This window comes from Streptomyces sp. NPDC012508, assembly GCF_042902595.1.
GTDB lineage: Bacteria > Actinomycetota > Actinomycetes > Streptomycetales > Streptomycetaceae > Streptomyces.
This window is the reverse complement of sequence record NZ_JBIBEO010000003.1, coordinates 55674-113344: the sequence shown is the minus strand read 5'-3', so window position 1 is coordinate 113344 and position 57671 is coordinate 55674. Positions and strand designations below refer to the sequence as shown.

Here is a 57671-nt window from a genome sequence, read left to right as displayed (position 1 = left end):
GAGGCCAGGAAGTCGGCCTCCTCGCTGGAGTGGACCCGGGCCCGGAAGTCGACGTCGTTGGTGTCGAGGGCGACCCGGGCGAACTTGGCGTACGCGTAGGAGTCCTCGACGGTCAGCCGCCCGCCGGCCAGGACGCCGGTACGGCCCCGCACGAGTCCGCGGGCCGCCGCCTCCAGGGCCTCCGGCCACGAGGCCGGTTCGAGCACCCCTGCCTCGTTCCGAACCAGCGGGGTCGTCAGCCGGTCACGCTGCTGGGCGTACCGGAACGCGAACCGCCCCTTGTCGCACACCCACTCCTCGTTGACCTCCGGGTCCTCCGCCGCGAGCCGCCGCATGACCTTGCCGCGCCGGTGGTCGGTGCGGGTGGCGCAGCCGCCCGCACAGTGCTCGCAGACGCTCGGCGAGGAGACGAGGTCGAAGGGGCGGGAGCGGAACCGGTACGCCGCCGAGGTCAGCGCGCCGACCGGGCAGATCTGGATCGTGTTCCCGGAGAAGTACGACTCGAAGGGGTCGCCCTCGCCGGTACCGACCTGCTGGAGCGCACCGCGCTCGAGCAGCTCGATCATCGGGTCGCCGGCGATCTGGTTCGAGAACCGGGTGCAGCGCGCGCAGAGCACGCACCGCTCACGGTCGAGCAGCACCTGGGTCGAGATCGGTACCGGCTTCTCGAAGGTCCGCTTGTGACCCTCGAAGCGGGACTCCGACTGCCCGTGCGACATCGCCTGGTTCTGCAAGGGGCACTCGCCGCCCTTGTCGCAGACCGGGCAGTCCAGCGGGTGGTTGATGAGCAGCAGCTCCATCACACCGTGCTGCGCCTTCTCGGCGACCTGCGAGGTCAGCTGGGACTTGACCACCATGCCGTCGGTGCAGGTGATGGTGCAGGACGCCATCGGCTTGCGCTGGCCCTCGACCTCGACGATGCACTGCCGGCAGGCGCCGGCCGGGTCGAGGAGCGGGTGGTCGCAGAACCGCGGGATCTCGATGCCGAGCTGCTCGGCGGCGCGGATGACGAGGGTCCCCTTGGGGACGGAGATCTCGGCGCCGTCGATGGTCAGCGTGACCATGTCCTCCGGCGGTACCGCCGGGGAACCGCCGCCCGCGGGGCCGGCCGTGGTGACCGTCATGCCGTCACCTCCTTGTGGTTGTCCGCCCAGGCGGTCGACTTGGCGGGGTCGAAGGGGCAGCCCCGGCCGGTGATGTGCTGCTCGTACTCCTCGCGGAAGTACTTCAGGGAGGAGAAGATCGGGGAGGCCGCACCGTCGCCGAGCGCGCAGAACGACTTGCCGTTGATGTTGTCGGCGATGTCGTTCAGCTTGTCGAGGTCGGACATCACGCCCTTGCCGGCCTCGATGTCACGCAGCAACTGCACCAGCCAGTACGTGCCTTCACGGCAGGGCGTGCACTTGCCGCAGGACTCGTGCGCGTAGAACTCGGTCCACCGCGTCACCGCGCGGACCACGCAGGTGGTCTCGTCGAAGCACTGGAGCGCCTTGGTGCCGAGCATGGAACCGGCCGCGCCCACACCCTCGTAGTCGAGCGGGACGTCGAGGTGCTCGTCGGTGAACATCGGGGTGGAGGAGCCGCCCGGGGTCCAGAACTTCAGCCGGTGGCCCGGCCGCATCCCGCCGCTCATGTCGAGGAGCTGGCGCAGCGTGATCCCGAGCGGGGCCTCGTACTGGCCCGGCGAGGCGACGTGGCCGCTGAGCGAGTAGAGCGTGAAGCCAGGGGACTTCTCGCTGCCCATCGACTTGAACCAGTCCTTGCCCCGGTTGAGGATCGCGGGAACGGACGCGATGGACTCGACGTTGTTCACCACGGTGGGGCAGGCGTACAGACCGGCGACCGCGGGGAAGGGGGGACGCAGCCGGGGCTGGCCGCGCCGTCCTTCGAGCGAGTCGAGCAGCGCGGTCTCCTCGCCGCAGATGTACGCCCCGGCGCCCGCGTGCACGGTGATGTCGAGGTTCAGGCCGCTGCCGAGGACGTTCTGGCCGAGGAAGCCGGCGTCGTACGCCTCGCGCACCGCCTCGTGCAGACGGCGCAGGACGGGCACGACCTCGCCGCGCAGATAGATGAACGCGTGCTCGGAGCGGATCGCGTAGCAGGCGATGATCATTCCCTCGATGAGGGAGTGCGGGTTGGCGAAGAGGAGCGGGATGTCCTTGCAGGTGCCCGGCTCGGACTCGTCGGCGTTGACGACGAGGTAGTGCGGCTTGCCGTCGCCCTGCGGGATGAACTGCCACTTCATCCCGGTCGGGAAGCCGGCGCCGCCGCGGCCGCGCAGACCGGAGTCCTTGACGTACGCGATGAGGTCGTCGGGCGACATCGCGAGGGCCTTCCGCAGACCCTCGTACCCCTCGTGCCTCTTGTACGTCTCCAGGGTCCAGGAGTCGGGCTGGTCCCAGAACGCCGAGAGGACCGGCGCCAGAAGCTTCTCGGGGCTGCTGTTGTTGATCTCTGCTGCCAAGGTCATCACTCCCCCTCCCCACTGGCCGATTCGCCGCGCGGGTGGACGATCTTGTGGTGCGGGGTCTCGCCCTTGGCCAGCCGCAGCCCGACGAGCGAGGCCGGGCCGGCCCCACCGGTGGCCTCGACGGCCCCCTCGCGCTCGTCGGGGAAACCGGCCAGGATGCGGGCGGTCTCCTTGTACGTGCAGAGCGGCGCGCCCCGCGTCGGCTCGACCGGACGGCCGGCCCTCAGGTCGTCGACGATCTTCTTGGCGGACGCGGGCGTCTGGTTGTCGAAGAACTCCCAGTTGACCATCACCACGGGGGCGAAGTCGCAGGCCGCGTTGCACTCGATGTGCTCCAGCGTGACCTTGCCGTCCTCGGTCGTCTCGTTGTTGCCGACGCCGAGGTGCTCCTTCAGCTCCTCGAAGATGGCGTCGCCGCCCATGACCGCGCAGAGCGTGTTGGTGCAGACGCCGACCTGGTAGTCGCCGGAGGGCTTGCGCCGGTACATCGTGTAGAAGGTGGCGACCGCGGTGACCTCGGCGGTGGTCAGGCCGAGGACCTCGGCGCAGAACTTCATGCCGGTGCGGGTCACATGGCCCTCCTCAGCCTGCACGAGGTGCAGCAGCGGGAGGAGCGCGGAGCGGGACCCCGGATAGCGGGCGATGATCTCCTGGGCGTCCGCCTCCAGCCGGGCGCGTACCTCGGCCGGGTAGTCGGGGGCGGGGAGCTGGGGCATCCCGAGACTGGTCTGTCCGTCCGTCATCGGTCGACGCCTCCCATCACGGGGTCGATGGACGCGACGGCGACGATGACGTCGGCGACCTGGCCGCCCTCGCACATCGCCGCCATGGCCTGCAGGTTGGTGAACGACGGGTCGCGGAAGTGGACCCGGTAGGGGCGGGTGCCGCCGTCGGAGACGACGTGCACGCCCAGCTCGCCCTTCGGCGATTCGACGGCCGCGTAGGCCTGTCCGGCGGGGACGCGGAAGCCCTCGGTGACCAGCTTGAAGTGGTGGATCAGGGCCTCCATGGAGGTGCCCATGATCTTCTTGATGTGGTCGAGGGAGTTGCCGAGTCCGTCCGGGCCGAGCGCGAGCTGCGCGGGCCAGGCGATCTTCTTGTCGGCGACCATGACCGCGCCCGGCGCCAGCCGGTCGAGGCACTGCTCGACGATCCGCAGCGACTGCCGCATCTCCTCCAGGCGGACGAGGAAGCGTCCGTAGGAGTCGCAGGTGTCGGCGGTCGGGATGTCGAACTCGTAGTTCTCGTAGCCGCAGTACGGGTCGGTCTTGCGCAGGTCGTGCGGGAGGCCCGCGGAGCGCAGGATCGGTCCGGTGGCGCCGAGCGCCATGCAGCCGGTGAGGTCGAGGTAGCCGACGTCCTGCATACGGGCCTTGAAGATGGGGTTGCCGGTGGCGAGCTTGTCGTACTCCGGCAGGTTCTTCTTCATGGTCTTCACGAACTCGCGCACGGCGTCGACGGCGCCGGGCGGGAGGTCCTGGGCGAGGCCGCCGGGGCGGATGAACGCGTGGTTCATCCGGAGCCCGGTGATCAGCTCGTACAGGTCCAGGATCATCTCGCGGTCCCGGAAGCCGTAGATCATGATCGTGGTGGCGCCCAGCTCCATGCCGCCGGTGGCGATGCACACCAGGTGGGAGGAGAGCCGGTTGAGCTCCATCAGGAGTACGCGGATGACGCTGGCGCGGTCCGGGATCTGGTCGGTGATGCCGAGCAGCTTCTCGACGCCCAGGCAGTACGCCGTCTCGTTGTAGAACGAGGTGAGGTAGTCCATGCGCGTGACGAAGGTGGTGCCCTGCGTCCAGTTCCGGAACTCGAGGTTCTTCTCGATGCCGGTGTGGAGGTAGCCGATGCCGCAGCGGGCCTCGGTGACGGTCTCGCCGTCGATCTCCAGGATCAGCCGCAGCACGCCGTGCGTGGACGGGTGCTGGGGACCCATGTTGACGATGATCCGCTCGTCGTCGGCCTTGGCGGCGGACTCGACGACCTCCTCCCAGTCGCCACCGGTGACCGTGTAGACGGTGCCCTCGGTGGTCTCCCGGGCGGAGGCGGCGGAGGCGTTTTCGGTACTCATCAGCTGTACGACCTCCGCTGGTCAGGAGCCGGGATCTGGGCGCCCTTGTACTCGACGGCGATGCCGCCGAGGGGGTAGTCCTTGCGCTGCGGGAAGCCCTGCCAGTCGTCCGGCATCATGATCCGGGTGAGGGCGGGGTGGCCGTCGAAGACGATGCCGAAGAAGTCGTACGTCTCGCGCTCGTGCCAGTCGTTGGTCGGATAGACCGCGACGAGCGACGGGATGTGCGGATCGGCGTCCGGGGCGGACACCTCCAGGCGGATCAGCCGGCCGTGGGTGAGCGAGCGCAGGTGGTAGACGGCGTGCAGCTCACGGCCCTTGTCGCCGAGGTAGTGGACGCCGGAGACGCCCGTACAGAGCTCGAAGCGCAGGGCCGGGTCGTCGCGCAGGGTGCGGGCGACGCGGACGAGGTGCTCGCGGGCGATGTGGAAGGTGATCTCGTCGCGGTCGACGACCGTCTTCTCGATGGCGTTCTCCGGGAGGAGCCCCTGCTCGTCGAGCGCGCCCTCGAGTTCGTCGGCGACCTCGTCGAACCAGCCGCCGTAGGGGCGGGAGGCCGCCCCGGGCAGGCGTACGGAGCGGACGAGGCCGCCGTAGCCGGAGGTGTCGCCGCCGTTGTTGGCGCCGAACATCCCGCGCTGGACGCGGACCTCCTCGCCGTGCTCCCCGCGCTGCCCGGGCAGGTTCTGCTCGGAGAGCTCCTTCTCGGGGTTCGGTGTCTCGTCACTCACCGGAGAAGACCCTTCATCTCGATCGTCGGCAGGGCCTTGAGCGCCGCTTCCTCCGCCTCACGGGCCGCCTCCTCGGCGTTCACGCCGAGCTTGGAGGTCTGGATCTTCTGGTGGAGCTTGAGAATCGCGTCCATCAGCATCTCCGGGCGCGGCGGACAACCCGGCAGATAGATGTCGACCGGCACAATGTGGTCGACGCCCTGCACAATCGCGTAATTGTTGAACATTCCGCCCGACGAGGCGCAAACCCCCATGGAGATGACCCACTTGGGGTTCGGCATCTGGTCGTAGACCTGCCGCAGGACGGGCGCCATCTTCTGGCTGACGCGACCCGCCACGATCATCAGGTCGGCCTGGCGCGGTGAACCGCGGAAGACCTCCATGCCGAAGCGCGCCAGGTCGTAGCGGCCGGCGCCGGTCGTCATCATCTCGATGGCGCAGCAGGCGAGGCCGAAGGTCGCGGGGAAGACGGACGCCTTGCGCACCCAGCCCGCGGCCTGTTCGACCGTCGTCAGCAGAAAGCCGCTCGGCAGCTTCTCTTCGAGTCCCATAGGTGCCCCTCAGCCCCTCAGTCCCATTCCAGGCCGCCGCGCCGCCACACATAGGCGTAGGCGACGAAGACGGTGAGCACGAAGAGCAGCATCTCCACGAGCCCGAAAAGCCCCAGGGCGTCGAAGGTGACCGCCCAGGGGTAGAGGAAGACGATCTCGATGTCGAAGACGATGAAGAGCATCGCCGTCAGGTAGTACTTGATGGGGAAGCGGCCGCCTCCGGCCGGAGTGGGCGTCGGTTCGATGCCGCACTCGTATGCCTCAAGCTTTGCCCTGTTGTACCGCTTTGGGCCGATTAGCGTGGCCATGACCACGGAGAAGATCGCAAACCCCGCACCCAGGGCACCGAGCACGAGGATGGGCGCGTACGCATTCACGCTCCTCGCTCCTTCCAGTCGTCCTTGACCGTTGGACCGCACGGTCGGGCCGTGGAAGATCGCCCCCATGTGAGGCAGTTCACAAGCCCGACTGCCCCGCATCTTATGCCTGCCCCTCTGTGATCTGCGACACGGGGTACAGCAACGGCTTTGTGATCTCCACCACCTGACGAAGGATCATGAAGTCGGATGAGCGGTGATCTTGGCACTCGAAGCGCCCAGGTGATCACCAGTTGTGACATCCGGACCGGAAACCGCTGGTGGGAGGGGTGGCGCATTATCAAGCGATGGCGTCTACAGGCAAATTGGTGATGGACCCGGGTGGGTGATAAAGGACCGGCCCGTCGCCCGGTCGGGGGTCCGGCCGGAGCGAAGTGGACGTGTGCACCGATTCACGAGCGACCCGACCGCCTGATGGACTCCACACTGTGACCTGCGCCACACTAAATCGATCCGAAGAAAACGGGGCTTGGCCATCGGTGTGAAGAGGTGGTAAGTGGCGGCCAATTCGGACGTTTCACTGAAAACCCGTGATCAAGGCCCTGATGGGGCGTGCCCGTATTGTCCGTTACGGCGTCAATAAGGGCGCCTGATAAGCGGATTAGGTGGTTCCGAACGTAACTGTGGCGCAACCCACGTTTCTTGAAGGGAACCGTGAAGCCCTGATAGCGGTTGTACTCATGTCCCACACCGCTCACATACCCAGCCACCGGAAGCCCCGCCGCAGCGCTTCCAAGCTCGCGCTCCGCGCCGGAGTTGCCGGTGGCGTCCTCAGCACCATCGCGGTGGCCGGTGCTGCCGGACCGGCGAATGCCGAGCCGGTGACCGAGACCATCGAGATGCCCACGCTCGGCTCGCTCGACGCCGACCTCGCGAGCGCCGTCTCCGCCTCCGCCGAGGCCTCCCAGCAGGAAGCCCTCGACCTGAGCCTCCAGGCACAGGAGACGGCCGCCCTGGAGAAGGCCGCCAAGGAAGCCAAGAAGGCCAAGGCCGAGGCCGACCGCAAGGCAGAGGCCGAGAAGGCGGAGAGGGCCGAGAAGGCCCGCGCCGAGGCCCGCGAGCGCGCCTCCCGCACCCAGGAGCGCACCAAGCTCTCCACGTCCTCCTCGTCCGACAGCGGCTCCTCGTACAGCAGCGACGCCCCCACCGGCTCCGCGGCGGCCATCGTGGCCTTCGCCCGCGCCCAGATCGGCGACGCCTACATCTCCGGCGGCACCGGCCCCAACTCCTGGGACTGCTCCGGGCTCGTCCAGGCCGCCTACCGCCAGGCCGGCGTCGACCTGCCCCGCATCTCCAGCTCCCAGTCGTCCATGGGCACGTCCGTCTCGCTGAGCAACCTGCAGCCGGGCGACATCCTGTACTGGGGCAGCCGCAGCGGCTCGTACCACGTGGCGATCTACGTGGGCGGCGGCAAGTACGTCGGTGCGCAGAACCCGTCGACCGGTGTCGTCGAGCGCTCCCTGGACTGGGACATGCCCTCCGGCGCGGTCCGCATCCTCTGATCCGCCCCTTCTTGACGACGAAGAGCCGCCACTCCTCGGGGGAGTGACGGCTCTTTGCCGTTTTCGTCCTACTCGCCCCGGAAGATCTCGACGAGGCGGGCGTAGCTGTCGCCTCCGTGGCCCGCCGCCGCGGCCTCCCGCATCAGCTCAAGGTGCAGGCGCGGCAGCCGCCCGTCGATCCCGCGCGCCTCACCGGCCTCCAGCAGGTGCCCGATGGTGGCCACCTGGATGTCGATGGTGGCGTCCGAACCCGGGTACTCCCCCGCGTCGATCTGCTCCGCGTACGTGCTGAGGAACCAGGAGACCGTCTTCAGCCAGCGGTTCGCGACCGCGGTGAACTCCTTGGCCGCGACCCCGTCCGCGCCCGCGAGCGCGGTCGCGTGCAGCCAGCCGCCGAAGACCGACCACATGAGGCCGAGGAGCCCTGCGTCGTACAGCGAGGCGAGTCCGGCGTCCGGACCGAGGTCGACCGGGTCGCCGAGCACCTCCAGGGTCGCGCGGTGCGCGGCCAGCAGCTCGGGCGAGCCGGCGTAGAGGATCATGTTGGCGCTGTCGCCGACGCCCGGCGGGGTCGTCATGATGCCGCCGTCCAGGTATCCGATGCCGTGCGCCGCCGCCCACTCCGCCTCCGCTCGGGCCTGCTCGGGCGAGCCGCTGGTGAGGTTGACCAGGACCCGGCCCCGCAACGATTCGGCCACCGGGGCGAGGAGTTCGCGTACGGCAGGGTGGTCGAGGACGCAGACCACGACCAGCTCGCTCGCGGCGACGGCCTCGGCGACGGTGGCGGCGCGGACGGCACCCCGGGCGACGAGGGCGTCGGCCTTTCCGGGGGTGCGGTTCCAGACGGTGGTGGGGTGGCCGGCGGAGAGGAAGGCGTCGGCGAGGGCGGCGCCCATCTGCCCGAGGCCGATGACGGTGACGTTCGGCTTGTTCATGACGTCCACGCTCGCAGCGGCGGAATCCGGCCGACAGTGGCAGGACCGACGGCGACCGCACGATTCCTGCCGTACGGTCGGTGACATGAGCACAGGGGTCGTCGCCATCGCCGTCGTACCGGACCATCGGGTCGGCACGTCGCTGTGGGAGCTGTACGAACTCTCGATCGCCGCCGCCGTCTTCGGTGTCCCCCACCCCGACCTCGCCGACCCCTGGTACGAGCTTCGGCTGTGCGGCGACTCGGGTGGCACGGGAGTCTTCTCCGTCCGCACCGACCACGGTCTCGACGGCCTCGTGGGCGCGGACACCGTCATCGTGCCGTCCGTGCCCGAAGCGGTCGTGGACGACGGCGAGGAGGTGCCGGCCGAACTGGTCGAGGCGCTGCGCTCGGCCGCCGCCTCCGGCGCCCGGATGGTCTCCCTGTGCACCGGCGCGTTCGCGCTCGCCGCCGCCGGACTTCTCGACGGCCGCCGTGCCACCGCCCATTGGCAGCACACCGCGCAACTGGCCGCCCGCCACCCCGAGGTGATCGTCGACGACTCGGTCCTCTACACCGACGAGGGTTCCGTCCTCACCAGCGCCGGGGCCACGGCCGCGCTCGACCTCTGTCTGCACCTGGTACGCACGGACCTCGGCGCGACCGTCGCCGGGCAGCTCGCCCGCAGGCTCGTCGTCCCGGCCCACCGCACGGGCGGACAGGCCCAGTTCATCGAGGCGCCGCTTCCGCCGAGCGACGCCGACAGCCTGGGACCCGTACTCCAGTGGGCGACCGAGCACCTGGCCGAGCCACTGACCGTGGACGGGCTGGCACGGCGCGCCCGGATGTCACCGCGCACCTTCCACCGCCGGGTGCAGGAGGCGTACGGGACCACCCCGTTGCAGTGGCTGCTCCAGCAGCGGGTGGCGCGCGCCCAGACGCTCCTGGAATCGACCGATCTGCCGGTGGAACAGATCGGCGACCACAGCGGGCTCGGTACGGCGGCGAACCTGCGCCGCCACTTCACCCGTACCGTCGGGGTGTCCCCGTCGGACTACCGACGGGCGTTCAGGCCTTCGGGGCCACCTTCGAGAGACCGTTGATGATGCGGTCCATCGCGTCGCCGCCCGTCGGGTCGGTCAGGTTCGCCAGCATCTTCAGCGTGAACTTCATCAGGACCGGGTGCGTCAGGCCGCGCTGGGTCGCGATCTTCATGATCTTCGGGTTGCCGATGATCTTCACGAAGGCGCGGCCGAGCGTGTAGTACCCGCCGTAGGTGTCCTTGAGGATCTTCGGGTAGTTGTGCAGGGCCAGTTCGCGCTGGGCCGGGGTCGCGCGGGCGTGCGCCTGGACGATGACGTCGGCCGCGATCTGGCCCGACTCCATGGCGTACGCGATGCCCTCGCCGTTGAACGGGTTGACCAGGCCGCCGGCGTCACCGACGAGCAGCAGCCCCTTGGTGTAGTGCGGCTGGCGGTTGAAGGCCATGGGCAGCGCGGCCCCGCGGATCGGGGTCGTCATGTTGTCCGGGGTGTAGCCCCAGTCCTCCGGCATCGAGGCGCACCAGGCCTTGAGGACCTCGCGCCAGTCCAGCTCCTTGAAGGCGGAGGAGGAGTTGAGGATGCCGAGGCCGACGTTGGAGGTGCCGTCACCCATGCCGAAGATCCAGCCGTAGCCCGGCAGGAGACGGTCCTGCGGGCCGCGGCGGTCCCACAGCTCCAGCCAGGACTCCAGGTAGTCGTCGTCATGGCGGGGGCTCGTGAAGTACGTCCGTACGGCCACGCCCATCGGACGGTCCTCGCGCCGGTGCAGGCCCATGGCGAGGGAGATCCGGCTCGAGTTGCCGTCGGCGGCGACGACGAGCGGCGCGTGGAAGGTGACCTCGCGCTTCTCCTCGCCGAGCTTGGCGTGCACGCCGGTGATCCGGCCGGTGCGGTCGTCGATGATCGGGGCGCCGACGTTGCAGCGCTCGTACAGCCGCGCGCCGGCCTTCTGCGCCTGGCGGGCGAGCTGCTCGTCGAAGTCGTCGCGCTTACGGACGAGTCCGTAGTCGGGGTACGAGGCGAGGTCCGGCCAGTCCAGCTGGAGGCGGACGCCGCCGCCGATGATGCGCAGGCCCTTGTTGCGCAGCCAGCCGGCCTCCTCGGAGATGTCGATCCCCATGGAGACGAGCTGCTTGGTGGCGCGGGGCGTGAGCCCGTCGCCGCAGACCTTCTCGCGGGGGAACGCGGTCTTCTCCAGGAGCAGGACGTCGAGTCCGGCCTTGGCCAGGTAGTAGGCCGTCGTGGATCCGGCCGGGCCCGCCCCGACGACGATCACGTCTGCGCTGTGCTCGGAGAGGGGCTCGGTCACGGCGGGGTCTCCCGAAGACTCGACGGTAGTGCGTACCGGGGCAGTCTATGGGGGCGGCCCGCGGCCCGTTCGGAGGGCCACCTCGGGAGACCACGGCCGCGCGGATTTCGCCGATGGATTCGATCGGTGACGGCGGGATCGCGTCCCTGACCGTCACCGGCGCGCGGCGTGACGCGTCACCTCGTCAGGGGGTCTTGAAGCCCCGGTGCAGGGCGACGATGCCGCCCGACAGGTTCCGCCAGGCCACCTTCGACCAGCCGGCCTTCTGGAGCAGGCCGGCGAGCGACGCCTGGTCGGGCCAGGACCTGATGGACTCGGCCAGGTAGACGTACGCGTCCGGGTTGGAGGAGATCGCGCGGGCCACCGGCGGCAGGGCGCGCATCAGGTACTCCTCGTACACGGTGCGGAACGGCGCCCAGGTCGCGTGCGAGAACTCGCAGATCACGACGCGTCCGCCGGGCTTCGTCACCCGGTACAGCTCGCGCAGCGCCGCCTCGGTGTCCTGGATGTTGCGCAGGCCGAAGGAGATCGTCACGGCGTCGAAGACGTCGTCTCGGAAGGGGAGATTCATCCCGTCGCCGGCCGTGAACGGCATCCACGGGTGCCGCTTCTTGCCGACCTGGAGCATCCCGAGGGAGAAGTCGCACGGCACGACGTACGCCCCCGCGCGGGCGAACGGCTGCGAGGAGGTCGCCGTCCCGGCCGCCAGGTCCAGGATCCGCTGCGCCGGGCGGGCGTCGACGGCCTTGGCGACCTCCTTGCGCCAGCGCCGGTCCTGACCGAGCGAGAGCACGTCGTTGGTGAGGTCGTAGTTCGCCGCCACGTCGTCGAACATCGAGGCGACTTCGTGCGGCTGCTTGTCCAGGGAGGCTCGGGTCACCCGTCCATTGTGGCAGCCCGTGCTCCCCGTACCTCGGGAGCCCTCCGGCCCCGCCGCGATCCGCCACGATCCGCCGCCGCGATCCGACCCGGATCGGACCCGGATCCGACCCGGATCCACCGGGGGACCGGCGGGCTCGCCCCCGCTCCCGCGGCCGAGCACACCGACCTCCGGGTCACTCTCCTCGCCGCGCTCGCCCACGTGCCGCCGCGTGGGGCCCGGGCCCCACGACGCCCGGGCCCCGCAGGGCGGCGGGCCGCCTAGCGGCCGCGGTGGACCAGGCGGCCGTCGATGACGGTCGCCACGCAGGTGGAAGCACCGAGGCGGACGAGGGCGGCGCGGTCCGGGACGTCGAAGACGGCAAAGCGGGCGGGGCCGCCCGGCGCCAGGGGCGGCAGCAGCACGAGCGGTACCGGTGAGAAGGACGGCGGCCCCGGCAGCACCTCTGGCCGGCGGCCGACGGCGAGTCCGGCCCGGCGCACCGCGTCCACGGCTGCCCGGCCGCGCAGTTCACCCGCGACGGCGACCGTCCCGTGCGCCAGCATCCGCTGCACGCCGCGCCGCGCCGAGGCGCCCCGGCGCGCGGGGTCGGCGCGGAAGAGCGCCTGTGCCCGGGGGCCGGTGATCGGCTCGGTGCCCAACTCCTCGGCCTCCCGCGGGTCAGGGACGTAGGCGCCTTCGAGCAGCTCGGGCGCGTACGGGTTGAGCAGCCCGGGCGTGAGGATGCCGGGCCACCGCCGCACCCTGGCCTCCGGCCGCACGGCGGCCAGGTCGTCGTACGGGCCGACGGCGGCGAGGCGCGCACCGTCGACCAGGACGGCGGTCTCGGGCGACGCCTCGGCGACGTGGATCGTCAGCACGGACGCGTCAGTTGGCGTTCAGGAGCTTCAGCTCCGGGTGCGCCGTGCCGCCCTCGATCGCCGTGGAGGAGATGTGCGAGGCGACCCGCTCGTCGACCGGGTCGTTCGCCGGGTCGTCGTGGACGACGAGGTGCTCGTACGTCGTGGAGCGCTGCGCCGGCACCCGGTCCGCCGTACGGATCATGTCGATCATCTCGCGCAGGTTGGAGCGGTGCTTGGCGCCCGCCGAGGAGACGACGTTCTCCTCCAGCATGATCGAGCCCAGGTCGTCCGCGCCGTAGTGCAGCGTCAGCTGGCCGATCTCCTTGCCCGTGGTCAGCCACGAGCCCTGGATGTGGGCGATGTTGTCCATGAAGAGCCGGGAGATCGCGATCATCCGCAGGTACTCGAAGAGCGTGGCCTGCGTCCGGCCCTTCAGGTGGTTGTTCTCGGGCTGGTACGTGTACGGGATGAAGGCCCGGAAGCCGCCCGTCCGGTCCTGCACGTCACGGATCATCCGCAGGTGCTCGATGCGCTCGGCGTTCGTCTCGCCCGTGCCCATCAGCATCGTGGACGTCGACTCCACGCCCAGCCCGTGCGCGATCTCCATGATCTCCAGCCACCGCTCACCGCTCTCCTTGAGCGGGGCGATCGCCTTGCGCGGGCGCTCCGGCAGCAGTTCGGCGCCGGCGCCCGCGAAGGAGTCGAGACCGGCCTTGTGGATGCGGGTGATCGCCTCCTCGACGGAGACGCCGGAGATACGGGCCATGTGCTCGACCTCGGACGCGCCGAGGGAGTGGATGACCAGCTGCGGGAAGTCCTTCTTGATGGCCGCGAAGTGCTTCTCGTAGTACTCGACGCCGAAGTCCGGGTGGTGGCCGCCCTGGAACATGATCTGGGTGCCGCCGAGCTCGACGGTCTCCGCGCAGCGGCGCAGGATGTCGTCGAGGTCGCGGGTCCAGCCCTTGGCGGTGTCCTTCGGCGGAGCGTAGAAGGCGCAGAACTTGCACGCCGTCACACAGACGTTCGTGTAGTTGATGTTCCGCTCGATGATGTACGTCGCGATGTGCTCCGTACCGGCGTAGCGGCGGCGGCGCACGGCGTCGGCGGCCGCGCCCAGCGCGTGCAGCGGCGCCGAACGGTAGAGGTCGAGCGCCTCCTCGGGGGTGATCCTGCCACCCTCTGCGGCGCGGTCGAGGACGGACTGAAGGTCGGCCTTCTCGGTCACCGGCTGAGTCCCTTTCGGAGGGTGGAATCGAAGGACTGAACCAGCCTACGCCAGCGCTTCTCAGGACTTCCGCAGGGTGCCGCTCGGGCGGCCCGCGGCCTCCTCGTGGGAGCGGTAGGCGAGGGTCCCGTCGGCGGCCAGGGTGAGGGTGAAGGAGGACTCGCCGGTGGTGCACAGGCCCGCGGTGCCGGGGCGGTCGGGGTCGGTGCGGTCCGCGACACGGAGCTCGGTGGCCGTGGCGGCGGTGAGCCTGCCGATGCCGTGGCACTGGACGGTGGTGCCGAGGAGGCTGATGGTGTGGGTCGTGCGGACGACGTCCTCGCCGGTGCCGCCCTTGGTGACGACGGCGGTGAGGGCGCCGTGCGGGGAGCCGTTGCGCTCGGTGGTGGGTCCGGTCCAGGTGCCGAGGAACGCGGCGGGGACCGAGCCGGCGGCCGGGGTGGGCGCGGTGGTGGGCGTCGGCCCGGTGGTGGGGGTCTTGTCCGTGGGCTCCGTGCCGGCCGGGGGGCTCTCGGAGTCGGGACTCGCGGTGCCGGGACTCGCGGTGCTCCCGCCGGTCCTGCCGGCGTCGGCGCCGCGCCGCCCGCCGGGCATCAGGTCGAAGAGGTACCCCGCCCCCAGGGTCACGGCGGCGAGCGCACCGGCGACGGCCAGCGCGACCGTGCAGCTGACGCGTCGGCCCGCGGCGAGCGAGAGCGTGGCCTGCCGTCTCCGGGGGGCTTCACCGCCCGGGGCCGTGAAGTCCTGGCCCCCGACCGGAGTGATCGGCCCGTGCGGTGACGTCGAGGAGATCGGGGTGCCCAGGGCGGCCGGCGCGAACGGCGGTCCGAAGACGCCCGGCTCCGGCGCCGACAGGCCGGGCCGGCCGTCCGCGCCGTCGGGCGCCAGCACCGCCGGAGGGCCGAAGACACCCGACGGCGGGCCGGTCGTGGGCCCCTCGGGAGCGGGCTCCCACACCGAAGGGGCCGTGAAGGGCACGGGGCCCGAGGCGTTCGGATCGGCCCCGATCCCTCCCGTACCGGCGTCGAGTTCCAGGAGCTGTACGGCCGTTCGGCTGATCTGCTCCACCAGCGGGGTGGGCAGCCAGCCCACCGACACCAGGGCCGCCGCACCCGCCGGGGCCAGCGCGGCCGCGAGCGCGGACGGGGCCGGGCGGGTGGCGGGGTCCTTCGCGAGGCAGGACGCCACCAGCTCGCGCAACTCCCCCTCCAGCGCGCCCAGCTCGGGCTCCTCGTGGACCACCTTGTAGAGCAGGGCGGCCGAGGTGTCGCCGGGGAAGGGCGGGGCGCCGGTCGCCGCGTACGCCAGGACCGCGCCGAGCGAGAAGACGTCCGACGCGCCGGTCGCGCCCCGTCCGACGATCTGCTCGGGCGCCATGTAGCCGGGTGAGCCGATCGAGACCCCGCTCGCGGTGAGCGACGCCGTGCCGTCCGTGGCCCGCGCGATGCCGAAGTCGATGAGCCGGGGGCCCTCCAGGGTGGCCAGCACGTTGGAGGGCTTCACGTCGCGGTGGACGAGGCCCAGCGCGTGCACCCCCGCCAGCGCCTCGGCGAGGCCGGCGCCCAGCGTCCGTACCGTGTGCTCGGGCAGCGGGCCGACCGTCTCCACGGCCCGGGCGAGCGTCGGCCCGGCGACGTACCCGGTCGCGACCCACGGGACGGGCGCCTCGGGGTCCGCGTCCAGGACGGGCGCGGTCCACCGGCCACCGACCCGGCGCGCGGCCTCCACCTCGCGCCGGAACCGCGCCCGGAACTGCTCGTCCTGGGCGAAGTGCGGGTGCACGATCTTGACGGCGACGGTCCTGCCGCCCGCGTTGCGGGCCAGATAGACGCGGCCCATCCCGCCGGAACCGAGGCGGCCGAGGAGCCGGTAGGCGCCGATGATCCTCGGCTCCCCTGCGTCGAGCGGCTGCATCTCTCCCCCTAGGTGGACCGAAGCGTGGACCGGGCCGGGTCATGGCCGGCTGTTCACCGGACCCGTAGGTGATGCGCCGGACCCCGTAGGCCGACTGTGTCACCGAACCGTGGGCCGGATCACCACGATTCGGAACCGTACCCAGCCAACCGATCGCCCACCACGTCCCTCCTTCCTTCCGTAATCACCCGCCGTGTCCGAAACACCCGGAGTCGCCCCATGCCCCGCCTCCCCAGGTTCCTCGCCGCCGCCCTCGCCCTCGGCACGGCCGCCGCACTGGTGACCGGCTGCTCGCAGGAGGGCGCGCCGGTCACGTTCGACACCCCGAAGTCGACGTCGAGCGCGCGGGGCGGCAACGCGAAGGGCAGCGCCAGGAACGGTGACGGGCGGGGCCCCGAAACGGTCCTGCCCACCGGCCCCAAGGCGGCTTTCACCACGGCCAACACGCTGGAGGACGGCACCAGGATCGGCGTCACCACGCTCGCGGGCGCGAAGTCCGGTTTCACGGGCAAGGTGTGGGTGTGGGCACCGAAGCAGTATTTCGACCCGAAGTACGCCGACAGCGGCTTTCCGGTCCTCGTGGCGCTGCCGGGCGGAAACGGTTATCCGATGAATTACTGGATGGGCACGGACCTCAAACTCCAGTCGAGCATCAGCGCGTGGTCGCAGGAGGGAAAGAGCCTGCCGTTCATTGTCGTGATGCCTGTCCTCAACCCCGACGGCACGTTCTACTACGACGGCAGCGATATACCCGGGCAGCCGAAAATGGGCACCTGGCTCGCCGAGGACGTGCCGGATTTCGTCCGGGCGAATTTCCGTACCTTCGCGTCCCGAGACGGCTGGGCTTTCATGGGCTCGTCCTCGGGCGGCTTCGCCGGGCTCAAGGCCGTACTGCAACGGCCGGACCGCTTCAAGGCGGTGATCGCCTCGGGCCCCGACACCGTCCCGGACTCCCCGCTGTGGGCGGGGCACGAGGCCGAGCGGCAGGCGAACAACCCGGAGAGGCTGGCGAAGGCGCTCGGCGCGAAGCCGGACACCGAGAAGAACCGGGTGTACCTCGCGTTCCAGATCGGGACCGAGGAGTCCGGCATGGGCCGCCTGAAATCCTTCATGAGGAGCTACACCAAGGGCCCGGTGAAGACCCGCCTGGAGGTCATCCAGGGTGGCGGGCACAACGCGAAGAGCTATGTGCGGGGCATGGGGGACGGTTCGATCGCGTGGATCAGCCGGCAGATGCAGGGCCCGGTCCCGTCCCCCTGACCCGTCACCGCCGCAGGGCGCCGAGCAGCTCGACCCGTACGTCCGCCGGGAAGCCGGTCGTCGGACCGGTCCTGCGGGCGAACTCACGCACCCCCGCCAACTGCTCGGGACCGAACCGGAAGTCCAGGGTCCGGAAGTACCGCTCCAGGAGCTCGGCGTCGAAGGACTCCCAGCGGGCGGCCTGCTCGGCGACCTTCGTGACCTCCACCAGCGACAGGTCCCGCGAGGCCAGGAACGCCTCGTGGACCTCGCGCACGGTCTCCGGCTCGCGGGCGAGGAAGTCCTTGCGCGCCGCCCACACCGCGAAGACGAACGGCAGGCCCGTCCACTCCTTCCACATCAGCCCCAGGTCATGGACCTGGAGCCCGAGCCGGGGGGCGTCGTGCAGGGAGGCCCGCAGCGCGGCGTCGCCGATGAGGACGGCCGCGTCCGCCTCCTGCATCATCAGACCGAGGTCGGGCGGGCACGTGTAGTAGTCGGGCCGTACGCCGAACTGCTCGGCGAGCAGCAGCTGCGCGAGCCGTACGGAGGTACGGGAGGTGGAGCCGAGCGCCACCCGCGCACCGTCGAGCCGCTCCAGGGGGCGCTGGGAGACGATCACGCAGGACATGACGGGGCCGTCGCAGCCCACGGCGATGTCCGGCAGGGCGACAAGATCGTCCGCGTTGCGGAGGTACTCGACGAGGGTGATGGGGCCGATATCGAGCCCGCCACCCACCAGCCGCTCGCTGAGCTTCTCCGGGGTGTCCTTGGTCAGCTCCAGATCGAGCAGCGTTCCCGTGCGGGCCAGGCCCCAGTAGAGGGGCAGACAGTTCAGGAACTGGATGTGTCCGACGCGGGGCCGGCTGCGCTGGTGGTCATCGGTTGCATTGTCCACATCGCGAGGCTAGACCCGTCTCGCACGGTGGACATCGCCGGGTCCGCGCGTGGCGCTGACGTCAGCACATCAGAGGCCCGTCAAACGTGTGGGTGACGTGATCTTTCCCTCTAGTGCCACGCACACCCTGCGTGCTACGCTCATCGCAAGTTGCAGTTTGGTTTCCCTTGCAGTACAGAGCCTGCGGAGCATGTGACCCGCAGGCTTTTGTAGTTTTCAGACTTGTTTGCAGGTTCTGGAGCAGGGCAACCCTTTGGCCCAAGGAGGGCTTATGGCTACCGGAACCGTCAAGTGGTTCAACGCTGAAAAGGGCTTCGGCTTCATCGCCCAGGACGGCGGCGGCCCGGATGTCTTCGTCCACTACTCCGCGATCAACGCGTCCGGGTTCCGCTCCCTCGAGGAGAACCAGGTCGTGAACTTCGACGTCACCCAGGGCCCGAAGGGCCCGCAGGCGGAGAACGTCACCCCGGCCTAAGTTGCCCGGGTCGGCGATCGCGCACGGCTAGAGAAGTACCCAAGGAGCCCCGCTCCGTGCCTTCGGGCACGAGCGGGGCTCCTGCCTTTCGGTCCGGCCACCTTTTAGTCTGAACGTATGACCGAACGCAAACCGCCCGGGGTCAGCTTCGAGTCGTTCGTGGACAAGCAGATCCGCGAGGCGACGGAGCGCGGTGAGTTCCGGAGCCTGCCGGGCTTCGGCAAGCCGCTCGACGACGACAACGCCCCGTACGACGCACTGTGGTGGATCAAGAGCAAGATGCACCGCGAGGGCGCGGCCGTCCTCCCGCCCTCGCTGGCGCTGCGCAAGGAGGCCGAGGACGCGAGGGAGGCGGTCGACCGGGCCGTCTCGGAGTCGCAGGTGCGCCGGATCCTCGGCGAGATCAACACCAAGATCGCCGCAGCGCTCCTCCGCCCACCGGCGGGCCCACCGCTCAACCTGAAGCCGTACGACGTGGACACGGTGCTGACGGAGTGGCGGGCGACGCGGGCGGCTCGCGACGAGCGGGGCGGGCAGGATCGGCGGGACGGGACGGGCGACGGGCGGGCGTAGGCCGGCGGGTCCACGGGTCTCGGCTTCGGTGGCCGGCCACCGGCCACCGGCCACCGGCCACCGGCCGGGTGAACTCCCCCGGGTCTCGGCCTTCGCAGCCCACCACCGACCAGGTGAACTCCCCCGGCTCCCCGCCGCCACCCCGGCCTTTCTGACCTCCCCCGCGCCTTCTCGATGGCCCACTGGGTGAAACACCGAGCGAGGAGTTGAGGGACATGAGGAGCGCCGACCTGTTGCTGGACGCGTTCGGGCGCGTCCAGGAGGCCGTGCACGGGGCCGTCGAAGGGCTGCCGGAGGACGAGCTGGCGCAACGGATCGACGAGGAGGCGAACTCGATCGCCTGGCTCGTCTGGCATCTGACCCGTATCCAGGACGACCACGTCGCGGGCGTGTTCGGCACGGAGCAGGTCTGGACGGAGGGTGGCTGGAAGGACCGCTTCGGCTTGCCCTTCTCCGCCCGCGCCACCGGTTACGGCCACTCCAGCAGCCAGGTCGCCAAGGTCAGGGCCTCCGCGGAGCTGCTGCTCGGCTACTACGACGCCGTGCACGAACGGTCCTTGCAGCACCTCGGGAACGTGACCGACGCGGACCTCGACCGCGTCGTCGACGAGGCCTGGGACCCACCGGTCACGCTGGGCGTGCGCCTGGTGAGCGTGGTCGCGGAGGGCAACCAGCATGCGGGGCAGGCGGCGTTCGTACGGGGTGTGGTGGAGCGACGCGAAAGATCGTGACGGGTGGCGGCCGGGCTTGCTATTGTCCGGCGATCACTTCACGTGGGGCGATGATCCGGATGGGGGGAATCCTCCGGCCGCCTCCGTGACTCTGCGACCGCCCACGCGCCGACACCAGCGCGTGCGCGGTCGCCTCAGGGGAGGCCCGTCCATGCAGCACACTCATGTCCCGCGCCGCCGGAAGCTCGCGCTGTCGGTCGGGGTCGCACTCGCCATGACCCTGGGCGGCACCCTCGCCGTGCCCGCCCCGGCGCTCGCCGTCACCGCCGCCGACGCGGCGGAGCAGAACGCCGTCGTCCCGTTCCCGAAGGACGCCGACCTCATGAGCGCGGGCAGGACCGGCTTCCTCACCTGGGCGAGGGACGGCCACCCCCTTCCTGCCCGGTGGACGCGGTACGTGGACGGGTCGACGACCGACGTCACGTCGTCCTTCACTTTCGGCTCGCGCGACTCCGACGTGGTGGTCCGGCAGAGCGGCTCCTTCGTCACCCTCCAGGACATGGCGACGGACACGCAGGTCCTCTCCGTCAACCTGGACGGGCTCGGCGGCCGCGCCCAGTTCGCCGGGGCCGTCCGCTCGACGCTCTTCGTCAGCTCGCAGGACCCGGCGACCGGCCGCACGGCGCTCCGCCTCGTCGACAAGGCCGACGGCGCCGTTGCCCAGCGCACGGTGACCGGACTGCCGGCGAACACCTCCTCGGTCTTCGCCGTGGCCGCCGCGGGCGGAAACGCGCTGCTGTCGGTCCGTACGGGAACGACCGACGCGTCTCACTGGGCCCTGGTCGACCTCGCCACCGCGACCGTCACCGAGACCCGCGAGATGATCCGCGTCAACGGGACGCCCGCCCTCTCCTCCACCCACATCGCGTGGGTCGAGCAGACCGACGTCCAGATGAAGACGCTCGTCGTCCTCGACCGCGCGACCCGGGCCGTCCAGCGCATCCCGCTGGGCGCGTCGGGCGACCTCACGATCGGACTCGTCGGCAACTCGGTCGTCTACGCGCAGCGCGACGGCCTCCTGGAGCACAACCCCAGCCCGATGTACGCGCTCACCGCGCGCGACCTGACGACGAAGACCACCCGCAAGCTCCTCGACACCGTGAAGACCCTCCTCCCCGGCCCGGACGGCGCGCTGACCGTCCAGGGCGGCACGCTGGCGGGCGGCGAAGGGCTGTACCGGATCTCCGCCGGGGCCGACGGCGCGCCCGTCGTCACTCAGGTCGCCACGAGCGGTGAGTCCACGAAGGTGACGCTGCTGGGCCACAGCATCCCCGCGACGATCGACCTGAGCCGCAACGGCGGCCGGGCGCGGCTGGAGTGGCGGCTCTCGCGCATCAACGTGTCCATGACCGTCACCCTGCGCAACACCCGCACCGGCGAGACACGGACGGACGACGTCCACCCTCTCTCCGTCAGCTACGAGGACCCGCACCGCGCCTCCTACGACTGGGCGGGCGACGTGGCCTGGAACGGCACGCCCGACCTCTGGAGCGGGGCCACCGCGGGCCCGTACACCTGGCAGATCGACGCCAAGCCGCTCAACGGCATCGGCCCGAACCTGCGCGCCTCGGGCACGTTCACCGTCACCCGCACGCCCGCGCCGCACGACTACGACAGCGACGGCTCCCCCGACGTGCTCACGCGGGACACGTCGGGCCGGCTGTGGCGGGGCGACACGTTCTACCGTTCCGAGCTCGGCCAGCTCGACCAGAACCCCGGCGAACTCGTCGGCAGCGGCTGGCAGATCTACGACCGGATCGAGGCCACCGGGAACCTCGGAGGGGCGGCCACGGGCGACCTGGTCGCCCGTGACGGCAGCGGTGTGCTGTGGCTGTACCTCGGCAAGGGCGACGGCACGTTCACGTCCCGTACGAAGATCGGCTCCGGCTGGAACACATACACCCAGCTCACCGGCGGCAGCGACCTGACGGGCGACGGACGCCCCGACCTCGTCGCCACCGACAGGGCCGGTGACCTCTACCTCTACACGGCCACCGGGAACTACAAGGCCCCCTTCTCCGCACGGAAGAAGATCGGCCACGGCTGGGGCATCTACAACGACCTCACCGCCACCGGCAACATCGCCGGAGGCCCCGCCGGGGACCTCGTCGCCCGCGACAGGGCCGGCGTGCTCTGGCTCTACCTCGGCAAGGGCGACGGCACCTTCGCCGCCCGCACGAGGATCGGCGCCGGCTGGAACGCGTACACCCACCTCGTCGGCGTCGGCGACGCGAACCGCGACGGCCGCCCCGACCTGTACGCGGTGAACACGGTCGAGCCCCACACCCCGGTCCTCTACAAGGGCACGGGCGACGGGCACGCGCCGTTCCGCTCGCGCGAGCAGGTCGGCGCGTACTCCCACGGCACCGACCCCCGGTACAACCACTTCGCCTGATCGCCGCCGCGCGTCAGGCGCTCGCACAACCCTTCGTATCGATCACGAGTCCGACCGGGCGCCCAACCCCTGGCGCATGGTCGCTTGAGAGGAACCTGCCTTGATCCACGCTCGTCGCGCCCGTCGTCGCCTCGTCGTCGCCGTCGTCAGCGTGCTCGCCGTCACCGCAGGCGGCGGCGCGCTCGCCGGACCGGCGAGCGCCGCCCCGGCCGCCGAAGGCACGACGCGGGCGGGCGCAGCCGCCGCACAGGACGTCATCGCGTTCCCGCCCGGCGACCTGATCTTCGGGGCCACCGCGTCGGGCTTCCTGACCCGCGGCGCGTCGTCGTTCGACCGGCGCTGGGTACCGGCGGACGGTTCCGCTCCGAAGGATCTGTCGTCGAACTTCCCTCTCCAGGGCACCGGTTCCGGGAACCTCGTGGGCATGCGCGTGGGCGACGACGCCAAGCTCGTGGACGTCTCCGACGGCCGGCAGCTGACGAGCGTCTTCCTCGGCCCGAGAGAGGTCCTCCGGGAGTACGTGGGCGCCGCGGGGCAGGCCCTCTTCACCACCTCCGACGACGGGACCGGAGAGAGGGACCTCTTCATCCACTCGGGCAGTGGAGAAGATCCGGTCGCCGGCCTCCCCACGGGTGCCACCGGCATGTACGTCAAGGCGGGCACGGCCGACCACGGCCTGCTGACCTACTCCACCGGTACGGGGACACAGACCAAGCGGTTCCTGGGCCTCGTCGACCTCGCCACCGGCGCGGTGACCGAGACGTACGCCCTCCCCGCCCCCGCCGCGAGCGGGGACATCGCCGTCTCGAAGACGCACGTCGCCTGGATCGAGACCGCCGCCGCCTTCCGGGCGACGGCGGTCGTCGTCAACCGCTCCACCGGCCTGAAGCAGGCGTTCCCGCTCGGCGACCAGTGGGCGAGCCAGGTCGAGGTCGGCCTGGTCGGCGACTGGGTGACGTACGGAGAGCGCGGCGCGCTCGCGAACGGCGCTCCGGGCGCTCTGAACGCCCTGACCGCCCGGAACCTGACCGACGGAAAGACCACCCGTAAGCTCCTCGACCACCTGACCTCGGCCGCCGCCGCCCCCGACGGCACCCAGGTCGTGCGCGGCGGCACGATCGCCCAGGGCGAGGGCCTCTACCGGGTCACGCCCGGCGCCGACGGCGTCCCGGCCGCCACCCTCGTGGCGAGCACCGGCGAACCGACCAAGCTCACGCTCGTCGACCACAACGTCCCGAGCACGATCAACCTCGACGCCAACGGCGGCCGGGTTCCGCTCGAATGGCGCCTGTCCCGGGGCCAGGCGGAGGTGACGGTCACGCTGCGCCACACCCGGACCGGGAAGACGACCGTCGCGTACCTCTACGACCAGCCGGACAGTCCGGCGTACGGGTTCGAATGGGCAGGCGATCTCGACTGGGCCCGCAGCGCCTACAACGGCGACTACACCTGGACGCTGAGCGCCAAGCCGCTCAACGGCATCGGGCCGGACCTCACCTCCTCCGGCACCTTCAAGGTGGTCCGGAAGCCCGCGCCGCACGACTACGACGACAACGGCTCGCCGGACGTCCTCCTGCGCGACTCGTCCGGCCGGCTGGTCCGTGTCGACTCCTACTACTCCCCGTACGCCAACTCCGGTCAGCTGGTGGAGGCGCAGAGGAAGGCCGTCGGCTCGGGCTGGAACATCTACGACCAGATCGAGGCCGTGGGCGACATCGGTGGCGCGTCCGCCGGTGACATCGTCACCCGCGACAGGGCCGGAGTGCTCTGGCTCTACCTCGGGAAGGGCGACGGCGCCTTCGCCGGCCGCACGAAGATCGGCGCCGGCTGGGGCGTCTACAACAAGATCACCGGTGGCAGCGACCTCAACGGCGACGGCCGCCCCGACCTCCTCGCCACCGACACGAGCGGCGGGCTCTACCTCTACAAGGGCACCGGCAACTGGAGGACCCCCTTCTCCGCCCGTGTGAAGGTCGGCGCCGGCTGGGGCATCTACAACCAGCTCACCGCCGTCGGCAACATCGCCGGGACCGCCGCGGGCGACCTCGTCGCCCGCGACAAGGCCGGAGTGCTCTGGCTCTACCAGGGCCGGGGCAACGGCACGTTCGCCACCCGGACGAGGATCGGCGCCGGCTGGAACGCGTACACCCACCTCGTCGGCGTCGGCGACGCGAACCGCGACGGCCGCCCCGACCTGTTCGCGTACACCCCCGGCGACAGCTACAGCATCGGCACCGGATACCTGTACAAGGGCACGGGCAGCGCGAGTGCCCCCTTCCGGGGGCGGGAGCTCACGGGCGTGGACGGCGGAGCCACGGGCAGCCCCGCACTCGCCTGAGGGCCATGAAGGATCTCGCAGGCACATACAACCTTCTGATCTGATCATCAGTCTGACCGGGCGCGTCACCCCTGGTGCGCCCGGTCGCTTGAGAGGAACCCGTTTTGATACACGCTCGTCCCGCTCGCCGTCGGCTCGTCGTCTCCGTCGTCACCGTGCTCGCCGTCACCGCCGGCGGGGGCGCTCTCGCCGGACCGGCGGTCGCCGCGCCGGTCGTCGAGGCCGCCCACGCCTCGGCGGCGGCCGACGTAGCGCCGTTCCCGGTCAAGAGCACCCTCTTCGGTGCGACCGCCACGGGCTTCCTGGCCTCGGTCGAGGGCCCGCCGATGGACGAGTCCGGCCCCTCCTACACGGCTCACTGGGTCCCGGCGGACGGTTCCGCCGCGAAGGAGATCGGCTTTGGTTACTCGAGCACCGGCTCGGGGAACCTCGTGGCCTCGCACGGGACCACCGGAGCCACGCTCACCGACATCGCGACGGGCGCCAAGTTCAGGTCGATCTCCTTCGGGACCGGCCACACGTACGCGGGCGCCGCCGGCAAGGCCCTCTTCACCACCGTGCTCAACGACAACGGTGACCGGCTCATCCACATGTACAGCGCGACCAGCGCGTGGACGGGCAAGATGACCACCGGCCTCCCGGGCGACGCCACAGGCGTCACCGTCAAGCCCGGCACGGCGACCCACGCCCTCGTGACCTACGCCACCGTTTCGGGCACGGACGTCCAGAAGTACGTCGGCCTGCTCGACCTGACCGCCAACGCGATCACGGAGTCGTACGCGGTTCCCCCGGCCTCCGACACCGGCAAGAGCAACTTCGCCGTCTCCGCCACGCACCTCGCGTGGGCCGAGTACGAAGCGGACGGCGCCGTCACCGTCATGGTCGTCGACCGTGCCACCAAGGACGTCCAGGAGTTCGCGGTCGGCTCGGCCTGGCGCAAGGACATCGAGGTCGGCCTGGTCGGCGACTGGGTCACGTACGGCACCCGCAGCGGCCTCTCGGCCGACATCGAGCCCGAGCCGCTGGCCGCCCTGACCGCGCGCAGCCTGAAGGACGGGACCACCACCCGCAAGCTCCTCGACCACACCCTCACCGCCGCTGTCGCTCCCGACGGCACTCAGATGGTGCGCGGCGGCACGGTCGAACAGGGCGAGGGCGTCTACCGGATCGCCGCGGGCGTCGACGGCACCCCGGCCGCCACGCTCGTCGCGAGCAGCGGCGAGTCCACCAAGGTCGCCCTGCTCGGCAGCAAGGTCCCGAGCACGATCGACCTCGACGCCAACGGCGGCAGGACGCCAATTGAGTTCACCCTCTCCCGGTACAACGTGCGGGGCACGGTGACCCTGCGGCACGCGGCGACCGGCAAGGTGTACGTCACGGGCTTCGTCCAGCCCGAGAACGGCGTCGTGCGCTTCGACTGGACGGCCGACCTCGACAACGACGTCTACGGCGCCGAGGGCGCGCTCCCCGGCGCGTACACCTGGGAGATCAGCGCCGAGCCGATGAACGGCCTCGGGCAGACGCTGAAGGAGACGGGCTCCTTCACGGCCACGCGCAAGGCCGCCCCGCACGACTTCGACGACAACGGCTCCCCCGACGTGCTCGTGCGCGACACCGCGGGCAAGCTCTGGCGTACCGACACCCACTACGACGACACCAACAAGCAGCTGCGCCCGGCGGAGCAGACGCTCGTCGGCTCCGGCTGGAACATGTTCAACCAGATCGAGGCCGCGGGGAACATCGCCGGCAGCCCGGCCGGTGACCTGGTCGCCCGTGACACCACCGGCGTCCTCTACCACTACCTCGGCAAGGGTGACGGCACCTTCGCGAGCCGGGTGAAGATCGGCCCCGGCTGGCAGATCTACAACAAGATCGCCGCGGGCTCCGACCTCAACGGCGACGGGAAGGCCGACCTCCTCGCCACCGACACCGCCGGTGGGCTCTACCTCTACAAGGGCACCGGCAGCGCCACGTCGCCGTACGCCGCCCGCGTGAAGGTCGGCACCGGCTGGGGCATCTTCAACCAGCTCACCGCCGTCGGCAACATCGCCGGCACCGCCGCCGGCGACCTCGTCGCCCGCGACACCTCCGGTGTCCTCTGGCTCTACCAGGGCCGGGGCGACGGGACGTTCGCGCCCCGCACGAGGATCGGCTCCGGCTGGAACGCGTACACGCACCTGGTCGGTGTCGGTGACGCGAACCGCGACGGCCGCCCGGACCTGTACGCGTACGGCCCCGACGGCACGTACCTGTACAAGGGCACCGGCAACGCGACCTCGCCGTTCGGCTCGAAGGAGTGGGCCGACGTGCCCCACGACATGCCGCGGACGCACACCTCCGTCGTCTGACGAGAACTCGGCACGACTGACGAACAGTTGTACAACCTTCCCCCGCGATCATGAGTCTGACCGGGCGTGGCGCATGGTGCGCCCGGTCTCTCTGGGGGAGGACCTCTCTTGTTCCACGCACGAGCCGCCGCTCGTCATCGCCTCGCCGCCGCCGTCACCACGGTGCTCGCGGTCACGGCAGGTACGGCCCTGACCACGGCCGCCCACGCGAGCGCGGCACCCGCTGCCGCGGTCGTCCACGCGGCTTCCGCCGCACCCGCCGACGCGCAGGACGGCGTCATCTCCATTCCCGCGACCTCCCGGATCGTCGGCGCCGGCCAGAGCGGCTTCCTGGCCGCCGAGGCCACCGACACGGGAGCCGTCTTCCGCTGGACGAGCACGACGACCGGCACGACCACGGAGCTGCCGAAGCGGTACAGCGGGTACTACGCCGGCGGCACCGACACCATCGCGACCAAGGAAGACGCCAAGACCCGTTACCTGCTGCACGACATGGCGTCGCCCGGCAGCACCCCGACGGTCGTCGAGCAGCCGGACACCCGCCTCCTGTGGAGGGGGCTCGTCGACAGGACGCTCGTCTTCTCGTCCTGGGACAAGGCCACCGAGAAGGGTCAGCTCCGCCTCATCGGCGAGGGCATCCATGAGGGCTCCGACCGGCAGGTGACCGGTCTCCCGGCGAACTTCATGTTCCAGAACATGGAGCCGGTCTCTGCCACGACGATGGTCGTCCGCTACTTCGTGGACGATCCGGACGCCCGCCGCTTCTACGTCGCCGTCGTCGACGTGGACACCGCCTCCGTCGTGGAGAAGCGCGAAGTGGGCGCGGCCGGGGCCGGCGCCGACTCGGCGGTCTCCGCGGACCGCGTGGCCTGGGTCGAGGGCGGGGGCGTCACGGCGGAACTGAAGTACGCCGACCGCAGTGGGGAGGGCGGCACTCCGGCCGTGAAGGCCGTCGACCTGGGCAACGCCGTCAGTGCCCACGTCGACATCCTGGGCGACTGGCTGGCCTACACCCCGGTGCCGTACGCCCAGTCCTCTTCGTACAAGAGCGACCGATACGCGTTCACCGCGCTCAACGTCGTCGACAAGAAGACGGTGAAGCTGCTCGACCACGCCACGACCGCCGTCCCCACCCCCGACGGGGCCCTCCTGGTGCGCGGCGGAACCCTCGCCCAGGGCGAGGGGATCTACCGCGTCGCGCTCGGGGCCGACGGCACGCCCACGGCCACGCTCGTCGCGAGCACCGGCATGCCCACCGCGCTCAAGCTGGTCAGGACGGACGTTCCCGCGGTCGTAGACCTGGACAGGAACGACGGCTCGGCGACGCTCAGCTGGACCCTCTCCCGGTACAACGCCGAGGGCACCGTGACGATCCGTCACAACCGTACGGGGAAGACCGCGCAGCGCACGTTCGCCGGTTCGTCGGCCACCCACGGCACCAGGGTCATCGACTTCGCCTGGAACGGGCTCATCTCCCACCCCGAGGACACCTCGTCCTTCGCGCCGGCCGGCGACTACACGTGGGAGTTCAACGCCTCCCCGCTCAACGGCATCGGCCCGGACGTCAAGGAGACCGGCACGTTCAAGGTCACCCGCACGACCGGCCTGCACGACTACACGGACAACAGCAGCCCGGACCTCCTCTCCCGCGACGCCTCGGGCGTGCTGTGGCGCGACGACGCGGTCAACACGTCGTCCGTGCCGTATCCGTACTCGTCGGGCCGGGTGAAGATCGGCAGCGGCTGGCAGATCTACGACCAGCTGGAGGCCGTCGGCAACATCGCCGGCAGCACGGCCGGCGACCTCGTCGCCCGCGACAAGACCGGCGTCCTCTGGCTCTACCAGGGGAAGGGCGACGGCAACTTCGCGGGCCGTACGAAGATCGGCGGCGGCTGGAACACGTACAACAAGATCACCGGGGGCAGCGACCTCGACGGTGACGGCAGGTCCGACCTGCTCGCCGCCGACACCACGGGTGCCCTGTGGTTCTACAAGGGCACGGGCAACGCGACCTCGCCGTTCGGCGCCCGGGTGAAGGTCGGCGGCGGCTGGGGCGTCTTCAACCAGCTCACCGCCGTCGGCAACATCGCCGGCACCGCCGCCGGCGACCTCGTCGCCCGCGACACCTCCGGTGTCCTGTGGCTGTACGAGGGCAGGGGCAACGGCACCTTCGCCCCGCGTACGAAGATCGGCGGTGGCTGGGGTTCGTTCACCCACCTCGTCGGCATCGGCGACGGGGACCGCGACGGCCGCAACGACCTGTACGCCGTCGGAAGCTCGGTCTCCAAGTTCTACGCGGGCACCGGCGACACGACGACCCCGTTCAAGCCCGCCGCGGCCGGCGGCCTGCTCTGGAACGCGGCGCCGGTCAACTCGGTGTTCTGACCCCCGGCGACATCGTTCCGATCTCCCCGTGAGCCATGCGGGCGCGGCGTGACACGCCGCGCCCGCACCTCTTGAGGGAGGACACAGCTTCGTCGAGAGCACGCACGCGGGGATGTGAGCGTCAGAACGCGAAGACGGTGCCCGTCTTCGCGTTCAGCTCGCAGGTGTTCCCGAAGTTCCTCTTCCAGCCGACCGGGACGCTGTCGAAGGTGCCCTGCGCCTCCGCCACCACCGGTTCGTAGATCATCGGACACACCATGTCGGTGCGGCCCTCCAGCTTGTCGAAGTCCCCGCCCGCCTCGGTCAGGGCGCCGCACGCGACCTCCGCCTGCGGGTGGTTGCCTCCGGTGGGGCCGCAGCCGAGGTAGACCTCCTTCACGTCGCCGGTCGCGCCGGAGGTGATCGTGAGGAAGATCCGGGTGGGCGGGGTCGGCGCGGCGTCCGCCGCGCTCGCGAGGCCGAGGCCCGCGACGGTGGCCGTGGCCACGGCGAATGCAAGGGTGCTCTTCATGCCCCGGAAAACGACCCCTCGGACCGCCGGTCACTAAGCTCCACCCGCATGACCGGGAAGTTCATCCTCTTCGACGTCGACGGCACCCTCATGGACGCCGTCGCCAACCAGCGCCGCGTCTGGCACGCCTGGGCGGCCCGTCACGGGCTCGACGGGGCGGAGGTGTACGCGGTCGCGCTCCGGACCCGCCCCGTGGAGACCTTCGCCGCCGTCGCGCCCGGTCTCGACCCCGACGTGTGTCTGGAGCTGCTGCACGAGCTGGAGGACGAGGACGTGCGGACGGGTACGTACGCCGCCTTCGCGGGCGCCGCCGAGCTCCTGGGCGCCCTCCGTCCCGGCTCCTGGGCGCTCGTCACCTCCAACTACGGGCACCGGGTCCGGGGCCGCTTCGAGCGGACCGGCCTTCCGCTCCCCCACCTCGTCGTGGACGCCGCCTCCGTCAGCGAGGGCAAGCCGTCCCCGGCCCCCTACCTGCTGGCGGCCGAGAGGCTGGGCGCCTCGCCCGCCGACTGTCTGGTGATCGAGGACGCACCGTCAGGCGTCCGCTCGGGTCTCGGCGCCGGCATGACGGTCTGGACGGTCAACGCCCCCGCACCGACGCCCGGCGCGCACCGCCACTTCGCCACGCTGTCCGAGGCGGCTCCGGAGATCCTGGCCTTCTCGCTCTCGGCCTGAACGCCGTCCACCGGGCGCGCCGGCCTCCCGCGCCGGCAGGGCAGCGGCGGCCAACTACTGTCTATGTCACGTGACTTGACGGATCGTAGGGTTCCGTGGATAGCTCCGCTATCCTGCTGCCATGCAGGGGGAGCTGGAAGACAATTCATATCTGACCGGTAGCGGAGCCACGCCCTTGGAGTCGGGGGATCCCCGGCAGATCGGCGCGTTCAAGCTGCTCGGGGTCCTGGGGTCCGGGGGCATGGGGCGGGTCTATCTCGGGGCCGTGCCCGGGAAGTTCGGGGCGGTCAAGCGGGTGCTTCCCGTGCTGGCCGAGGACCCGGACTTCCTGAACCACTTCGGGCACGAGCTCGACAATCTGGCGCGGCTGCCCGGTGGGGCCAGTGTGAAGCTGCTCGCGAGCGACCGTACGGCCAAGCCGCCGTGGTTCGCGACCGAGTACATCCCCGGGATCACCCTCAACGAGGCGGTCAGGCTCAACGGCGGCCCGCTGCCCGCCCCCGCCCTGTGGCGGCTGCTCCGGGAGGCGGCGGCCGGGCTGAAGGCGGTGCACGCCGCCGACATGGTGCACCGCGACCTCAAGCCGTCCAACGTGATGCTGACGCCCGGCGGCCTGTCGCTCATCGACTTCGGTGTGGCGCGCGCGGCCGACCAGAGCCGGCTGACCCGCACGGGCATGGTGATCGGGACGCCCGCCTACATGGCGCCGGAACAGGCAGTCGCCGAGCGCGAGCTGACCGGCGCGGCCGATGTCTTCGGGCTCGGCAGTCTGCTCCTGTACGCGGCGATCGGCCGCCCGCCGTTCGGTGACGGCTCCGGCCCCGGCCTGCTGTACCGGGTCGTCCACGGGGAGCCCGACTTCGGTCACCTCACGGAGACCGCTCCCGCTCTGGCGCATCTCGTGCGGTCCTGTCTCGCCAAGGATCCCGCGGCGCGGCCGACCGCGGCCGAGGTCGTCGAACTCACGGACGACTATGCGGACGACACCCCGTGGCCGGCGGCCGTCATGGCACGGGTCGAGGAGCGGGCCGCGTTCGCCGCGACGGCGCCCACGGCCGAGCAGCTCGCGGACCTCACGGACGACGGGGCCGGCGAGGCCGATTCCGCCCAGGACATCGGGACCGTGGCGCTCGTGCAGCGTGACGCGAAGGAGCCGTCGACGGCGGGCGCCGACGCGGCCGCCGCCACCGGGCCGAACGCGCCCGCGCGGGAGGGGCGGCGGAATCGATTCGTCATGCTCGCCGTCCCCGTCGTCGTGGCCACCGGCACGACCCTGACCGTCGCCCTCGGTCCGTACCAGATCGGACAGGGCGCGGGACCCGACTCCTCGGCGGCGCCGCCCGCCGCCACCGCGTCACAGCCGGCGCCCGGCGCCCCCGCGCCGACGGCGACCACGACTCCGTCCTCCTCGTCCTCGCCGTCCGCCTCCGCGTCGGGCTCGCCCTCGGGCCAGGGCCCGGGACCCACGGCGGGCGGCGCCGCGGCGGGCGGTGCGGGGGCCGGTGGCACCGGCGCCGTACCGGGTGACGGCGGAGGGGGTGGCGGCGCGGACGCGGGTGGCGGCTCCGGCTCACCGGGCGGCTCGGGCGCGGGCGGGGGTTCCAGCCCGTCCGGCGGATCCGGCTCCACGACCCGGCCGACCTCACCGAAGCCGCCTCCGCCGCCTTCCGGAGGCTCGGCGCCCTCGGGGACGTACTCCCTGGAGAACGCCTCCAACGGCGAGTGCGTGGGCGAGTACAACCCCGGGTACGGCATCTTCGCCAACACCTACGAGTGCGGCGCTGTGCCCAACAACAGCGGCACCATGTCGTACGCCTGGACCTACTCGGCGGGTGCGAACGGCACCTTCCGGCTGGTGAACAAGAGGACCGGCCGCTGCCTCCAGGCGGGCGGGAACCCCGGCGGCGTCGGCGTCGCCGCCTGCAACGGCTCCAGCAAGCAGTCATGGAAGATCCAGGCCACGACGTCCTACGGCCGGACGATCATGAACGTGAGCAACGAGGAGTGCATGACGGTCGGCCCGCCGTTCCTGACCACGTACGCCTGCGACTCCGGCAACCGCGCCCAGCTCTGGCGGAACATCTCGCCCCTGTGAGCGGGGACGGCCGGGACGACAGCGGGGACACCCCCTAGGACGGGGCGCCGAAGACGGGGACGGCGACCTCGCCCTCCGCGCGGAACGCGACCTCCAGATCCATGCCGATCCGGAGGTCCGTCTCCGGCACGTCGATGATCTCCGTCATCATCCGTGGGCCCTCCGCCAGGTCGACCACCGCCGCCACGTACGGCACGCGTTCGCCGAAGGGCGGGAGGTCGTTGCGGTGGACGACGGACCAGGTGTACAGCGTGGCCCGGCCGCTCGCCCGCTCCCACGCCACGTCCTCGCTCCAGCAGTACGGGCAGAACTCGCGCGGGTAGTGGTGCGCCCGGTCGCACGCGGCGCAGCGCCTGAGCAGCAGGCGGCCCTCCCCCGCCGCCTGCCAGTACGGGCGGGTGAAGGCGTCGATGTCGGGGTCGGCGGCCGTCATCAGAAGAGTCCGATCGCGTGGTCGAGGGACCAGGTCTGCCAGGACATGGCGAAGAGGGCGACGAGCGAGATGAGCGCCATCATGGCGTTCTGGCCCTGCTCGGCCCAGTCATGGATCATCAGGCCGAGGTAGAGAAGGTTGAGGAGCAGGCCACCGACCAGGGCGATCGGGGTCAGGAGACCGACGGTCAGGCCGAGGCCCAGGGCCAGTTCGGCGTAGACGACGACGTACGCCATCAGCTTGGGGCGGGGGGCGACGACCGAGTCGAAGCCGCGCTTCACGAAGGGCCACCGGTGCTTGCCGGCGACGTCGGCCGCCCAGGCTATGCCGGTGCCGCGCTCGAACCAGCCCTTCTTGTCCTTGTGGCGCCAGCTCTCCAGCCACCAGAGGCCGAGGCCGATGCGGAGGACGGCGAGCCATTCGGCGCCGGTGAGCCAGACGGTCTGCATCGGTCGGTACCTGCCCCTCCTCGATCCTGATCTGACGGTACGTCAGTTCAGCGGATCCGTCACCGTCTGCGCAAGACCCCCGCACGCCCCCGCAGACCCCACCCACGCGTGACCGTTTCGCAACCGATTCCCCTCTTGACCGAGACCCAACAAGTGAGCACGCCGTTACGCTGAGCACTCATGGTCAACACCCCCCATTCCAGACCCGAACGGCCCGAACGGCCCGAACATCCGGTGTACGTCATCGGTGGCGGGCCCGGCGGGCTCGCCGTCGCCGCGTCGCTGCGCGCGAAGGGCGTCCGGGCGGTCGTCCTGGAGAAGTCCGATGCCGTGGGCGCCTCGTGGCGCTCCCACTACGACCGGCTGCGGCTGCACACCACCCGCCGCCTGTCCGCGCTCCCCGGCCTGCCCATACCCCGCTCCTTCGGCCGGTGGGTCGCCCGCGCGGATGTCGTGCGGTACCTGGAGAAGTACGCCGAGGTGCACGAGCTGGAGATCGTGACCGGAGTCGAGGTCACGCGGGTCGAGCGGGCCGGTGAGGACTGGCTGCTGCACGCGACGGGCGGACGCCGGCTGACCGGGCGGGCGGTCGTCGTCGCCACCGGGTACAACCACACTCCGCGCCTGCCGGAGTGGCCGGGCCTGGACGCGTACGGCGGCGAGGTCGCGCACGCGAGCGCGTACCGCAACCCCGCGCCGTACGCGGGACGGGACGTCCTCGTCGTGGGCGCCGGCAACACGGGCGCCGAGATCGCCGCCGACCTCGTCGAGGGCGGGGCGGCCCGGGTGCGGCTCGCGGTACGCACGGTGCCGCACATCGTGCGCCGCTCGACGGCCGGGTGGCCGGCGCAGCGCACGGGCATCCTGGTGCGGCGGCTGCCGGTCCGCCTGGTCGACAAGGCGGGCGAGCTGATGGCGCGTGTCGCCGTACCGGACCTGTCGGAGCACGGCCTGCCGCGACCGGACACGGGTCTGTACTCCCGCGTGCGGGAGGGGGCGATCCCGGTGCAGGACGTGGGCCTGATCGACGCCGTGCGACAGGGGAAGGTGGAGATCGTGGGCGCGGTCGCGTCCTTCGACGGCGACAAGGTCGTCCTCGCGGACGGCTCGACGATCACCCCGGACGCCGTGATCGCGGCGACGGGCTACCGCCGGGGCCTGGAGCCGCTCGTCGGCCACCTGGGCGTCCTGGACGACCGGGGCCGCCCGCTGACCCACGGCCCGCGAACGCCACGGGAGGCACCGGGGCTGTACTTCACGGGGTTCACGAACCCGATCAGCGGGATGATCCGCGAGATGGCGATCGACGCGGAGAAGATCGCCCGGAGGATCGCCAAGACGGCACCCCGCTGAGGGAGGGGTGCGCGCGGGCGGAGCGCGGGGGATGCCGAACCGAACCGAACGGGCACCCGCCTCCGCCCCGCCCCGCCCCAGCCCCGGCCGCCGGGCGGCCCCCGCTCCAGCCCCGGCCACCGGGCAGCCCCCCGCGCCGCCCCAACCCGGGTCACCGGGCGGCCCCCGCTCCCTCCCCGCCCCCCGCCCGCCGTCGTCGCCCTCCGGTCCGTCGGCGCAGGGGCATTCCTGACTGGGCGTCAGTTCTGTAATCTGACTAGGCGTCAGGTCAATGCGGACCCTTCAGCGACGAGCAGGGGAGCGGCGGAACGATGCTCGGATCGACTCACGGCACCTTCACCACCGATCTCCGCGCCCGCGTGGTCGCCTGCGGCGAGCACTCCGGGTCACCCGGGGCCGCCGTGCACGGCGTCACGGCCGTCGAGGGCGACCTGGACGTCAGCGGGCGGCCGCTGCACGCGCCCGTGCCCGACCTGGACCGGTTCTTCCGGCCCGGGTCCGTCGCCGTCGTCGGGGCCTCCGACGCCGAGGGGCGCCCCAACACCGGAATCACGCGGCAGCTGATCGCCTGGGCCGAGCGGGTCGGCGCCCGGCTCGTGCCCGTGCACCCGACCCGTACGACCGTCTTCGGCATCGACTGCGTACCCTCCGTCGGCGCGCTCGCCGAACCCGTCGACCTCGCCGTCCTGCTGGTCGCCGACCCGCTCCCCGTGATCGAGGAACTCGCCGAGGCCAAGGTGCGGTTCGCCGTCGCCTTCGCCTCCGGGTTCGCCGAGACCGGCGGCCAGGGCGCCGCCGCGCAGGAACGTCTCGCCGACGCCGTACGCCGCTCCGGCATCCGTCTCCTCGGCCCGAACACCAACCTCAACGCCTTCGAGCGCTTCCGTGACGACCTCGAAGGCCCCGCGATCGCGCTCATCACCCAGTCCGGTCACCAGGGGCGGCCCGTCCACACCCTGCAGGAGCTGGGTGTACGGCTCTCCCACTGGGCGCCGACGGGCAACGAGGCCGACCTGGAGACAGCCGACTTCATCTCGTACTTCGCGACCCGCCCCGAGGTCGGGGCCATCGCCTGTTACGTCGAGGGCCTCAAGGACGGCCGCTCCTTCCTCCTCGCCGCCGACCGCGCCGCCCGCCAGGGCGTGCCCGTCGTCGCGGTCAAGGTCGGGCGGACGGAGACGGGCGCCCGGATGGCGGCCTCGCACACCGGGAAGCTGACCGGCGCGGACCAGGTCGTGGACGCGGCGATGCGGCAGTTCGGGGTGATCCGGGTCGACGGGCTCGACGAACTCCAGGACACAGCGGCCCTGTTGGCCCGCGCGCGCAAGCCCGTCGCGGACGGGGTCGTCGTGTACTCGATCTCCGGCGGGACCGGCGCGCACTTCTCCGACCTCGCCACGGCAGCCGGGCTGCGCCTCCCGACCCTTCCGCAGGCCAAGCAGGACGAGCTGCACCAGTGGATACCGGACTACCTGAACGTCGCGAACCCGGTCGACAACGGCGGTCACCCCGTGGGCGACTGGCGCGGCCGGAAGATCATCGACGCGATCCTCGCCGACCCTGCCGTCGGGGTGCTGATCTGTCCCATCACCGGGCCCTTCCCGCCCATGAGCGACAAGCTCGCGCAGGACCTGGTGGAGGCCGCCGAGGCCACCGACAAGCTGGTGTGCGTCGTGTGGGGTTCGCCGGTCGGGACCGAGGCGGCCTACCGCGAGACCCTGCTCGGCTCCTCGCGCGTCGCCACCTTCCGTACCTTCTCCAACTGCATAGGCGCCGTGAAGGCCTATCTCGACCACCACCGCTTCACCACCGCCTACCGCTCCCCCTTCGACGAGGCGCCTCGCACCCCCTCCCCCTCCTTCCGCAAGGCGCAGGCCCTGATGCGGCCGGGCCGGCAGCTGAGCGAGCACGCGGCGAAGCAGCTGCTGCGGGCGTACGGGATCAGGGTGCCGCGCGAGCAGCTGGTGACGAGCGCGGCGGCGGCGGTCCGGGCGGCTGGGCTCGTCGGCTATCCGGTGGTGATGAAGGCGTCGGGCGCACAGCTCGCCCACAAGACGGAGCTGGGGCTCGTGAAGGTCGGGCTGACGTCGGCGAGCCAGGTGCGGGACGCGTACCGGGAGCTCACCGACATCGCCCGCTACGAGGGCGTCGACCTCGACGGGATCCTGGTCTGCCAGATGGTGGGCCGCGGCGTCGAGATGGTGGTGGGCGTGACCCGCGACCCGCTCTTCGGGCCGACGGTCACGGTCGGCCTGGGCGGCGTCCTGGTCGAGGTCCTCGACGACGCGGCCGTGCGCGTACCGCCGTTCGGCGAGGACCAGGCGAGGGACATGCTCGGCGAACTGCGCGGGCAGGCCCTTCTGAAGGGTGTACGGGGGGCTCCGCCGGCGGACGTGGACGCGCTGGTGGAGGTCGTGCTGCGGGTGCAGCGGATGGCCCTGGAGCTGGACGGCGACCTCGCCGAACTCGACATCAACCCGCTGATGGTGCTGCCACGGGGGCAGGGCGCGGTGGCGCTCGACGCGCTCGCGGTCTGCCGCTGAGGAAACCCCGAGGAGACCTTCATGACCGACGTCCTGCACACCGTCGAGAACGGCGTCTCGTGGATCACGCTCAACCGGCCCGAGGCGATGAACGCGGTCACCTGGGACCAGCGCGAGCGGATCATCGCGCTGCTCGGCGAGGCGTCCACCGACCCGGCCGTACGGGCGGTGGTGGTGACGGCCACGGGGCGCGGCTTCTGCGCGGGCGCGGACCTGAGGGGCGCGCCCGCCTCCGGCTCGCCGCGGGTGGCCGGGGACGTGGCCCGGACCATCCGGCTCGGGGCGCAGCGCCTCATCGGGGCGGTACTGGACTGTGAGAAACCGGTGATCGCGGCGGTGAACGGGACGGCTGCCGGGATCGGGGCGCATCTGGCGTTCGCGTGCGATCTGGTCCTGGCGGCCGAGTCGGCGAAGTTCATCGAGGTGTTCGTGCGCCGGGGCCTGGTGCCGGACGGCGGCGGGGCGTATCTGCTGCCCCGGCTGATCGGGCCGCAGCGGGCGAAGGAGCTGATGTTCTTCGGCGACGCGGTGACGGCTCAGGACGCCCGGGAGCTGGGCCTCGTGAACCGGGTGGTGCCGGCGGACGAGTTGGAGAAGGCGGCACGGGAGTGGGCGGAGCGCCTGGCCCAGGGCCCGACACGGGCGCTGGCGCTCACGAAGCAGCTGGTGAACGCCTCACTCGACGCGGACCGTTCCACCGCCTTCGCGGCGGAGGCGGCGGCCCAGGAGATCAACATGACGACACGGGACGCGAACGAGGGCGTGGCGAGCTTCGTGGAGCGCCGGGCGCCTCGGTACGAGGGGCGCTGAGCCGTCCCCGGCGGGCCGTGCCGCTCGCCGTGGGCAGAGAGAGGGATCGGCGAGCGGGCACGGCAGGCAGCACTACGGACAGGCACGGCGGGCACGGCGGGCACGGCGGGCAACGCCCGGACCCGGACCGGGGCCGCGAGGTGTCAGGGCGCGGTCAGCGAGAACTTCTGCCCTGTGGTGTTGCCGGCGCCAGGGCTGTTGATGTTGTTGTTGGTGCTGATGTTGTTGAACATCGGCAGGACCCCGTTGAGGGTGACGGGGAGGATCGACAGGAGGCCTCCGTTCCCGCCGTCGTCGTCACATTCCCCGCCGGTGACGGTCGTGGGGTCGCTCGCGCTGTCCGAGGTGCCGCCCGTTTCGTCCTGCACGATCGCGGTGTTGGTCAGGCCGCAGGGAGCGTCGGCGGCGACCGAGACCGCCACGCCGATGGTGTAGCCCTGTCCGGCGGGGATCGCGTTGGTGCTGCACGTTCTGGGCCGCCGCGTAGGCGGGGGTGGCGCCGAAGGCGAACGGCAGCCCGAGGCCGAGCCCCAGGACGGTGCCGACATCCGGCGCCTGAACGTGTGCGTGGCCATGTACGTCTCCTGTCGTGTGATGGTCCGTCACGACCGGCTCGCGCTGCTCGGCAACGGCTCGGTCCACGGATTCCTGCACGTCCGCGACGCACCGGGTGGCGACCCGATCACGGGCACCTCCACCACTTCACCCGATCGCCACGGCCCGTGCCCGCCAAGCGGCGGACGGGCCGGCCTCCGTACAGGGGTTCCCATCTGACGGTTCGTCAGGTTCAATGGACGGTGTGATGGGACATGCAGGGATGGCGGCCACCGCCGTCCGATACCTCAGATCGGCCGGATCGCCGACGGCCGTCGAACCGCATCCACGGCCGCTGCTGCGTGCGGTACGGGAGGACGAGCGGCTGCCCGTCGACCCGGCCGAGTTCCGGCGCGTCCTCGGACACTTCGCCAGCGGGGTCACCGTCGTGACGGCCCTCGACCCCGGCGGTCCGACCGGGTTCGCCTGCCAGTCCTTCGCCTCACTCTCCCTGGACCCGCCCCTGGTGGCCTTCATGGTCGCCCGTACGTCGACGACCTGGCCCCGGCTCGCCCGTGCCGGTGTCTTCTGCGTCAACGTCCTGGGGGCGGACCAGCGGGACCTGTGCCTGGGGTTCGCGAAGAGCGGCGCGGACAAGTTCGCGGGGGTGTCCTACGACGCCGCCCCGGCGACCGGCTCACCCCGGCTGACCGGCGCCCCGGCCTGGATCGACTGCACGATCGCCCAGGTCCACACGGGCGGCGACCACCTGATCGTGGTGGGCCGGGTGGAGGCCCTCGGCACCCCGGCCGACGACGACGGCGAACCGCTCCTCTTCCACCGGGGCCGGTTCGGGCGCTTCGGCGGCTAGGCGACCTGGACCCGGGAGGCCGGGTCACGGCGGCGGATCACCAGGGCCATCAGGGCCGCCGCCGCGCACAGGGCGCCCGAGGCGTACCAGACCACGTCGTACGAGCCGAAGACGTCCCGCGCCACCCCGCCCGCGAAGGCGACGACCGCCGCGCCCACCTGGTGGGAGGCGAGGACCCAGCCGAAGACGATCGCGCTGTCCTCGCCGTAGTGCTCGCGGCACAGGGCGATCGTCGGCGGAACCGTGGCCACCCAGTCCAGACCGTAGAAGACGATGAAGAAGATCATCGGCGGGTGGACCGAGGGCGCGAGCAGCATCGGCAGGAAGAGCAGGGACACGCCGCGCAGCGCGTAGTACACGGCCAGCAGGCGCCGCGCCTCGAAGCGGTCCGTGAACCAGCCGGAGGCGATCGTGCCGACGACGTCGAAGACACCGATCACGGCGAGCAGCGAGGCCGCCGCGGTGATCGGCATGCCGTGGTCGTGGGCGGCCGGTACGAAGTGGGTCTTGACCAGGCCGTTCGTCGAGGCGCCGCAGATCGCGAACGTACCCGCCAGGAGCCAGAAGGGGCCGGTGCGGGCCGCCTTGAGGAGTACCGTCACCGCGCGCCGCGCCGCGCCGGTGACCGGGGCGGGCTTCGGGACGAACTCCCCGCCGTACGGGGCGAGGCCGACGTCCGCCGGGTGGTCGCGCAGCAGCAGCCAGACGAAGGGGACGACAGCGAGCGCGGAGAGCGCGACGGTCACGGCCGCGGGGCGCCAGCCCTCGTTCTCGACCAGCCAGGAGAGCAACGGGAGGAAGACCAGCTGGCCCGAGGCGCCGGCCGCCGTCAGGATGCCGGTCACCAGTCCACGCCGGGCCACGAACCACCGGTTCGTCACCGTCGCGGCGAACGCCAGCGCCATCGAGCCGCTGCCGAGACCGACGAGGATGCCCCAGTACAGGACGAGTTGCCAGGACGCCGTCATCCACACCGTCAGGAGCGAGCCGAGCGCGATCACGCTCAGCGCGACGGCGACGACCCTGCGGATGCCGAAACGGTCCATCAGGGCGGCGGCGAACGGTGCGGTCAGGCCGTAGAGCGCGAGGTTCACGGAGACCGCGAAGCCGATCGTCCCGCGCGACCAGTCGAACTCACCGTGCAACGGCTCGATCAGCAGCCCGGGCAGCGAGGCGAAGGCCGCGGCGCCGATGATCGTGACGAAGGTGACGACCGCGACGAACCAGGCGCGGTGGACACGGGGCTTACGGGAGGAGACGGGCGACGCGGGGGTCTCGGTTGTCTGGGTCACGACACACAGCTTCGTGGCCGGGATTCGCCCCCACCATTGGCCCGAACGACAGCTTTCGCAAGGATCGGGACATCAGCCCTGCGCGGCGCGGGCGGCTTCGACCAGCCGGGGAGCGGGGGGATCCGCCCGCGCCGTCCCCGGCTACGCCCGTGGCAGTGTCCTGATCGGGCGGACCACGAGCAGGGCCGCGATCACGAGCACCGCGATCCCCGCCCCCGCCAGCAGGACCTTCTCCGCGCCGACCGCCTCCGCGACGGGACCCGCGAGGGCGCGGCCCGCCGCCATCATCAGGAGCGAGCCGGCCACGTCGTAGGCGTGCATCCGGTTCAGCGCGTCCTGCGGCACATGCGTCTGGACCGAGGTCGACCACATCACCAGCCAGAACGCGAAGGCCGCGCCGCCGACGAACTGCCCCGCCCCCAGCAGCGCCACGGACGCCCCCGAGCCGAGCAGGGCGAGGTTCACCGGGAGGCCGAGCAGCGCGACCGCGCCCGCCGCGAGAGGGCGCCGGGGCCGCACGCGGAGGGCGAGGAGCCCGCCGGCCGCGTTGCCCGCGCCCGCGACGGCCATCAGCACGCCGTACGTGGCGGATCCATGCTCTCCGGTCACCAGGGTCGCGGTCAGCGGCACCATCGGTCCCGCGACCGTGAGTCCGTACACGGTCCAGATCGCGATCACGCCCCACAGCCAGGCACGCGCCGTGAACTCACGCCAGCCGACGGCCATCTCGGCCCGCAGCGAGCCGCGCCTGACCGTGTCGAAGGGGGCGGCGGGGATTCGCATCAGGGCGAGACAGACCGCGCTGACGGCGAAGGTCGCGCCGTTCAGGCCGAAGACGGCGCCCGCGCCGCCGGTCAGCGCGACGAGGACTCCGGCGACCGCCGGTCCCGCCATCGTCATCAGCGACTCGACGACCCGGAGGACGGCGTTGGCGCGCTGCACGTCGGGGGCGATGCGCGGGATCGTGGACGCGACGCCCGGCTGGAAGAGCGCGGCGCCGACGCCGCTGACGGCACTGAGCGCGTACACCGACCAGAGGGGCGGGCTGCCGACGGCGAAGGAGACGGCGAGCACGGCCGCGCCGGGCAGCCGCACCAGATCGGCGGTGATCATCATCCGGCGGGCGGTGAACCGGTCCGCGAGCACGCCGCCGACCACGACGAACAGGGCGAAGGGGCCGATCCAGGCACCCAGCGCGTATCCGACGGAGGAGCCGGGGTGCCCGGCGCCGAGCAGACCGGCGGCGAGGGCGACGGGCACCATGCCCTCGCCGAAGACGGCGGCCGCCCGCGCCACGAAGAAGAGCCGGAAGTTACGGTTCCAGAGGGCCGGGGCTCCGTCCGGTCCGGGAATGCGCTCACGAGCCGCAGAATTGTAGGGGGAGTGCGCCGATCGTCCGTCGGCCACGACGCCCGCTCGTCCGTCCGCCTCTTCGCCCGATTGCCTGTCCGCCTGTTCGTCCGTCGTCACGGACTCGACTTCTAGCAGCGAGTGGTCTGGACCACAAAGGATTTTCTCGTGCCTCACCGTATCGCCGTCCTGGCCCTGCCCGGTCTCCTCCCCTTCGAGCTGGGCATTCCCCACCGGATCTTCGGCCGCGCCAAGGACGCCGACGGTCTGCTCCTGTACGAGATCGTGACCTGCGCCCCGGTCGCGGGCCCGGTCCAGACGGACGCGGACTTCGCCGTCCACGTGGAGCACGGCCCGGAGGCCCTCGCGACGGCGGACACGGTCGTGGTCCCCGCCTCGTACGAACTGGGCCCCGTCTACGACGAGGGCCGGCTGACCGACGAGCTGGCGGCGGCGCTCGGACACATCCGGCCCGGGACGCGGCTCGTGTCCATCTGCACGGGCGGGTACGTACTGGCCGCCGCCGGCTACCTCGACGGGCGGCCGGCCACCACGCACTGGGCCTCGGCCGCGCACTTCCAGCGGCTCTTCCCTCAGGTGCGGGTCGACGCGGACGTGCTCTTCGTCGACGACGGGGACGTACTGACCTCGGCGGGCGTCGCCGCCGGGATCGACCTGTGCCTGCACATCGTGCGCCGGGACCACGGGAGCGCCGTCGCCAACGACGTCGCCCGCAGGACCGTCGTACCACCCCACCGGCACGGCGGGCAGGCCCAGTACATCGAGCGGCCGCTCCCGGAGGCGGGGACGGCGACCACGACGTCGGCGCGCGCCTGGGCGCTGTCCCATCTGCACGAGCCGATCCAGCTGCGGGACCTCGCGGTACGGGAGTCGATGAGCGTACGGACGTTCACGCGCCGCTTCCGGGAGGAGGTCGGCATCAGCCCCGGCCAGTGGCTGACCCAGCAGCGGGTGGAACGGGCCCGCCACCTCCTGGAGTCCACGGACCTGGCGGTCGACCAGGTGGCCCGGGACGCGGGCTTCGGCACGCCCCAGTCCCTGCGGTCGCACCTCCAGGCGGCGATCGGCGTCACCCCGACGACGTACCGCCGCACGTTCCGCACGTCGGCTGGAAGCTCGGCTTCGGATGCGGCTGCGGGCTCGGCTTCGGAAGCGGCTGCGGGCTCGGCTTCGGATGCGGTTTCGGCTTCGGGCGCGGCTTCCGGCGCGTGATGGCCCAGCCGGCGGCCGGTCAGTCGGTCCGCGCGCGGTCGCGGCTCTCCGCCCCCTCGGGGGCGGCCGGTGACGCGTCCGCCGGGACCCACGGCGCGTCGGCGCGCACGCGCCGCCACTCGCCCGCCGCGCCGATCGCCGTGAGGAGCAGGGTCAGGGCGACGCCCCACAGGATCGCCGTCGAGGGCGGGACGACCTTCAGCAGCCCGCCCGCCAGGGAGCCGCTCGCCGCGTAGCCGGCGCCGACGGCCGCGTACATCACCGAGTACCCGGCGGCCAGGGCGTTCGACGGCAGGATCTGGCGCAGCGCCAGATTGCGGGTGAGCATCGCGGGGGCCTGGAGCAGCCCGGCGAGGACGAGGGCGAGGGCGATCGCGCCCGCCCACGGCAGGACGGCGACCAGCACGACGCCGGTGGAGACGCCGAGGATGAGGAGCAGGCTCTGCACCGGAAGCGGGCCCGGCCAGCTGCCGCGGAGCCCGTACACGAACGCGCCGACGGCCGAGCCGATCGAGAACCCGGCGAGCAGCGGGCCCGCCCAGCCGATCCCGATGCCGCGCTGTTCGAGGAGGGCCGGGAGGATCAGCTCGGCGAGGGCGAGCAGGGTCAGGCTCGCCGCGCCCGTCACGTACACGGGCCAGGCCCGTACGAGAACACGTCGCATCGGTTCGCCGTGCCCGTCGGCGTCGTCCGCCGCCTTCCAGCCGGCGGGGAGCGCCCACAGACCGGCGACGGAGGCCGCCATCAGTCCGCCCGCGAGCAGCAGGGGGATGCCGGGGCCGGCGCCGAGGGCCAGGCCGGTGGCGAGGGCGGGGGCGGCGGCCCAGATGCCGAAGGTCAGGACGGACTCCATGGAGAGCGCCTGTGTGACGGCCTTCTCCGGGACCATGCCGGTCAGCAGGGCGCGCATCCCGCCGGGCGCGGCGCCGGGTCCGGCGCCCGCGAGGAAGGCGAGGACGCCGAGGAGGGCGGGGTGTCCGGCCCCGGTGGGTCCGAGGCCGAGCCCGGCGAAGGCGAGCGCACCCACCGCGAGCCCGACGGCGAGGTGGGGCCGGGCCCGTTCGGCGTTCATCCGGATGCCGAGGACGGGCGCGGCGACGATCTCACCCAGGACGTACGCGGCGGCGAGCACGGCCCCGAGGGTGTAGCCGCCAGGCCTCTCGCGCACCAGGAACACCAGCGCGAGCGGCGCCATCGCCACGGGCAACCGGGCCGCGACAGCGACGGCCGACCAGGCGAGGACGGGGCGGGTGACGAGGTCGCGGTAGGCCATGACCACGACCGTAACGGCCGCCGCCGACGGCCGACAGAGGTGCTAGAAGGTCAGGACACCGCGCGCGACCCTGCCCTGTTCCGCGTCCTCCGCCGCCTTCGCGAACTCCTCCACCGGGTAGGTGGCGGTGACGAGTTCGTCGAGCAGGAGGCGGCCTTCGCGGTACAGCTCCGCGTAGAGCGCGATGTCCTTCTGCGGGCGCGAGGAGCCGTAACGGCAGCCGAGGATCGACTTGTCGAGGAACATCGCGGCGGGCGGGAAGCTCGCCTCCGCGGTGGGGGCGGTCATGCCGAGGAGGACGGCCTGGCCGTGGCGGTCGAGGAGGTCGATCGCGGCACGGACGAGGCCGGTGTGGCCGACGCACTCGAAGACGTGGTCGGCGCCGGTGGGGAGGATGTCCCGGACGGTCTCCGTCGAGTCGAGGAAGTGCGTGGCGCCGAAGCGGCGGGCGACCTCCTCCTTGGCCGGGTTGGTGTCGACGGCGACGATCGTGAGCGCGCCGGCGATGCGCGCGCCCTGGATGACGTTGAGCCCGATGCCGCCGGTGCCTATGACGACGACGGTCTCTCCGCGGTCGACCTTGGCGCGGTTGAGTACGGCGCCGACCCCGGTGAGGACGCCGCAGCCCATGAGGGCGGCGGAGGTGAGGGGAATGTCCTCGGGGATCTTCACGGCCTGGACGGCCTTGACGACGGTCCGCTCGGCGAAGGAGGAGTTGGAGGCGAACTGGAAGAGGGGCTGCCCGGTGCCGCCGCGGGAGAAGGGCTGCTTGGGCATGCCGATGGCCTTGCGGCACATGGTGGGGCGGCCGCGGTCGCAGTCGGCGCAGGCGCCGCAGTTGGCGAGCGTGGACAGGGCGACGTGGTCGCCGGGGGCCACGTGCGTGACCCCGGGGCCGACGGCCTCGACGACGCCGGCGCCTTCGTGGCCGAGGACGACGGGGGCGGGGAAGGGGATGGTGCCGTCGAGTACGGCGAGATCGCTGTGACAGAGCCCGGCGGCGCGGACACCGACAAGAACCTCCCCGGGACCGGGGTCACGTACCACCAGGTCGTCGACGACCTGGACGTTCTTGCCGTCGTAGACGACACCTCTCATGTGCGTGCTCCTTGTCGTCGGGGGGGCGTTGTGGGCGGTGCCGCGCGCTACTGGTTCGGGCGGGTGCCCGCCGCGGCCGCCCTTGCCATCTCCTCCAGTTGGGTCAGGAGCGGCATCGGGTCCACTCCCACCGTCCCCGGCAGGAAGTCCGCGATGCGTTCCGGGGTCCACGCACCTCCCTCCGCGTACCCCGCCCGCAGCTCCCTCGGCTGGGCCCAGACCGCGATCTTGGGGCCCGCGATCGTGTACACCTGACCCGTGATCTTCTCCGCGCGCGCCCGCTCCGACAACAGGTAGACGACCAGCGCGGCCACGTCCTCCGGCTCCCCGATCTCCTTCAGCTCCATCGGCACGTTCGCCGACATCCGCGTCCGCGCCACCGGCGCCACCGCGTTCGCCGTGACCCCGTACTTGTGCAGACCCAGCGCCGCCGACCGCACCAGCGAGATGATCCCGCCCTTGGCCGCGGAGTAGTTCGCCTGCGCCACCGATCCCTGGTGGTTCCCGCTCGTGAAGCCGATCAGCGTCCCGGTGCCCTGCTTGCGCATCACCGCCGACGCCGCCCGGAAGACCGTGAACGTCCCCTTCAGATGCGTCGCGACGACCGGGTCCCACTCCTCCTCGGCCATGTTGAAGAGCATCCGCTCGCGCAGGATGCCCGCCACGCACACGACCCCGTCGATCCGCCCGAACTCCGCCAGCGCCACGTCGACGACCCGCTGACCGCCCGCCATCGTCGAGATGTCGTCGGCGACGGCGACGGCCGAACCGCCTGCCGCCTCGATCTCCTTCACCACCGACAGCGCGACCTCCGACGTGGGCTCCCCGCCCTCGATGGAGACCCCGTAGTCGTTGACGACGACCTTCGCCCCCTCCGCCGCACACGCCAGGGCGACTGCGCGCCCGATCCCGCGCCCCGCGCCTGTCACCGCCACGACCTTGCCTGCCAAGAAGTTCCCCACGCCCGGCCCCTTCCCGCGTTTTCTGACGGTCCGTTAGATTCGTTCGTCGACAGGATTCTACGGTCCGTCAGATGCAGGAAAACAAGACCCTGGAGGCCCCGATGTCAGTTCCCTCGCAGTTCCCCGTCGAGTTCCACGACATCGCCAAGCGCGTCAACAACTGGGGACGCTGGGGCCGGGACGACGAGATCGGGACCCTCAACCTGATCACCGACGACGTCGTACGGGACGCCGTCGCGACCGTCCGCTCCGGCCACCGCGTCCCGCTCGCCCTCGACCTCACCCAGGACGGCGTGCAGACCGGCATGATCCCCGGCCGGGTCAACCCGCTCCACGTCATGGTCCAGATCAACCAGGAGCTCTTCGGTCCCGGCACGGTCGCCACCAGCGACGACGCCGTGACCCTGGGGCTCCAGGCGGCCACCCACTGGGACGCCCTCACCCACGTCTCGCACTCCGGCAAGATCTACAACGGCCGCCCCGCCTCCACCATCACCCCGCACGGGCGTTCCGAGTTCAGCGGCATCCACACCGCCCGCCACGTCGTCAGCCGTGGCGTCCTGCTCGACGTGGCCGCCGCCAAGGGCGTCGACCGGCTGCCCGGCGACCACGCCGTCACTCCCGAAGACCTCGACGAGGCCGCGGAATTCGGCCGCGTCACCGTCCGGGCCGGCGACATCGTCCTCGTACGGACGGGCCAGATACGGCAGTACCTCGCCGGGGACAAGCACGCCTACGCGTTCCCCTCCCCCGGCCTCTCCCTCCGTACGCCCGAGTGGTTCCACGCCCGCGATGTCGCGGCCGTCGCCAACGACACGCTCACCTTCGAGATCTTCCCGCCCGAGATCGAGAACCTCTGGCTGCCCGTCCACGCCCTCGATCTCGTCGAGATGGGCATGCTCCAGGGGCAGAACTGGAATCTGGAAAGTCTGTCCACAGCCTGTGCACAGAGGGAGCGGTACGCGTTCCTGCTCTCCGCGATGCCCGAGCCCTTCGTGGGCGGTACGGGCACACCGGTGGCCCCGGTGGCGATCCTCTGAATCGGCGCTCCTGAATCGGCGCTCCTGAATCGGCGCTCCTGAATCGGCGCTCCTGAATCGGTGCTCCTGAGTCGGCGCTCCCGCATCGGCGCCTCTCCGCATCGGAGAAGTCACACGGGGGTGGCGGCGCACTCGCGCGCGCCCCGAGCACGGCACGGCCGCCGCCACCCCGGACACGACCCGCACTCGTCGAGGGCGGCTTGGCACCCTCGTCGTCCCCTCACGTCGAATCGCTCACCCCAGGGTGAACAAAACACCACGAACCGTCAACAGGGCACCGAGGCCGTCGGGGTGACCGTCGCAGACTCGGAGGCCTTCGGCACGCCCCGGTCCACCTCGCACCAGATGCTCTTGCCCGCGCCCTCGCGCTGCCATCCCCACCGGTCGGCCAGGCCGTCCACCAGCTCGAGACCGCGCCCGTTGGTGTCCTCGCCCTGCGCGTGGCGCGGCATCGGCGGCCGGTCGCTCGAGTCGGCGACCTCCACCCGTACCGTCCCGGCCTCCGGGCAGCCCGCGCCGAACAGCATCCGCAGGACGGCCGGACAACCCGTGTGGACCACCGCGTTGGTCACGAGCTCGGAAATGAGCAGCACCAGCGTCTCGGCCAGCGGCTCGTCATCCCCTATGCCCGATCCGGCGAGCCTCGAACGCGCCCATCGCCGGGCGCGCCCCACCTCTGCCGGGTCCGGCCCGACCTCCAACTGAACCTGAAGCACCTGCACCGCTCACACCATCCGAACCGGCGGACACATCGCCTCGCGCCTCACAGCCATCGACGCCCTCACGGAACGTGATTCCCTTGTGAGACAGCATGGTTGACGTACAGTCACCGCAACAAGCGCTTCGGGCATATTCCAGCGCGAAGGAGTACGCATGGTCCATACTGTGCGACGCACGCTGCGGGGAGTCGAACAGGAGGGCGCCCAGCGCCTCCACGGGGTACGAGCGGCGGGCATCGCCCGATCCGGGGCCACCGTTTCGGCGACACCGGGACGATCCGGGCTCACAACCACTCGCATCCCACGGAGGGTACCGGAGCGGGACCCCGACTCCGGGCCGTGACGGCCCGCCCGAAGGACACAACCCGATATCGACGCTCCGTGAGCGCCCGCCCACGCCACGCCTACAGGTGCGCCGCCTCCGCCTCCTCCGCCCGGGCCTTCGTCGGGCCTCGTTCGGCCCGCACCCAGGCCCGCTTGAGGTGCAGATGCACGTCCGCCTCCCACGTGAAGCCCATGCCGCCGTGCACCTGCAGGCAGTCCCGCGCGCAGTCGACGGCCGCCTCGTCGGCGAGCAGCTTGGCCCCGGCGATCTCGACGGGGTCACCGGTGACGGCGGCCCCGTAGACGGCGGCCCGTGCCACCTCGGCCCGCACGAGCATCTGCGCACACAGATGCTTGACGGCCTGGAACGCCCCGATGACCTGCCCGAACTGCACGCGCGTGCGGGCATGGGAGACAGCCATCTCGGTGGTCCGTGCGGCGCTCCCGACCTGCTCGGCGGCGCTGAGCAGCGACGCCACCCCCGTGGGGGGCAGCCGTTCCTCCGGGGCCACATCGGAACGGCGCCCTGACGGACGGGTTCCGCTCATGTCGCCCGTGACCACGACGGCCGGCAACCGGTGCAGGGGCGTGAGCGGATCGACGGACCGGAGAGGCTGAGCACCCTCGACGTCCCCGAGGACGACGTCCGCCTCGTCCAGCCACTCGACCAGCCCCCCGTCAGGGGAAGCCACCACCACCTCCCCCTCCGCCGCCCCCTCCACCACACCCGCCGCGAGGTGCGTCCTGATCAACGGCCCCGGCAACAACACCCGCCCCGCCTCCTCGAAGACGAGCACCGCCTCCGGCAGCCCGAGCCCCACGCCTCCCTCCGCCTCCGGCAGTTGCAGGGCGAAGAACCCTGCCGCCCCCAGCTCCCGCCACAGGGCGCGGTCCAGAGCACCGCCCGCGTCCACGGCGGCCCGCAACGCCTCCCGGCCGAAGCGTCCCGCCAGCAGCTCCCGTACCCCTGCCTTCAGCGCCTTCTGGTCGTCCGTCAGCCGGAAGTCCACGAGACCACCACCACCCCTCACCGCCCCTTCGGCAGGCCGAGTATCCGCTCGGCGACGATGTTCGCCTGGATCTGCGACGTACCGGCCGCGATCGTGTACGAGAGCGAGGACAGCCGGTCCAGGTTCCACTCGCGCCCGAGGTCGAGCGCGTCGGGCCCGAGGACGGCGGCCGCCGTGTCGTACAGCTGCTGCCGCGCGTGCGAGTACCGCAGTTTGAAGACCGAGCCGCCGATCCCCGGCACGCCGCCCGTCACCTCCGCCTCGCTGACGTTCCACTGGGTCAGCCGCCACAGCGCCCGGAACTCGGCGCTCAGCCGTCCGAGCCGCCGCCGTACCCCCGGATCGTCCCAGGTGCCGTTCTTCCGCGCCGTCCCCGCGAGTTCGGCCAGCACGCGCCGGCACGCGACGACCTCGCCCACGAACGCCGTGCCGCGCTCGAAGGACAGGGTCACCATCGTCACGCGCCAGCCGTCGTTCTCCTCCCCGACCCGGTTGGCGACCGGCACCCGTACCTCGTCGAGGAACATCTCCGCGAACTCCGTCGACCCGGCGAGTGTCCGCAGCGGCCGTACGGTGATCCCGGGCGCGTCCATCGGCATCGCGAGCCATGTGATCCCCCGGTGCTTGGAGCCCGAGGCGTCCGTCCGTACGAGCAGCTCGCACCAGTCGGCGACCTCCGCGTGCGAGGTCCAGATCTTGGAGCCGGAGATGACGTACGCGTCCCCGTCCCGTACCGCCCTCGTCCGCAGCGACGCCAGGTCGGAGCCCGCGTCCGGCTCGCTGAAGCCCTGGCACCACACCTCGTCGCCACGCAGCACCGGCGGCAGCCAGCGCTCCCGCTGTTCGGGCGTCCCCTCGGCGGCCACGGTCGGCCCGGCGTGCAGCAGTCCGACGAAGTTCGCGCCGACGTACGGCGCCCCGGCGCGCTCGGTCTCCTCCAGGAAGATGAGCCGCTGCGTCGGAGAGGCGCCCCAGTGCACGTCCGCGTAGCCCGCGTCGTACAGCCGCCGCTGCCAGCCGCAGTCGTAGGCGCGCCGCCCCGGCCAGTCCAGCGGATCGGGCTTGGGCGGCAGCGTCGGCAGGACGCGCGCGAGCCACTCCCGCAGCCGCGCCCGGAACTCCTCCTCCGCCGCACCGTCCGCGAGGTCCATCAGACGATGCCCAGGTCCAGCATGCGGATGGCGTTGCCGCGCATCAGCTTGTAGACCGTCTCGTCGTCGAGTCCCTTGACGTGGTCGAGGGCGACTTCCTTGGTGTGCGGGAAGGTGGAGTCGACGTGCGGATAGTCGGTCTCGAAGGTGGCGTTGTCCCGCCCCACCACGTCCAGCGAGGCGATGCCGTGCTTGTCGCGGAAGAAGCAGCAGAACATCTGCCGGTAGTAGTACGTCGACGGGGGCTCGGGGATGAGGTCCCGCACCCCGCCCCACGCCCGGTGCTCCTCCCACACGTCGTCGGCGCGTTCGAGGGCGTACGGGATCCAGCCCATCTGGCCCTCGCTGTAGGCCAGCTTCAGCGTCGGGAACTTGACCAGCACCCCGCTGAACAGGAAGTCCATCATCGAGGCCATGGCGTTGTTGAAGCTGAGGGAGGCCTGGACGGCGGGCGGGGCGTCGGGCGAGGCGGCGGGCATCTGGCTGCTGGAGCCGATGTGCATGTTGACCACCGTCCCCGTGTCCTGGCAGACGGCGAAGAACGGGTCCCAGTAGCCGGAGTGGATCGAGGGGAGCCCGAGGTAGGTCGGGATCTCCGAGAAGGTGACGGCCTTGACGCCTCTCGCCGCGTTCCGCCGGATCTCGGCGACGGCCAGGTCGATGTCCCAGAGCGGGATGATGCAGAGCGGGATGAGGCGGCCACCGCTGTCGCCGCACCACTCCTCGACCATCCAGTCGTTGTAGGCGCGGACGCAGGCGAGGGCGACCTCCTTGTCCTTTGCCTCCGCGAAGGTCTGGCCGCAGAAGCGGGGGAAGGTCGGGAAGCAGAGGCTCGCCTCGACGTGGTTGAGGTCCATGTCCTTGAGGCGCGCGACCGGGTCCCAGCAGCCGCGGCGCATCTCCTCGCGGGTGATGCCCTCCAGGGTCATCTCGTCGCGGTCGAAGCCGACGGCGGCGATGTTGCGCTTGTACGGGAACTTGAGGTCCTCGTAGATCCACCAGTCGGTCGGCGGACCGTCCGGGTCCATCGTGATCTGGTACTTGCCCCCGACGTACGCGAGCTCCCCGATCCCGGCGGTCAGCGGCTGGGGTCCGCGGTCGCGGTACTTGGCCGGCAGCCAGGTCTCGAAGAGGTGGGCCGGCTCGATCACATGGTCGTCGACGCTGATGATCCGCGGAAGCTCCGTCATGAGACCCTCTCCCATTCCCGCATTTTCTGATGACCCGTCAGATACCGATCGGTCTCAGGCTAGCCCCCGGCCCCTGGACCGACAAGCAGCGGGCCTCTACGCTCTCCAGGTGATCTGACTGGTCGTCAGTTATGGACGGAGAGGGGAACGTCGTGACCGACACCGCACACACCCTGGGCGCCTCCCGCACCCTCTGGGAGCTCGTCGAGCGGCGCGCCGCCCTCACGCCCGACCGGCCCGTCCTCCTCCAGGGGGACCGCACCCTCACCTTCGGTGAGCTGCGGGAACGCTCCGAGCGGTGCGCCGCCGGGCTGTACGGGGCAGGAGTGCGGCCCGGCACGGTCGTGGCCTGGCAGCTGCCCACCCGGATCGAGACCGCGGTCCTCTCCTTCGCGCTCGCCCGCATCGGCGCCGTACAGTCCCCGGTCATCCCCTTCTACCGGGACCGCGAGGTCGGCTTCGCGCTGCGCGAGTCGAAGGCCGAGTTCTTCGCCGTGCCGGGCGTGTGGCGCGGATTCGACCACACGGAGATGGCCCGCCGGCTCGGCGCGCGCGGGATCTTCGAGGCGTACGACTCGCTGCCCGACGGGGACCCGGCCGTCCTGCCGCCGCCTCCCGGGAACGGCACCGACGTGCGGTGGATCTACTGGACCTCCGGCACGACCTCCGACCCCAAGGGCGTCCTGCACACCGACCGCTCGCTCATCGCGGGCGGCTCCTGCCTCGCCCACGCGCTGCGTCTGACCGCGGACGACGTCGGCTCCATGGCCTTCCCGTACGCGCACATCGCCGGGCCCGACTACACGGTGATGCTGCTCCTGTACGGATTCCCCGCGGTGATGTTCGAACAGTTCGCGCTGCCCGAGGCGCTGGCGGAGTACCGCAGGCACGGGGTGACGGTGGCGGGCGGCTCCACCGCGTTCTACTCGATGTTCCTCGCCGAGCAGCGGAAACAGCCCGGCCGGAAGCTGATACCGACGCTGCGGCTGCTCGCGGGCGGCGGGGCGCCCAAGCCGCCGGAGGTCTACCACGCCGTCGTACGGGAGATGGGCTGCCAGCTCACCCACGGATACGGCATGACCGAGGTCCCGATGATCACGATGGGGTCGCCGGACGACACCGTCGACAACCTCGCGACCACGGAGGGCCGGCCGCCCGAGGGCATGGAGATCCGGATCGCCGACGACGGATCCGGGAACGGCGAGGTCAGGCTGCGCGGCGAGGCCGTATGCCAGGGCTATCTGGACCCTGCCCAGAGCGCCGCCGCCTTCGACGAGGACGGCTTCCTGATCACCGGCGACGTGGGGCACGTGACCGCGAGCGGACACCTCGTCCTGACCGGGCGGATCAAGGACATCATCATCCGCAAGGGCGAGAACATCTCGGCCAAGGAGATCGAGGACCTCCTCCACCAGCATCCGGCGGTCGGCGACGCGGCGGTCGTCGGGCTCCCGGACCCCGACCGCGGCGAACGCGTCTGCGCGGTGATCGAGCAGCGGCCGGGGGCGGACCCGCTGACCCTGAAGACGGTCACCGCGTTCCTGCGCGAACAGGGGCTCTCCGTCCACAAGCTGCCGGAGCAGCTGGAGGTGGTGGAGGCCCTGCCGCGCAACGACGCCCTGCGGAAGGTACTGAAGTACAAGCTCCGCGAGCGGTACTCCGCCGCCGCCCCCGGGACGCTCCCGGGGACGCGGTCCGGGCTCACTTCAGCAGGGTGAGGACGACGATGCCGAGGGTGCCGAGCGTCACCCGTCCGTCGGGGAACGGATGTTGGCGACCGGGAGGCGCGCTACTCCGTCATGAAGTAGCGGGCGAACGCCGTCACCGCCTGCTCCTCGTCGACCGAGCCCGAGGCGACGGTCGGCAGCGTACGGGCGCCCACCGCCGCGCCGACGGGGGTGATGCCGAGGGCAAGCAGCGCGCGCTCCACGTCGGCGGGGGTCGTGGCGATGGCGAGGACGGCGTGCAGGAAGGGCCGGGCGATCTCCGCGAAGCGCTCGGGGTGGTCGTGCAGGCGCTTCACCGCGCCGCCTGCGAACTCCTCACGGCTGACCTTCTGGTCGCCGTCGATGTCCGCGATCCCCGCCATGCCCTGCCAGAAGGCCTCGGCGCCGTCGGCCAGCGCCTGCCCCCGGTCGGAGCGGAAGGAGACGTCGAACTCCGCCAGGACGCGTTTCGCCGCCGTGCTGAAGTCCTCGCGCGAGATGGTCCCGTCGCCGTCCTGGTCGAAGGCGGCGAAACGGGAGGCGATCCGGCGCTGGTAGACCTCTCCGGGTCCCTGCTCGGGTTCCATGGGCTCCATTACGGGAGGGTACGACGAGACGGGCCCCCGTGCCGAGAGGGGCGGGGCGCTCGGTCGCCGCTCGGGACGGGTGGCGCTACGCGGAGAGCGGCTGGGCCTCGTCGTCGACGGCGGCCGAGGCGTCCCCGTACACGTCGAAGAGGCGGCGCACGCCCAGCGCGGCGAGGACCCGGTTGACGTGCGAGGCGTCCTCCGAGCCCCGCTCGGGCAGGACGACCCGCAGCCGGCCCTGGCAGGAACGCATCAGCCGCCGCGAGGCGATCAGCACGCCCACCCCGCTGGAGTCGCAGAAGAGCACGCCCGAGAGGTCGAGGACGACGTCGTGGCGTCCTCCCGCGACGGCGTCGTGAACGCGTCTTCTGACCAGGGGCGAGGTCAGCAGATCCAGCTCACCGCGGATTCGCAGCACGGTCCAGGGGCCCTGCTCGTCTTCGTCGACGTGGAGGTTCACGCGATCGCGCCCTTCAAGCGGAAGCAGTCGTTCAAGCGGAGGCAGTCGTTCCCGTCCCCTCCCGCTGCCCCACCACGACGCGTCGAAACCCCTCGTCCCAGGGATGACGCTTTCCTTACCATCCGACCCCTCCGAGAGGGCGTACTTGTCCCAAAGCGGAGTGCGCTCCCGGACGGCCCACTACTTTGGACGGAGAACTCGGGTCGGGAGGGCCACGGAAGAGCACCGGAGGGTCGACGCATGGCGAAGGACACACCACCGCGCTGGGACCGCAGGATGCAGCAGCGGCTGGCGCGCGGTGAGGCCGCCGCGCTCGGCGAGCTCTACGACCGGTTCGCCTCCCTGGTGCACAGCCTCGCCCACCGGGTCCTCGACGACGAGAAGGCCGCGGACCAGGTCACGCGCGAGGTCTTCGGCTACATCTGGGAGAACCCCGACGCCTACGACCCCAAGCAGGGCAACATGCGCTCGTGGGTCGCCAAGCTCACCCAGCGGCAGGCCGTGCACCGGCTGCGGCAGACGGAGGCGACGGCGTACGCGGAGACCGGCGAGGGTTCGGCGGAGGAGCTGGAGCAGAAGGTGCGCCAGGCCTCGGTCGCGGCCCGCGCCGACTACATCGTGACGTCGATGCCGGCGCCGCTGCGGGCCGCGCTCGAACTGGCGTACTTCCAGCGGCGCGACTACCGCCAGACGGCCGCGGACCTCGGTGTGACGGAGGACGAGGCGCGGCGGCGGCTGCGGCTCGGGCTCCAGCTGCTGTCGACGGCGAACACCCGCCCGCTGGAGGGGTCCTCGCCGCCCGGTTACGGTCGTTCCCTGTGAACGGCCCCGACGACACGCCCGACGACGTGGCGCGCGCTCCCCGGATACCGGGGCCGCGCGCCGCGGCGGACGACCACGCGGACCTGACGGGAGGGGCTGCCGTGGTCACGCCTCCCGAGCCGGTGGAGGAACCGGTCCTCGCGCCCGCGCCCCCGCTGCCGCCTCCCCCGCCGCCGCACAGCGTGCTCAAGTCCCTCCTCGGGGCGTGGGCGCTCTCCGCGTGTTCGCCGGAGGAGACGCAGGCGGTCGAGGATCATCTGACCGAGTGCGCCCCGTGCGCGGACGAGGCGCTGCGGCTGCGGGACGCGGTCGGTCTGCTGCATTCCGAGCGGGATCTGGACCTGGACCCGCTGCTGCGCTCCCGGGTCCTGGAGAACTGCCTGGGCCGCCGGCCCGCCCGTATCCCGGTGCCTTCCTGGGCGACTCCGTACGACGCGGAGACCGCCCGGCTCGACGCGCTGCTGCGGGACATCGGCGAATCGGAGTGGCACGCGCCGGTACGGCTGAAGTGGTTCGACGGCGAGCAGCGGGTGAGCCGCCGGACGACCGTGGCGGGGGTGATCGGCCATCTGCTGACGGTGGACGGCCTGGTGGCCACCTCCCTCGGCCTGGACGACCCGCTGGGGCCCAAGGCGACGGAGGTGTCGCCGGCGGAGCGTACGGAGGCGTACTGGCAGGGCCAGTACCACCCGCCGACCCGCGGGGTGCGCGAGCCGTGGCGCGAGCAGAGCCACACGCTGATCCGCACGGTGTCGTTCGCGGGGCGGGGCGTGGCGGACCTGACGGTGACGTACGGCGACTTCGCGCTGCCGATGCGGGACTCGCTGCTCGAGCGGGCCTTCGAGTGCTGGGTGCACGCGGACGACATCGCGAACGCGGTGGCGTATCCGTACGAGCCGCCGAGCGGGGCGCATCTGCACGGCATGATCGACCTGGCGGCCCGGCTGCTCCCGGCGGCGCTGGCCGGCCGGCGCCGCGCGGGGCTGGCCGCGCCGGCGCGCCATCTGGTCGCGGCGGGCGCCCCCGGCCGCTCGCTCCATCTGGAGGTCGAGGGCTCGGGCGGCGGCCACTGGTACATCGCCCTGGACTCCCCGGCGGCCGTCGGCTCCCCGGACCACGCGGTGGCGCAGGTGGCCATGGACGGCGTCGAGTTCTGCCAGCTGGTGGCGGGCCACGTTCCGCCGGAGGAGGCGGCGGCGGGCCAGGACGGCGACCGCGAGGCGATCCGCGACGTCCTCTTCGCGGCCGCCTCCTTGAGCCGCCTCTAGCCGCCTGCAGTCGCCTGCAGTCGCCTGCAGTCGCCTGTGGCCGCCGCCTCGGGGGGCGGCTACGCGAAGACCACCGTGCGGCGGCCGTTCAGGAGGATGCGGCGTTCCGCGTGCCACTTCACCGCGCGCGCCAGCGCCTGGCACTCCACGTCGCGGCCGATCGCCACCAGCTGGTCCGGGGTGACCTCGTGGCCCACCCGCTCGACCTCCTGCTCGATGATCGGGCCCTCGTCGAGGTCGGCCGTCACGTAGTGGGCCGTCGCGCCGATCAGCTTCACACCGCGCGCGTGCGCCTGGTGGTAGGGCTTGGCGCCCTTGAAGCTCGGGAGGAAGGAGTGGTGGATGTTGATGATCCGGCCCGACAGCTGCTTGCACAGGTCGTCGGAGAGGACCTGCATGTAGCGCGCGAGCACCACCAGCTCGACGTTCTCGGCGCGCACGAGCTCGAGCAGCTCGGCCTCCGCCTCCGGCTTGTTGTCCTTCGTGACCGGAATGTGACGGAACGGGAGGCCGTACGAGCTCACCAGCTCGGAGAAGTCCGTGTGGTTCGAGACCACCGCGACGATCTCGACCGGCAGCGCCCCGATCCGCGAGCGGAAGAGCAGATCGTTCAGGCAGTGGCCGAATTTCGACACCATCAGCACGACGCGCATGCGCTCGTCGGCCCGGTTGATGTGCCAGTCCATCGCGAACGAGTCACCC

General features: G+C 71.6%; 52 protein-coding genes (2 of these 52 cut by a window edge). 22 read left to right on the top strand and 30 right to left on the bottom strand.

The genetic code is table 11. From position 1 onward, the window contains the following. The 7 genes in view from ACFY8U_RS10865 to ACFY8U_RS10835 are tightly spaced (at most 17 nt apart) and all read right to left on the bottom strand, a layout consistent with a single transcriptional unit that may run on beyond the window. On the bottom strand, window positions 1–1124 hold the 5' portion of the coding sequence (locus ACFY8U_RS10865) for an NADH-quinone oxidoreductase subunit G (protein WP_389568541.1). Its footprint begins 1366 nt before the window's first position; only the first 1124 of its 2490 coding nucleotides appear in the window; its start codon is at window positions 1122–1124; its stop codon lies beyond the left edge, outside the window. Then, a complete protein-coding gene (nuoF, locus tag ACFY8U_RS10860) occupies window positions 1121–2473 on the bottom strand; it encodes an NADH-quinone oxidoreductase subunit NuoF (protein WP_389568538.1) in 1353 nt (450 codons plus the stop codon). The genes ACFY8U_RS10865 and nuoF overlap by 4 nt, the downstream gene beginning before the upstream one ends. Then, a complete protein-coding gene (gene nuoE, locus ACFY8U_RS10855; RefSeq protein WP_361437381.1) occupies window positions 2470–3213 on the bottom strand; it encodes an NADH-quinone oxidoreductase subunit NuoE in 744 nt (247 codons plus the stop codon). Before nuoE ends, nuoF begins: the two co-directional genes overlap by 4 nt. Beyond that, a complete protein-coding gene (locus ACFY8U_RS10850) occupies window positions 3210–4541 on the bottom strand; it encodes an NADH-quinone oxidoreductase subunit D (RefSeq protein WP_361598455.1) in 1332 nt (443 codons plus the stop codon). The genes nuoE and ACFY8U_RS10850 overlap by 4 nt, the downstream gene beginning before the upstream one ends. Next, the gene (locus ACFY8U_RS10845) at window positions 4541–5272 is read right to left on the bottom strand and encodes an NADH-quinone oxidoreductase subunit C (protein WP_361437377.1); all 732 of its coding nucleotides are present in this window, start codon (window positions 5270–5272) and stop codon (window positions 4541–4543) included. The genes ACFY8U_RS10850 and ACFY8U_RS10845 overlap by 1 nt, the downstream gene beginning before the upstream one ends. After that, on the bottom strand, window positions 5269–5823 hold the full coding sequence (locus tag ACFY8U_RS10840; protein WP_003998928.1) for an NADH-quinone oxidoreductase subunit B family protein: 555 nt from the start codon (window positions 5821–5823) through the stop codon (window positions 5269–5271). Before ACFY8U_RS10840 ends, ACFY8U_RS10845 begins: the two co-directional genes overlap by 4 nt. Window positions 5824–5840: 17 nt before the next feature. Continuing rightward, a complete protein-coding gene (locus ACFY8U_RS10835) occupies window positions 5841–6200 on the bottom strand; it encodes an NADH-quinone oxidoreductase subunit A (RefSeq protein WP_030494815.1) in 360 nt (119 codons plus the stop codon). Between the two features lie 680 nt (window positions 6201–6880). Between ACFY8U_RS10835 and ACFY8U_RS10830 the strand changes: the two genes are divergently transcribed. Then, a complete protein-coding gene (locus tag ACFY8U_RS10830; protein ID WP_361437374.1) occupies window positions 6881–7702 on the top strand; it encodes a C40 family peptidase in 822 nt (273 codons plus the stop codon). A gap of 68 nt (window positions 7703–7770) precedes the next feature. On the opposite strand, the gene ACFY8U_RS10825 is transcribed toward ACFY8U_RS10830, so the two are convergent. Beyond that, window positions 7771–8646, bottom strand: coding sequence for an NAD(P)-dependent oxidoreductase (locus ACFY8U_RS10825; RefSeq protein ID WP_389568534.1), 876 nt, complete (start codon window positions 8644–8646; stop codon window positions 7771–7773). 76 nt (window positions 8647–8722) lie between these two features. Here ACFY8U_RS10825 and ACFY8U_RS10820 point away from each other — a divergent pair, with 76 nt between their 5' ends. Continuing rightward, window positions 8723–9718 (top strand): helix-turn-helix domain-containing protein, encoded by a 996-nt coding sequence (locus ACFY8U_RS10820; RefSeq protein ID WP_389568532.1) that lies wholly within the window; start codon window positions 8723–8725, stop codon window positions 9716–9718. On the opposite strand, the gene ACFY8U_RS10815 is transcribed toward ACFY8U_RS10820, so the two are convergent. From ACFY8U_RS10815 to ACFY8U_RS10795, 5 genes are all read right to left on the bottom strand, one after another. Further along, a complete protein-coding gene (locus ACFY8U_RS10815) occupies window positions 9684–10967 on the bottom strand; it encodes a geranylgeranyl reductase family protein (protein ID WP_389568529.1) in 1284 nt (427 codons plus the stop codon). The genes ACFY8U_RS10820 and ACFY8U_RS10815 overlap by 35 nt on opposite strands. 184 nt (window positions 10968–11151) lie before the next feature. Next, window positions 11152–11847 carry a demethylmenaquinone methyltransferase gene (locus ACFY8U_RS10810; RefSeq protein ID WP_361437366.1) on the bottom strand — a complete coding sequence of 232 codons (696 nt, stop codon included), beginning with the start codon at window positions 11845–11847 and terminating at the stop codon, window positions 11152–11154. 260 nt (window positions 11848–12107) lie between these two features. Then, window positions 12108–12707 carry a hypothetical protein gene (locus ACFY8U_RS10805; protein WP_389568526.1) on the bottom strand — a complete coding sequence of 200 codons (600 nt, stop codon included), beginning with the start codon at window positions 12705–12707 and terminating at the stop codon, window positions 12108–12110. A gap of 7 nt (window positions 12708–12714) precedes the next feature. Further along, window positions 12715–13914, bottom strand: a complete 1200-nt coding sequence (gene mqnC / locus ACFY8U_RS10800) for a cyclic dehypoxanthinyl futalosine synthase (protein ID WP_361437361.1) — start codon at window positions 13912–13914, stop codon at window positions 12715–12717. 60 nt (window positions 13915–13974) lie between these two features. Further along, the gene (locus ACFY8U_RS10795; protein ID WP_389568524.1) at window positions 13975–15828 is read right to left on the bottom strand and encodes a protein kinase; all 1854 of its coding nucleotides are present in this window, start codon (window positions 15826–15828) and stop codon (window positions 13975–13977) included. Between the two features lie 219 nt (window positions 15829–16047). Here ACFY8U_RS10795 and ACFY8U_RS10790 point away from each other — a divergent pair, with 219 nt between their 5' ends. Next, window positions 16048–17088 (top strand): alpha/beta hydrolase, encoded by a 1041-nt coding sequence (locus tag ACFY8U_RS10790; RefSeq protein WP_389568521.1) that lies wholly within the window; start codon window positions 16048–16050, stop codon window positions 17086–17088. A gap of 4 nt (window positions 17089–17092) precedes the next feature. Here ACFY8U_RS10790 and ACFY8U_RS10785 read toward each other — a convergent pair whose 3' ends face one another. Further along, a complete protein-coding gene (locus ACFY8U_RS10785) occupies window positions 17093–17965 on the bottom strand; it encodes a menaquinone biosynthesis protein (protein WP_361598482.1) in 873 nt (290 codons plus the stop codon). Window positions 17966–18236: 271 nt separating this feature from the next. Here ACFY8U_RS10785 and ACFY8U_RS10780 point away from each other — a divergent pair, with 271 nt between their 5' ends. The 7 genes from ACFY8U_RS10780 to ACFY8U_RS10750 all read left to right on the top strand — a co-directional run bounded on the left by ACFY8U_RS10780 (window position 18237) and on the right by ACFY8U_RS10750 (window position 29210). Further along, window positions 18237–18440, top strand: a complete 204-nt coding sequence (locus tag ACFY8U_RS10780) for a cold-shock protein (RefSeq protein ID WP_003967102.1) — start codon at window positions 18237–18239, stop codon at window positions 18438–18440. Window positions 18441–18557: 117 nt separating this feature from the next. Beyond that, window positions 18558–19013, top strand: coding sequence for a DUF1992 domain-containing protein (locus ACFY8U_RS10775; protein ID WP_389568518.1), 456 nt, complete (start codon window positions 18558–18560; stop codon window positions 19011–19013). Between the two features lie 215 nt (window positions 19014–19228). Then, on the top strand, window positions 19229–19744 hold the full coding sequence (locus ACFY8U_RS10770; RefSeq protein WP_389568515.1) for a DinB family protein: 516 nt from the start codon (window positions 19229–19231) through the stop codon (window positions 19742–19744). A gap of 151 nt (window positions 19745–19895) precedes the next feature. Then, on the top strand, window positions 19896–22139 hold the full coding sequence (locus tag ACFY8U_RS10765) for an FG-GAP repeat domain-containing protein (protein ID WP_389568513.1): 2244 nt from the start codon (window positions 19896–19898) through the stop codon (window positions 22137–22139). A 100-nt stretch (window positions 22140–22239) separates the two neighbouring features. Then, complete coding sequence (locus ACFY8U_RS10760) at window positions 22240–24477, top strand: FG-GAP repeat domain-containing protein (RefSeq protein ID WP_389568511.1); 2238 nt, start codon at window positions 22240–22242, stop codon at window positions 24475–24477. Between the two features lie 104 nt (window positions 24478–24581). After that, complete coding sequence (locus tag ACFY8U_RS10755; RefSeq protein WP_389568508.1) at window positions 24582–26825, top strand: FG-GAP repeat domain-containing protein; 2244 nt, start codon at window positions 24582–24584, stop codon at window positions 26823–26825. A 108-nt stretch (window positions 26826–26933) separates the two neighbouring features. Next, the gene (locus ACFY8U_RS10750; protein ID WP_389568507.1) at window positions 26934–29210 is read left to right on the top strand and encodes a VCBS repeat-containing protein; all 2277 of its coding nucleotides are present in this window, start codon (window positions 26934–26936) and stop codon (window positions 29208–29210) included. Window positions 29211–29331: 121 nt separating this feature from the next. Here the strand turns inward: ACFY8U_RS10750 and ACFY8U_RS10745 are convergent, their stop codons facing one another. Beyond that, the gene (locus ACFY8U_RS10745) at window positions 29332–29721 is read right to left on the bottom strand and encodes an SSI family serine proteinase inhibitor (RefSeq protein ID WP_389568505.1); all 390 of its coding nucleotides are present in this window, start codon (window positions 29719–29721) and stop codon (window positions 29332–29334) included. Window positions 29722–29769: 48 nt separating this feature from the next. Between ACFY8U_RS10745 and ACFY8U_RS10740 the strand changes: the two genes are divergently transcribed. Then, entirely contained in the window at window positions 29770–30396 is a 627-nt protein-coding gene (locus ACFY8U_RS10740; protein ID WP_389568502.1) for an HAD family hydrolase, read from the top strand. Window positions 30397–30571: 175 nt separating this feature from the next. Next, on the top strand, window positions 30572–32491 hold the full coding sequence (locus ACFY8U_RS10735) for a protein kinase (RefSeq protein WP_389568499.1): 1920 nt from the start codon (window positions 30572–30574) through the stop codon (window positions 32489–32491). A gap of 34 nt (window positions 32492–32525) precedes the next feature. Here ACFY8U_RS10735 and ACFY8U_RS10730 read toward each other — a convergent pair whose 3' ends face one another. Together ACFY8U_RS10730 and ACFY8U_RS10725 are read right to left on the bottom strand one after the other, a co-directional pair. After that, on the bottom strand, window positions 32526–32924 hold the full coding sequence (locus ACFY8U_RS10730) for a Zn-ribbon domain-containing OB-fold protein (RefSeq protein WP_389568496.1): 399 nt from the start codon (window positions 32922–32924) through the stop codon (window positions 32526–32528). After that, complete coding sequence (locus tag ACFY8U_RS10725; RefSeq protein WP_389568493.1) at window positions 32924–33373, bottom strand: DoxX family protein; 450 nt, start codon at window positions 33371–33373, stop codon at window positions 32924–32926. Before ACFY8U_RS10725 ends, ACFY8U_RS10730 begins: the two co-directional genes overlap by 1 nt. A 180-nt stretch (window positions 33374–33553) precedes the next feature. On the opposite strand from ACFY8U_RS10725, the gene ACFY8U_RS10720 reads away from it, so the two are divergent. The 3 genes from ACFY8U_RS10720 to ACFY8U_RS10710 all read left to right on the top strand — a co-directional run bounded on the left by ACFY8U_RS10720 (window position 33554) and on the right by ACFY8U_RS10710 (window position 38079). Next, on the top strand, window positions 33554–34726 hold the full coding sequence (locus tag ACFY8U_RS10720; protein WP_389568492.1) for a flavin-containing monooxygenase: 1173 nt from the start codon (window positions 33554–33556) through the stop codon (window positions 34724–34726). Between the two features lie 311 nt (window positions 34727–35037). Further along, window positions 35038–37269, top strand: a complete 2232-nt coding sequence (locus ACFY8U_RS10715; protein WP_389568489.1) for an acetate--CoA ligase family protein — start codon at window positions 35038–35040, stop codon at window positions 37267–37269. A gap of 21 nt (window positions 37270–37290) precedes the next feature. Beyond that, window positions 37291–38079: an enoyl-CoA hydratase/isomerase family protein gene (locus ACFY8U_RS10710; protein WP_389568487.1), complete on the top strand. Its 789-nt coding sequence runs from the start codon at window positions 37291–37293 to the stop codon at window positions 38077–38079. Window positions 38080–38222: 143 nt separating this feature from the next. Here ACFY8U_RS10710 and ACFY8U_RS10705 read toward each other — a convergent pair whose 3' ends face one another. Beyond that, window positions 38223–38501, bottom strand: a complete 279-nt coding sequence (locus tag ACFY8U_RS10705) for a hypothetical protein (protein ID WP_389568484.1) — start codon at window positions 38499–38501, stop codon at window positions 38223–38225. 37 nt (window positions 38502–38538) lie between these two features. On the opposite strand from ACFY8U_RS10705, the gene ACFY8U_RS10700 reads away from it, so the two are divergent. Together ACFY8U_RS10700 and ACFY8U_RS10695 are read left to right on the top strand one after the other, a co-directional pair. Further along, window positions 38539–38853 carry a hypothetical protein gene (locus ACFY8U_RS10700; protein ID WP_389568481.1) on the top strand — a complete coding sequence of 105 codons (315 nt, stop codon included), beginning with the start codon at window positions 38539–38541 and terminating at the stop codon, window positions 38851–38853. Window positions 38854–38896: 43 nt separating this feature from the next. After that, on the top strand, window positions 38897–39484 hold the full coding sequence (locus tag ACFY8U_RS10695) for a flavin reductase family protein (protein WP_361768968.1): 588 nt from the start codon (window positions 38897–38899) through the stop codon (window positions 39482–39484). Here ACFY8U_RS10695 and ACFY8U_RS10690 read toward each other — a convergent pair. Together ACFY8U_RS10690 and ACFY8U_RS10685 are read right to left on the bottom strand one after the other, a co-directional pair. After that, window positions 39481–40776 (bottom strand): MFS transporter, encoded by a 1296-nt coding sequence (locus tag ACFY8U_RS10690; RefSeq protein WP_389568479.1) that lies wholly within the window; start codon window positions 40774–40776, stop codon window positions 39481–39483. The genes ACFY8U_RS10695 and ACFY8U_RS10690 overlap by 4 nt on opposite strands. Before the next feature lie 141 nt (window positions 40777–40917). Then, window positions 40918–42129, bottom strand: coding sequence for an MFS transporter (locus tag ACFY8U_RS10685; protein ID WP_389569695.1), 1212 nt, complete (start codon window positions 42127–42129; stop codon window positions 40918–40920). Window positions 42130–42294: 165 nt separating this feature from the next. Between ACFY8U_RS10685 and ACFY8U_RS10680 the strand changes: the two genes are divergently transcribed. Beyond that, complete coding sequence (locus ACFY8U_RS10680) at window positions 42295–43359, top strand: GlxA family transcriptional regulator (RefSeq protein ID WP_389568477.1); 1065 nt, start codon at window positions 42295–42297, stop codon at window positions 43357–43359. 19 nt (window positions 43360–43378) lie between these two features. Here the strand turns inward: ACFY8U_RS10680 and ACFY8U_RS10675 are convergent, their stop codons facing one another. From ACFY8U_RS10675 to ACFY8U_RS10665, 3 genes are read right to left on the bottom strand one after another with little or no spacing between them, the layout of a single operon-like run. Next, window positions 43379–44632, bottom strand: a complete 1254-nt coding sequence (locus tag ACFY8U_RS10675; protein ID WP_389568474.1) for an MFS transporter — start codon at window positions 44630–44632, stop codon at window positions 43379–43381. A 42-nt stretch (window positions 44633–44674) separates the two neighbouring features. After that, window positions 44675–45730 carry a Zn-dependent alcohol dehydrogenase gene (locus ACFY8U_RS10670; RefSeq protein ID WP_361598545.1) on the bottom strand — a complete coding sequence of 352 codons (1056 nt, stop codon included), beginning with the start codon at window positions 45728–45730 and terminating at the stop codon, window positions 44675–44677. A 47-nt stretch (window positions 45731–45777) separates the two neighbouring features. Further along, window positions 45778–46692: an SDR family oxidoreductase gene (locus tag ACFY8U_RS10665; protein WP_389568471.1), complete on the bottom strand. Its 915-nt coding sequence runs from the start codon at window positions 46690–46692 to the stop codon at window positions 45778–45780. Window positions 46693–46763: 71 nt separating this feature from the next. On the opposite strand from ACFY8U_RS10665, the gene ACFY8U_RS10660 reads away from it, so the two are divergent. Further along, on the top strand, window positions 46764–47732 hold the full coding sequence (locus tag ACFY8U_RS10660) for a cyclase family protein (RefSeq protein ID WP_389568468.1): 969 nt from the start codon (window positions 46764–46766) through the stop codon (window positions 47730–47732). Window positions 47733–47998: 266 nt separating this feature from the next. On the opposite strand, the gene ACFY8U_RS10655 is transcribed toward ACFY8U_RS10660, so the two are convergent. The 4 genes from ACFY8U_RS10655 to ACFY8U_RS10640 form a co-directional block, all read right to left on the bottom strand. After that, window positions 47999–48454, bottom strand: a complete 456-nt coding sequence (locus tag ACFY8U_RS10655; protein ID WP_389568465.1) for an ATP-binding protein — start codon at window positions 48452–48454, stop codon at window positions 47999–48001. 401 nt (window positions 48455–48855) lie between these two features. Beyond that, window positions 48856–49785, bottom strand: coding sequence for an acyl-CoA dehydrogenase family protein (locus tag ACFY8U_RS10650; RefSeq protein ID WP_389568462.1), 930 nt, complete (start codon window positions 49783–49785; stop codon window positions 48856–48858). 17 nt (window positions 49786–49802) lie between these two features. Continuing rightward, entirely contained in the window at window positions 49803–50936 is a 1134-nt protein-coding gene (locus tag ACFY8U_RS10645) for an acyl-CoA dehydrogenase family protein (RefSeq protein WP_389568459.1), read from the bottom strand. Next, window positions 50936–52126, bottom strand: a complete 1191-nt coding sequence (locus tag ACFY8U_RS10640; RefSeq protein WP_389568456.1) for an amidohydrolase family protein — start codon at window positions 52124–52126, stop codon at window positions 50936–50938. Before ACFY8U_RS10640 ends, ACFY8U_RS10645 begins: the two co-directional genes overlap by 1 nt. A gap of 152 nt (window positions 52127–52278) precedes the next feature. Here ACFY8U_RS10640 and ACFY8U_RS10635 point away from each other — a divergent pair, with 152 nt between their 5' ends. Beyond that, entirely contained in the window at window positions 52279–53844 is a 1566-nt protein-coding gene (locus ACFY8U_RS10635; RefSeq protein WP_389568454.1) for a class I adenylate-forming enzyme family protein, read from the top strand. A 71-nt stretch (window positions 53845–53915) separates the two neighbouring features. On the opposite strand, the gene ACFY8U_RS10630 is transcribed toward ACFY8U_RS10635, so the two are convergent. Both ACFY8U_RS10630 and ACFY8U_RS10625 read right to left on the bottom strand, forming a co-directional pair. Then, window positions 53916–54428 carry an EF-hand domain-containing protein gene (locus tag ACFY8U_RS10630; RefSeq protein ID WP_389568452.1) on the bottom strand — a complete coding sequence of 171 codons (513 nt, stop codon included), beginning with the start codon at window positions 54426–54428 and terminating at the stop codon, window positions 53916–53918. A 76-nt stretch (window positions 54429–54504) separates the two neighbouring features. Further along, window positions 54505–54879 carry an STAS domain-containing protein gene (locus ACFY8U_RS10625; RefSeq protein WP_361598570.1) on the bottom strand — a complete coding sequence of 125 codons (375 nt, stop codon included), beginning with the start codon at window positions 54877–54879 and terminating at the stop codon, window positions 54505–54507. Between the two features lie 240 nt (window positions 54880–55119). Here ACFY8U_RS10625 and ACFY8U_RS10620 point away from each other — a divergent pair, with 240 nt between their 5' ends. Continuing rightward, complete coding sequence (locus ACFY8U_RS10620) at window positions 55120–55701, top strand: sigma-70 family RNA polymerase sigma factor (RefSeq protein WP_361437303.1); 582 nt, start codon at window positions 55120–55122, stop codon at window positions 55699–55701. Then, the gene (locus ACFY8U_RS10615; RefSeq protein WP_389568449.1) at window positions 55698–56969 is read left to right on the top strand and encodes a zf-HC2 domain-containing protein; all 1272 of its coding nucleotides are present in this window, start codon (window positions 55698–55700) and stop codon (window positions 56967–56969) included. Before ACFY8U_RS10620 ends, ACFY8U_RS10615 begins: the two co-directional genes overlap by 4 nt. Before the next feature lie 59 nt (window positions 56970–57028). On the opposite strand, the gene purU is transcribed toward ACFY8U_RS10615, so the two are convergent. Beyond that, window positions 57029–57671, bottom strand: partial view of a formyltetrahydrofolate deformylase gene (gene purU / locus ACFY8U_RS10610; RefSeq protein WP_361598573.1) — the 3' portion only. It continues 209 nt past the right edge of the window; 643 of the gene's 852 nt are visible here — the last part of the coding sequence; its start codon lies off the right edge, out of view; its stop codon occupies window positions 57029–57031.

Coding starts and splice junctions, on each gene's coding strand:
- nuoE (WP_361437381.1), bottom strand. CDS start 3,213: ATGACGGACGGACAGACCAGTCTCGGGATGCCCCAGCTCCCCGCCCCC.
- ACFY8U_RS10850 (WP_361598455.1), bottom strand. CDS start 4,541: ATGAGTACCGAAAACGCCTCCGCCGCCTCCGCCCGGGAGACCACCGAG.
- ACFY8U_RS10840 (WP_003998928.1), bottom strand. CDS start 5,823: ATGGGACTCGAAGAGAAGCTGCCGAGCGGCTTTCTGCTGACGACGGTC.
- ACFY8U_RS10830 (WP_361437374.1), top strand. CDS start 6,881: ATGTCCCACACCGCTCACATACCCAGCCACCGGAAGCCCCGCCGCAGC.
- ACFY8U_RS10820 (WP_389568532.1), top strand. CDS start 8,723: ATGAGCACAGGGGTCGTCGCCATCGCCGTCGTACCGGACCATCGGGTC.
- ACFY8U_RS10795 (WP_389568524.1), bottom strand. CDS start 15,828: ATGCAGCCGCTCGACGCAGGGGAGCCGAGGATCATCGGCGCCTACCGG.
- ACFY8U_RS10790 (WP_389568521.1), top strand. CDS start 16,048: ATGCCCCGCCTCCCCAGGTTCCTCGCCGCCGCCCTCGCCCTCGGCACG.
- ACFY8U_RS10780 (WP_003967102.1), top strand. CDS start 18,237: ATGGCTACCGGAACCGTCAAGTGGTTCAACGCTGAAAAGGGCTTCGGC.
- ACFY8U_RS10775 (WP_389568518.1), top strand. CDS start 18,558: ATGACCGAACGCAAACCGCCCGGGGTCAGCTTCGAGTCGTTCGTGGAC.
- ACFY8U_RS10770 (WP_389568515.1), top strand. CDS start 19,229: ATGAGGAGCGCCGACCTGTTGCTGGACGCGTTCGGGCGCGTCCAGGAG.
- ACFY8U_RS10765 (WP_389568513.1), top strand. CDS start 19,896: ATGCAGCACACTCATGTCCCGCGCCGCCGGAAGCTCGCGCTGTCGGTC.
- ACFY8U_RS10745 (WP_389568505.1), bottom strand. CDS start 29,721: ATGAAGAGCACCCTTGCATTCGCCGTGGCCACGGCCACCGTCGCGGGC.
- ACFY8U_RS10740 (WP_389568502.1), top strand. CDS start 29,770: ATGACCGGGAAGTTCATCCTCTTCGACGTCGACGGCACCCTCATGGAC.
- ACFY8U_RS10730 (WP_389568496.1), bottom strand. CDS start 32,924: ATGACGGCCGCCGACCCCGACATCGACGCCTTCACCCGCCCGTACTGG.
- ACFY8U_RS10725 (WP_389568493.1), bottom strand. CDS start 33,373: ATGCAGACCGTCTGGCTCACCGGCGCCGAATGGCTCGCCGTCCTCCGC.
- ACFY8U_RS10720 (WP_389568492.1), top strand. CDS start 33,554: ATGGTCAACACCCCCCATTCCAGACCCGAACGGCCCGAACGGCCCGAA.
- ACFY8U_RS10715 (WP_389568489.1), top strand. CDS start 35,038: ATGCTCGGATCGACTCACGGCACCTTCACCACCGATCTCCGCGCCCGC.
- ACFY8U_RS10710 (WP_389568487.1), top strand. CDS start 37,291: ATGACCGACGTCCTGCACACCGTCGAGAACGGCGTCTCGTGGATCACG.
- ACFY8U_RS10695 (WP_361768968.1), top strand. CDS start 38,897: ATGGCGGCCACCGCCGTCCGATACCTCAGATCGGCCGGATCGCCGACG.
- ACFY8U_RS10675 (WP_389568474.1), bottom strand. CDS start 44,632: ATGGCCTACCGCGACCTCGTCACCCGCCCCGTCCTCGCCTGGTCGGCC.
- ACFY8U_RS10670 (WP_361598545.1), bottom strand. CDS start 45,730: ATGAGAGGTGTCGTCTACGACGGCAAGAACGTCCAGGTCGTCGACGAC.
- ACFY8U_RS10660 (WP_389568468.1), top strand. CDS start 46,764: ATGCAGGAAAACAAGACCCTGGAGGCCCCGATGTCAGTTCCCTCGCAG.
- ACFY8U_RS10645 (WP_389568459.1), bottom strand. CDS start 50,936: ATGGACCTCGCGGACGGTGCGGCGGAGGAGGAGTTCCGGGCGCGGCTG.
- ACFY8U_RS10640 (WP_389568456.1), bottom strand. CDS start 52,126: ATGACGGAGCTTCCGCGGATCATCAGCGTCGACGACCATGTGATCGAG.
- ACFY8U_RS10630 (WP_389568452.1), bottom strand. CDS start 54,428: ATGGAGCCCATGGAACCCGAGCAGGGACCCGGAGAGGTCTACCAGCGC.
- ACFY8U_RS10620 (WP_361437303.1), top strand. CDS start 55,120: ATGGCGAAGGACACACCACCGCGCTGGGACCGCAGGATGCAGCAGCGG.